The following is a 57671-nucleotide window of genomic DNA, read 5'->3' as shown; positions in this document are numbered from 1 at the left end:
TCTTTAGAACTCATCTTTACTTCAACATCTGGAAAAACACCACGACCTTCTAAAACTCTTTGTTTCACAATAGGAATAACTTTAAGTGGTAAGCGTAATCTTAAATGGCTTTCTGGTAAAATAATATATGGAATATTACCCGCGGTGCATTTATTATAACCGCCACCAGTCTCTTCACCAATAAAAGTGCCTCTATTAACAGATTGTAAATTGGCCGAAAGTAGGGAAGTGGCCGAAAAAGAATGCCCGTTAATGATTGCAATCAAATTCCCGTTAAAAACATATTTCTTAGGTTTTAGCAATCTGTCTGTAGGTAATTTACTGTAATAACCAGCACTATCTTTTCTGATGATGATATGATTACCTAACCAAATTGTTGGGTAAAAAATAATATTAGATATCTTACTTACTTTACTTTGTTCTTTATATTTTAAGGCTTTAAATGTTCTTGCATTCATATCAGATCTTCCAGTAAACCTATGTTTTTCACTATACAAATACCTAAACAAAAGATTGCAAGCCATTAATTTACCACCGCCGTTATCTCTCAAATCTAATATTACGTTTTCTATATTTTTTTGTTCAATCTCTCTAAAACTCTCTTTAAAAAACTTATTGAAATTGCTTTTCTCAAAAGAAAAATCTTTCACTTTTACTATCGCTGTACTTTTTAAAGTGCTATCTATTTTAAAATCTAACAAAGGTTTTTTATCAGCATCAAAACCTTTGTACGCATTTTTTCTTTCAAATTGCTTTTTGGTTTTAGCTAATTTCTTTTGCTCAATAAGCTCTTCTTTGTTTGGTTTTTCGCCTTTTTTAGAAACTGGTTTTACTGTTTTTAAAGTGTAGTTAAATATTGTGGAATCTCTTTTGATATTTAATAATAAGCTATCTTTTTTACCGTAAGCTAAATAGTAATAATTAGCAAAAGAACCATTTAAAATCTCTTTCTGAAAAGTTTGATTTTCACCATCAGATGCAAACAATGATTTTTGCTTTGCTAATATTTCATGAATTGCCAAACCGTTAATGCTTAGTATTTCGTCACCAATTTTTAAGCTATCTAAACCTTTAACTTTTTTAGACCTTATGTAAACTTGGTTACTGCTTATAAAATAATTTAATTGCGTTAAAGCAGGCTGACCGGCCTTTTTTATGCTGTCTTTTTGTATTTTATTTAGTGTAATTCCAGGATAAACCAATCTTGTATGTCCGCATTTTACAGCTGTAACCAATGGGGCTAACATGCGGTAAAATTGAATGGAATTTAAAGAATCTGTTATGGCATTTTTTAAACTATCAAACTTAAAATCTAACGTTGGTTTAGTAACATACCAATATAAACCCGGGTGAGTTTCTTCTAAAGACTGTTTTACTAAAGCAATATCCTTTTTTAAAGCAGCTGCACTATGTTTTTTTTGTATGATTTGATTTTGCTTTTTAGTACTGTTACAAGATATAAATGTTAATGCTATTAAAATATAAAGGACAATAAATTTCATAATACGTTATAAACTAAGTATTTTACTTTTGTTTCAAAGGTTAACAAATCTAAAAAATTACAGCTAATATTTATTGATAAATGCTGTTTTCTAAAGCCAATTCCTAAAAAATTGCTATTGAAAACAATAATTGAAACTATTTAATTTGAAATTTAAGCATTTGTTGTGCATTAGTTATTCTATTTTTGGGGCATGAATATTTTAATACTTGGTTCTGGCGGAAGAGAAAGTGCTTTTGCTTGGAAAATAGCACAAAGCAGTTTATGCGAAAACTTATTTATTGCTCCGGGAAATGCCGGAACAGGTGCTTATGGTAAAAATGTAGCGCTAAAAGCAACAGATTTTGAAGGTATAAAAGTTTTTGTTTTAGCCAATAAAATTGATTTGGTATTGGTTGGCCCAGAAGAACCTTTGGTTAAAGGTATTCATGATTTCTTTTTAGCTGATGATGAGCTTAAAAATATTCCTGTAATTGGGCCAAAAAAGGATGGCGCACAACTAGAAGGCAGTAAAGACTTTTCTAAAGTTTTTATGGAGAAATACAATATCCCAACAGCAGCATCGCACACATTTACTATTGATACTTTAAAAGAAGGCTTAACTTATTTAAAGCATCACCCTATGCCAGTAGTACTAAAAGCCGATGGTTTGGCTGCCGGAAAAGGAGTTTTAATTTGTACCACTTTGGCAGAAGCGCAAGAAGAATTACGCTTAATGCTTGCCGAAGCAAAGTTTGGAGATGCAAGTTCGAAAGTGGTAATTGAAGAGTTTTTAACCGGTATTGAGCTTTCTGTTTTTGTAGTAAGTGATGGTAAAGACTATGTAATTTTGCCTTCTGCAAAAGATTATAAACGCATTGGCGAAGGTGATACAGGTTTAAACACTGGCGGTATGGGTTCTGTTTCTCCGGTTCCGTTTGCCGATAAAGCCTTTTTAGATAAAGTAGAAGAATTGGTTGTTATCCCAACTATTAAAGGTTTACAAGCAGAAAATATACATTATAAAGGTTTTATATTTATTGGATTAATGAACACCAACGGGCAGCCAAATGTAATTGAATACAATTGCCGCATGGGCGACCCAGAAACAGAAAGTGTTTTACCAAGAATTGAAAGTGATTTTTTAGAATTGTTAAAAGCTGTTGCCGATGAAAAAGTTGGTGATTATGAACTAAAAATTTCTGATAAAACAGCCGCTACCGTAATGTTAGTTGCTGCAGGTTACCCTGGTGAATACATTAACGGAAAAGCAATTACAGGTTTGGAAAACATTAAAGAAAGTATTGTTTTTCATGCCGGTACTGATATGGATAACGGCATTGTTAAAACTAATGGCGGTAGAGTTTTGGCCGTAACCACATTACAAGATAATCTGTTTGAGGCGCTACAACAAGCCACAGCAGATGCTGGACGTATTTATTATGATGGGGCAACATTTAGAAAAGACATAGGATTTGACTTATTGTAGATTTTTGGGTAATATTATTCCGTAATTACGTTTTATATTTAGGATAATATTACCTACTATTAATTTATAATTATTAGAAAACAGTCTGAAAGCTTATTAACCATTGTTTTGTTTTTATGGCACAATGTTCTCTTTAGTATTTCCAACGCATGAAAATTAGAATAGGAAAATACCATTTTGGTTTGTTGGCTTTGTTGTTGTTTTCAGCTTGTGCCAAAAAAGGTCATTTTGAATGGGTTAAAGTTAACCCCGATAAAATTCAACTGGCCAAAGAGAGACAACCTCAAACAGATTTTGTACGCCAAGTAAATTTAGTTTTAGAATTAAAAGAGAAAGAAAAAACAACCTATTATACAGAGTCAAGTGGCTTTTTTGCAGCCCAATCAGAAAATTTAAATCCGGAAAATTACAAATCTTCGCTTCAAAAAAACATAGCCAAAAGCAATACAAAACATAAAAAAGTAATTAAAGTTGACAAAGCACATATTTCATCAAATCCATTAGAAAACAATAAGGTTACTACAATTAAAAGTCATTCGTCATTAGCACTGTCATCGGCCGATAAGTTAAATAATGCGCTTAAAATCCCTTTAAATTCTAAAGCTTTAAAAAGTAAAAAAAACGCAGCTTCTTTCGGTCAAACCTCTTCAGAAATAAGAGAGATGGCTTTTAAAGATATTAAAAAGAAAAATCCAGAAATAGAAAAACAAGCTGAAGCCAAAGAGAAGAGAGGTAAAAATTTAATGTGGGCAGGTTTAGTTTTAATAGTATTGGGTGGTATTATGGGATTTGTATTTGGCCGTTCGGCTTTTTTAATTGCATTAGCAGGAGTTGTATTTGCAGGAATTGGTTATTTTTTTAAAATTTGATGAAAATGTTTTTCCCGCAGATTTCGCTGATCTACGCAGATTAAGCATAAAGTAATAAAAACCTAACAACTCAACCTATAATTATTCCGCAATTTTACCTATCGTAAATTTTCATCTAAGAACTTGCAATTCGATAACTTTAAAGTTAACTTTGATTTGTGAATTCTCAAAGACAAATCATTTTTCACGAACATTACTTCACTGATTTCTATTTGGAGCAGACTGAAAAGGTACAAGAGAAAATCGAATATGTTTTTAAAATTTTGAAAACTGTTTAAAATGTTCCAAAAAAATTTCTTGACCACTTAACAGGAACGGATGGACTTTATGAAATTAGAATTGAATTTGAAAGTAATATTTACAGAATATTTTGTTGTTTCGATAAAGGAAATCTAGTCGTTTTATTTAACGGTTTTCAAAAGAAATCTCAAAAAACACCAAAAAAAGAAATTGCATTAGCTTTAAAGCTAAAAACAGAATATTTCAACTCAAAAAATAAACAATAATGAATAAAGATAATATTAAAAATGCTAAAAACTTTGACGAGTTATTAGATATTAAATACGGAAAAATTGGAGCTGAAAAAGGTGATGAATTTGAAGAAAAAGCTCAATATTTTGTAATTAGCGAAATGTTAAAACAAGCTAGAAAAGAAGCGAATATGACTCAAGAGCAATTGGCTAACAAAGTTGGAACGAAAAAAAGTTATATTTCACGACTTGAAAACGGGAAATGTGACATTCAACTTTCCACCCTTTATAGAATTTTTGAATTTGGACTTGGAAAACGGATAAATTTAATGTTTGGATAAAATACCTAAGCTTAAGAAGAATTACATGTTGTTTTTGCAGGAATTGGTTATTTCTTTAAAATTTGATGAAAGGGTTTTAAACCATACTTCGCTGATTAAAGCAGATCATGCATAAATCAACGAAAGTTTAAAGCCTTACTTCAAAACCTCTTTCAATTTATCTAATAAATCTCCTCCTCTTAAATTTTTAGCTATAATTTTTCCATTTGGGTCCAATAAAAAATTTCTTGGGATAGAAGTTATATCGTATTCTCTTGCAATATTCTGACTACGGTCTAAAAGCTGTGTCCAAACTAAACCATCTTGTTTTACTGCACTTACCCATTTATCTTTACTGGTATCAATAGAAACGCCTAAAACAGTAAAGTTTTTGTTTTTATAAGTTTCATAGGCCCTAACCACGGTTGGGTTTTCTTGTCGGCATGGGCCGCACCACGATGCCCAAAAATCTACCAAAACATATTGCCCTTTAAAGCTTGAAAGTTTAATAGCTATACCTTCTGCGGTTTGTTCTTCAAAATCCATAGCTTGGGCGCCAATACCTGTTTTTCTTTCTAAAACTAATTTTTGCGCTACCGCATTTGCAATTGGAGACTCTTTAAGTTCTGGAGATAAGGCATTATAAGCTTTTTCTACCAGCTCCAAATTCATGTTTTCAGTAGCTAAATCGGCATTTAAGCTATAAAGACTAACATAGCTTTTAGGGTTTGCAACAATAAAATCAGCAATTGCAGTTTTTCTATCATCTAAAAATGCTACGTACCTATCCTGAAAGCCTTTTACCAAACCCTCTTTTGATTTTTCTTTATCGCTTAAGTTCGCAAACTCTTTGCTTAAGTTCATCAATCCTGCATCTATTTTTTTTGTACTTTCTGTAAGTGCTGCATAGTCATCGGCAATAGCCAGACCACTTATTTTTGCCTTAGCAACAGAATCTTTGGCTGTTAAAGTTGCCACTCCGGGCTCAATAAAAAAGCGGTAAATATCTTTTGCACTACCTTTGGTGTTTAAATCATTTCCGCTATGATCTAGCAATAAAATAGCTACAGATGGAGCTTTTAAGTCAATATTAAATTCAAATTTACCATTCACCGTTTTGGTAGAATCTAATTTCTCAGCATTACCTTCAATATGAATAAGGTATATGTTTTTATCACCATTTAATGCCTCAATATTACCTTTAAGGTTAAGTTTATCTTGTGCGTTGCTTAAAAAAGGGAAAAGCAAAAAGGCTAATGATAATTTCTTCATCGTTTTAATTCAATTTTTGAAAGGTGCGCCACCATAAATCGGGCATTTCGCCAGATACTGCTAATTGGTAATCTCCGTAAAGGCAAGGCACTAAATGATAACGCTCATTTTTAGATCCCATTGTTGGGTATGGTACTTGCATCCACCATCTATCTGTTTTTTTACTTTTTATAAATATTAATTCATGAGCATCCTCTTTTAAACTGGTTTTGTAAATCACATAATCTGATTTTGGTTGTAAAGGGATGTCTTTTTTACGGTTATAAAAACCATCTAAAACGCACCATATCATTTGCGCAATTAACATTGCTGTTTGCCCATTTTGATCATAAGCTGGGTTAAACTCATAAAAACCAATGGAGCTCAATTTATCGCTATAACCGGCATACCGGCATAGCTGACAAGCTTCTTCGCCATAAAAACCGTTTGGCCCTGCATTAGCATTTGCTTTGGCATCTGATGATCTGATGCTCGAAATATCAAAGCTAATCATGTCAGCATTTCTAATTACAGGCTCTGCAATGTGTACTGCTCCGCTAATTTCACCTAAACGCTGTGCATCAAAAAACAGCTTATCCATTACCCTTAAACTATCTTGGTTTACATAATAGGTTTGGTAACCTAAATTGCTAAAATTGAAAAGGTAATTGGGTTGATGTAAAAATATTTTATTAAGATATGATATAGAATTGGTTACAATAGTGTCTTCAGCCGATTCGTCTAAATCAAAATGAGAATCTATAACTACCAAATCTACCTTTTGCTCAAGCTGTTCGTAAGCCATATACTGGGCATAGGTTAAATCTTGCCCACCTCCTAAAATTACAGGGAAAATGCCTTTCTTAATCAGCTCGGCAACTGCCATTTTAAGTGCTATATAGCTGTCAGATGGTTTTTCGCCAGGTTTGATATTGCCTAAATCAACTATTTTAGATTTAAAACTTCCTTCATGTAGTTTATAAAGTTGCTCCCTCACATAATCTGGTGCCAATGCGCAACCTTGGTTATTTACAGCTCCCCTATCTTCTAATACGCCTATTAGAGCAACATCATAAGCGCCTTCCTCCAAATCGGGAAAGTTTTCTTCATAATGTGCTATTTTTAAACCCAACTGACTGGTATAGTACCCATCTTTTGGAGCAAACTTTGAAATATCCACAGGGGAAAAGAAATCAGCTAATGACATAATTTAATTCTATGACACCAAATATCTATTTTTTTAAATGAATTGGGGTAATTTAAAATGTAAAAATTAAGATTTATTAACCATGCGGAATGGTAGATATTTTCGCAAAGTTAAAAGGAATTTGAATTTTATTATGGTTTAGATTGTAGATTATATAAACCAAGACTTACGATTTTTTTAATTCGATGAGTGAATAAAATCGTAAGTCTAGATGTCCATTATGAAAAAAATCGTTTTTACAATTGATGTTTTGGGTTTCATCTCCCGCAGATTTTGCTGCTTTTCGCAGCTTATATTTTGTTAATTATACCTATTGTAAAAAGTGGTAATTCGTTGTCTTAATTGATCATAAATAGGACCTGTAAAACCTATAAATAAATCTTGCGGAGCGGGCATTCTGCTTTCTCTTCTTGCTAAAAGTGTTTTATCCTCATTGGTTAAAGCACTTTCATCACCACGGTAAGCGCCCCAGTAATCTGTCCAAATGTAAGTGCCGGGCATTTTTTCTTGGTTAATTACTTTGTTAGTTGCTAAATCAACAATCCTAAAATCTAATAACCCTGTAGAAGTTATAGTTTTATCAAAAGTGGTTAGTTTACCTGTTACAGTACCATAAACAGGTCTTTTAACCGAATCTCTGGTCTCTCCAATTTTAACATTTTCTTTTTTAATGTCTTCAATCCGTTCTTTAATATAAGTTTGTCCAACTATAAAATCATCAAAGTTAAGTTGCAACACTTGGTCAAATTTTACTCGCACCATCATTGCTTCTTCTGGCGTATAAAATCTCACAAAGCTCTTTCTTTCGTAATTTTTCAAAAACTCATTTATTTTATTCTGAAAATACTCGTTACTTAATTTATAAATTCTTGAGTTTACCTCCACAGTTTCAACCCTAACTCTAATAACAGCTGCCCAATAAGCACTATCCATCATGCTTTGTGCGTCTTTGTAATCGGGATATAGTTGTTCTGCTTTTTCAAAATTATAATAAGCTTCTTTGGCCGAATTTCTATTTTTAGTAGCTAAAAATTTAACGCCTTTATTGTACCTCACCTCTGCGGCAAAATACTTAGCATCGCTCATTTCGGCAACATATTTTGGGGCATCCGGTATTATTTCTAAACAAGCTGGGCAACTAGCAATCGCATTAGCTAAAGAATTAATACTGGCATATTCATTAATTATTTTCTCCCATTTAAAAGCATCATCAGTTAATTTAATATCGCTAATTCTATCCAAATGTCTATCTAAAGCATAATCATAGCCCTTTTTTAAAGTTTCTAAAGCTTTCCCTTTAGATGGATTACTTTTTAAACGATTAATTGCAGCATAAACAGCCTTGTCATAATCTCCGCTTTGAAGAGATTTTCTACCACTGCTACAAGCACCTAAAACAAAAACGGTTAATCCGATTAAGAACGTTCTAAATAATTTGCTATTCATGATATTAAGGTTTAAATATTGTTGATGATTATTATGAAGACGAAGTTTATAATTATTCGGTTGCATTAATTATAAAACAATTGTTCTAAAGGTAAGATTTACCCTAGGCAAGCTTATTTTTTTTGTTGGTGGTAAGCGGTGAAGCCAATTTGTTTGGGTAGCGCCATGCATTAATAATAAACTTCCGTTTTGTAAAAATAGCTCTACTTTTTCTTGTGTTTTTTTATGTTTAAAAGCAAATTTACGCTCGGCACCAAAACTTAATGATGCAATTGCGGTGTCTTTTCCTAAGCTTTTTTCATCGTCGCTATGCCAAGCCATTCCTTCTTCGCCTGTCTGGTAAAGGTTTAGTAAGCAAGAATTAAAAGTTTTTTGTGTAATTTCCTCTGTCAGTTTTTTTAATGTTAACAATTCGGCTGTCCATGGTAAAGCTTCTCTGGTAATCTTGGAGTAAGTATAAGCAAAATTTGAATCGGCGTACCAAGCTACTTTTCTTTTAGTGATGATGTGTTTACCGTAAATAATGGCTTCATCGTTTTTCCAAGCAATGTTATTTAATAGCTGTATGGTATATTCTTGAGCTGCTTTAACTGACATTATTTGCCCATAGTAATTTACAATACCGTCTTGTGGGAGTATGTTTGGGGCAAAAGTTGAGTTAAATAAATCCATTAGCGTTAAACAAAGGTAAGTTTTTTTGGTTTGTTTTTTGAAAAACAGCAGTTGGTTTTCCAAGGTAAACGCATTAAAAATTAAGGTGTCTGGTTAATTATTTCATCTCCCTGCCTGCGATGTTCCTTTTGCTTCTGATACTGATATTTTTAGTTTTCTCGCTTTTCAGAATGTTTATTGCCAGTTAATTAGTCATGGAGAAGTTCTGAGCAGCATTTTTTTGGTAAAAGGCAGCACTTTCTAGTTTACTTGCATTAATTAGTAGAGACGCTTCGCTTAATTCTACAAACAGATAGAGCGGAGTCGAAGGAGTGTGCTGGGCGGATACTTTGCTTAATGGTAATGCTTCGACTCCGCTCAGCAGGACAAAACGGGTCTATTCAATAAGAAAAACTTCTTTTAAGAGGAAATAGTCTTAATCTCATAGGATTTAAATTCCTACCTATTTCCTTTTGCCCTATTGTGAGTTTTACATAACATTTGACAGTTTTTAGAGTTAGTTGTGCCGCCTTTGCTCCAAGCTGTAACATGGTCGGCATCCATCTCTGCTAGTTTCCAAACCTTAGTTTTACTTGAATCGTGACCTAGCGCACATAAGGGGCAATTTGAAACTCCTTCCTTTTCTGATTGCGCTGTTTGAGTTGCATATATAGATTTTTTTGTTGCTTCGTCAAATACTCTGACTTCAAGTAGCTTTGTGTCTGATAAACTTCCAAGTATGTATTCAAATATTCCTTTTCGGTTTTTAATGTATGGGTCTGAATAGAGTTTTTTTATCTCATCTGATACCGCTTTTGAATTGTAAGGTTGCTTACGATAGGTTTCATATAAACGCCCCCATTCAAGACCTTTCATCTCACTTTCAACGTCAACAAAGACTGTAGAAACCCAGTCAATTACGCTTGTGAAATAGTTTTTTAATTCAGTGATGTTCGTATCGAACCGATGACGACTCATGTAGTCATCAATGTTTGTTTTACTTACCCAGTCCAATGCTCGTTCCAAAAAATCTTGACGGTTAGCACTTCCAGATATGTAGGCGCTCCATTTTTGGATGTTTGAGTTTTGACTATTGCTAAATTCCTCTTTACCAAGTGTTACATACGGACCAGAATATATTGCATTATTTATTTCCTGTTGATTGAGCGGAACACCAGCAATGTTAATCGTCTTAAACCATTGTTTTATTTCAGGTTCTGTTCCTTCACACTCATAGATTAGGAGTTTGGTTTCTAATATTTTATTTTTGAGTTCGGTTGCGAAACTACTGAAATATTGTTGCATTCCATTTTCATCTTTGATTGCAAATTTGTTAGTAACAAATCTCCCAAAACTTGTTATACGCTGTTGACCATCTAAAACCTCCAAATTATCATCACTTACCTTATTGAAGTAAATTAAGCCCAATGGATAATCCTTAAGGATAGATTCTATAACGGCGACATCTCTTTTACCGTCTGCATAAATGTAATTACGCTGATATTCTGGCTGAATAGTTAGTTTGCCTGATAAACCAAATAAACCCTTTCCTTCAAGCTCATTATATATAAATCCCTCACAAATTTCTTTAACAGTGAGGTCTATTCTTAGTGTTGTTTTCATTTGTTTGACCCTTTGTGTTTAATAAGTACTCTTTGATAGACTTTTTCCAATAATCCATCTCTTATAATTACGCCACTTGCATTCAAATCATAAGTTCCCTTTTTACCAAATTTATCGAGATAAGCTTGTTTACATTCTGCAGTAGTGTAAACTTTTACTTTTAAGTTATACAGGTCTTCATTTTCACACATTCCGACAATTTCAAATTGTTCAGGAGAATATTTATCTAAGAAAGTAATCGGCACACCCATCACACCTACGTAGTCGCTTGGGATGGAGTCTGTAAAAGATACATCAATGGCTGCGTAGTTTTCATACTGGTCATAAGAATCTTTACCCTTTATTTCTTTGTGTTTACTAAATCTTAAATTATCTTTCATTGACATCAATGGCATTGGTTGATGGCGTCTTCCATGGTCAATGTTTGTAAACCAACATACTCCAGGAACACGATTAACTTTTTCCCCATTTTGCTCTTTTTCAAATTTATAGGTTTCGGAATAAACGAAGTCAGACGGTACTTTAAAATACATCCCCTTATTGAAATTGGTTGCACCTAGCCACACATTATTTTCTTTTATATGAGGGAAAAATTCCTTATAAGTGATAGCATTCATATTGCCGATTAACAAAAACAGTTTCTTTGCATCTAAGACCCAAGCTAAAAAATCACGAAACAATGAAAATGGAGGATTTGTGATAATTATATCAGAGTCATCTCTCAGCTTTTTTATCTCAATACTATTAAAGTCACCATCACCTTCCAAATACTCCCATTCCAAATCATTAACGTCAACTTTACCATCTCCTGATTTATCTCTAGTTAACGTAAATATTTTACCGTTTTTTACGGTTTTATTTTCATCGAATTGTGGATCATTAACTTCAAAAAGAGTAGGTTGATAATCGCTTTTATAGTTTTTGCTTTCAGGTGCATAGCTTGTGCTAACCAATTTTTTAAGCCCAAGTCGTTCAAAATTTTGTGCAAAAAACTTAGTGAAGTTGCTCCACTCAGGGTCATCACAAGGCATAAGAACTGTCTTTCCAAAAAAAACTTTAGGATTAAATTCTAAATATGCTCCAATTTCCTTTTCTATATCGTGATATTGGGTATAAAATTCATCATTCTTTGCATTTCTTGCATTTGTAAGGTTGCTGTTCGCCATGGTATATTCCGGTATCTTTTCGTTTAAAAGTTCGTTTTGATGATGAGTGAATTATAAATTTGCTTTCAACCCTCCATCATTTCTATTTTGTAGGTTAATCGCCCGAATTATGCATCCTCAACGCCATTTCATACTCTTGCTCATAAGGTAATTGAAGTTGCGCAAGCATTTCGGGAATGGCTATGGCCCAGCTTACATAGTAGTAGGCCAGAATGTGATAACCCGAGAATGTTTTATTGGCTATGGCACTTATTTTATAATTGGTTTTTTGGGTATCGTAACCTTGTGTGCCTTGCATGGCTATTTCTAGCGCAATTTTTTTAGTTTCTGTTTGTGCTTTGTTTTTAAAAAACTGTAAGGCATCCACCATAAACATCACTATAGCCATGTTTAAGCCGTTTTGTTCTTGTGTTTTTAGAAATTTATCCGTTTCCTTTTCGTATAAAGGATTGGGTGCTTCTAAATCAAAAGGATCGTTTTCTATAGCCGTTAGCAGGTTTTCTATATTGGTTCTTTTGTTGCGGTATTCGTATTCGTTTACCAGCTCAAAATTTTGGTTTAGCTTTAAATCTTGTGCCCAATGCAAAATCATTTCATACTCTTCTGCCGGTTTTTTATCTTCTTTATAATCTAGGTATTCGGTATAAAAATCGTTTGCTTGCTTAAGCTCGGCAGGGCTTGCGTTATAGTCTCTAATAAAATCTAAACCAAATAAGTCTTTAAATTGGAGTGCGCCAGTAAGGTTATATACCTTGCTTTTAGAAACAATATCTTTTGGCGAAAGCTCAACTATTTTTGGGTCGGTAACGGCTTTAATACCTTCTTGTAATAGGTGATGTAACGATATAAACTGATAGGGGCGTAGCTCGGCATATTCGTAATACAAAAAGTTTTCTATCAGCAAATCTATCGGGGCATTAAATATTTGGCTGTTTAAACCTGTAAAAAGTCCTTCGCTAAATTGGTCTATGGTGGCGCTTGGTAAGCCTAAACTTTTTAATTTTTGAAGGGTAGGGACAATTGTTTTTACAAATTGGTTTTTATGCTGCTGCGTGGAGGTAAATAACTGATTAAGATTTGCTTTTTGGGCGTCAATAACAAAATCCAAATGAGTCATTTCATGCATCACCAGATGTTCTACCGCAGGGTAATTTGCTTTAAACTTTACCAAGTGTTTATCTCGGTCGTAATTTTCGGCAAATTCAATTTTTGCAGCGGTGGGGATGCTATCGTCTTGTATAATGTCAATTTTAACTTCGCCCTTAGTTTCTAACAGATGGCGGTAGGCTCTAAAAATCTTTTTGCCAGCATCTGTAGCTATAATTTTTTGGGCAATTTCAAAAGCTCGCCTACAAGCGTTTTGGTAAAGAATATCTTTATTTTTACTGGTTTTGATGGCTTGTATGGTGCTGTGAAAAGCAGAAGGTAAGTCGGCTTCCATTTCGGCAATCATGCCAAGTTCAAAATGGGTGTTTGGATATTTATCGTTTATTTTAATGGCTTGCCACAGGTAATTTTTGGCTTCTTCTAATTTGCCTTGCTGCATTAATATTGCGCCAATGTTGCTGATGGTGATGTAATCTTTAGGATTTGCAACAAGGGCTTGGTCGTAATATTTAATGGCTGTTGGAACATCATTTTTGAATTTTGCAAAAATGTTACCCATCATTAATAAAGCGTAACCGTTTTTTGAATCCCAGCGAAGCGCGTCTATTAAACAATTGATGGCTTCTTCTTGCTCGCCTTCGTCAGAAAGTATTTGTCCCAAAATGCGGTGATATTCCGAAACCGTGGGATTTTTTTCGATAAGATTTTTTAGGATGGGTTTTGCCTCTTGGTAATTTCCTTTTTCGCAAAGGGCAACGGTTTTGCGGTAATCTGAGTTTTGAGAAACAATAGTTGGGGTATCAATTTCTATTATAACCCAATCTTTTTCTATGCTTACTTTTGGCTTAAAAGGGCCATAAGTGTAGTAGGATTGTAACCTACTGGTTATTAGGTTATTACCCCCCCCCCATTAATTCTGGGAAGATGGTATATAAGAATTGATTTATCTGATGTTTAATTTGCATTTAAAGTATTTGTTGCTTTTATAAAGACTCTTTTATTTATTTCGTTTAAAATTAATCTTTATTTTAAGTTTAAAATTAGCACTTGTAATTTTACAACCTTGATGATTAAGCTTTTAAAAATTTTGTTTGGTTTAAGATCAATTGCTCAAACTATTTTATTGCGCACTTAATTTTTAATTCGTCGATTTTTTAAAGCTTTTTTTGATTATTGTTTTTTCATAATTGACTAAAGTAATTAATATTTTTTAACCTGTATTTATGTAGCATGCATAATTTTAAGGTTTCGGCTTTTTTTGGCTTATAATTTTAGAAATAACTGGCTCAGCAAGCATTTCTTTTTGATGTTTTTTGGTTAACCATTAATTGCTTCTATTTATGTATAGCCTATAAACGTGAGTTCGATAATTTTTGCTAGTTTCTAATGTCCCAAACCAAGTTTTTTAATTTATACGAGAGCGTTCACGATAGAAGCGGCATCCTTTTTTTGTAATCCTGAGCGGAGTCAAAGGATAAGACAAAAAAGATACAGCGAAAAGCGAGTTAAAACGCCCAGAAGCACTGTATTTGAAGCGCATAACATTTACCATGATCACATCATAAACAAATCAAATAAAAAAATGCCTCTTCAGAAATTAATCTAAAGAGGCATTTTATGAAAAACAAATCTAAATATTACGATTTTATAAACTCGGCAACAAAGAAATCTCTGTTCATGCGGGCAATGTTGGTTACCTTAATTTCTTTAGGGCATTGTGCTTCGCAAGCGTAAGTATTGGTACAACCACCAAAACCTTCTTCGTCCATTTGTAATACCATAGCTTCTGCTCTTGAATAACGTTCTGGCTGGCCTTGTGGCAATAAAGCGTATTGCGATACTTTTGCAGATACAAATAACATGGCCGAAGCATTTTTACATGCTGCAACACAAGCGCCACAACCAATACACTCTGCCGAGTTAAAAGCCTCATCAGCAATTACCTTTGGGATAGCTATTTCGTTAGCATCTGGCACACCACCAGTACCTACAGAAACGTAACCGCCGGCTTGTTGTATTCTATCAAATGCAGAACGATTTACGCTTAAATCTTTTACTACCGGAAAAGCAGCTGCTCTCCAAGGTTCAATTACAATAGTATCGTTATCATTAAAACTACGCATGTGTAATTGGCAAGTTGTAGTTGCTCTTTTTGGTCCATGTGGCTCTCCGTTAATTACTAAAGAACACATTCCGCAAATTCCCTCTCTACAATCGTGGTCAAACTGAATTGGATCTTCAGATTTCTTAACCATATCCTCGTTAACTACGTCTAACATTTCAAGGAAAGACATATCTGGTGAAATTTCTGAAGCTTTATAAGTCACAAATTTACCTGGTGTATTGCTATTTTTTTGACGCCATACTTTTAACGTCAAGTTCATATTTCCACTCATATTTTTAGTATTGAGTATTAGTAGTGAGTAGTGAGTAGTGAGTAGTGAGTATCAAGAATTTGTAAGGTCTTGATACTTGATACTTTTTACTTGGTACTATCTACTTGATACTTATTTATAACTTCTTTGTGTTAATTTAACGTTTTCAAAAACTAATTCTTCTTTGTGAAGGGTCTCTGGCATATTATCGCCTTTGTATTCCCAAGCGGCAACATAAGCGTATTCTTCATCGTTTCTTAAAGCTTCGCCTTCTGGTGTTTGATGCTCTACCCTAAAGTGGCCACCGCAAGATTCTTCTCTATTAAAAGCATCATCAATCATCAATTCTCCAAGTTCTATAAAATCGGCTACTCTGCCTGCTTTTTCTAAAGATTGATTTACTTCTTCATTATCACCTAAAACAATTGCATTTTTCCAGAAATCTACTTTCAATTCGGCAATCATCGCTTTGGCTTTTTTCAAACCTTCAGTACTTCTTGCCATACCGCAATATTCCCACATAATTTTACCTAAATCTCTGTGGTACTCATCAACAGTTTTGTTTCCTTTTAAAGAAAGTAATTTTTTTATTTGAGCTTCCACCTCAGCTTTGGTTTTCGCAAACTCTGGTCGGTTTGTGTCAATTGGTGCTGGACCAATGTTTGCTAAATAATCTCCAACAGTGTAAGGAACAACAAAGTAGCCATCTGCTAAACCTTGCATTAATGCAGAAGCACCTAATCTGTTTGCGCCGTGGTCAGAAAAATTTGCTTCTCCTAAACAATACAAACCTGGTAAGCTGGTCATCAAATTATAATCAACCCATAAACCACCCATTGTATAATGTACGGCTGGGTAAATACGCATTGCTTGCTCATAAGGGTTTTCATCAGTAATTTGCTTGTACATATCAAACAAGTTGCCATACCTTGCTGCAACAGCTGGTTGCCCTAATCTTTTGATAGAATCTGCAAAATCAAGATAAACGGCTAAACCTGTTTTACCTACACCTCTACCTTCGTCACAAACTTCTTTTGCATTTCTTGATGCCACATCACGCGGAACCAAATTACCAAAAGAAGGATATTTACGCTCTAAGAAATAATCCCTATCGTCTTCTTTAATATCGCTCGCTTTTAACTCTCCTTTTCTAACACGTTCTGCAATTTCTACAGTTTTTGGTGCCCAAACCCTACCATCGTTACGTAAAGACTCAGACATTAAAGTTAATTTAGACTGATGATCTCCAGTTACTGGGATACAAGTTGGATGTATTTGGGTATAGCATGGGTTAGCCATATAAGCGCCACGTTTATGCGCTCTCCAAGCTGCTGTTACGTTAGAACCCATTGCGTTGGTAGAAAGGTAAAAAACATTACCGTAACCACCAGTACATAATAAAACTGCGTGTCCGCTATGTGTTTCTATTGTTCCATCAACCAAGTTTCTGGTAACAATACCTTGTGCTTTACCATCAACAGTAACTACATCTAACATTTCAGATCGGGTGTACATTTTAACAGTACCCAAATTAATTTGACGGTTTAAAGCAGAATATGCACCTAATAATAATTGTTGACCGGTTTGACCACGAGCATAAAAAGTTCTGGATACTTGTGCACCACCAAAAGAACGGTTATCTAATAAACCGCCGTACTCGCGAGCAAAAGGAACACCTTGAGCCACACATTGGTCTATAATGTTTACAGAAACTTCTGCTAAACGATGAACGTTTGCTTCTCTTGCTCTGTAATCGCCACCTTTAATGGTATCGTAAAATAAACGGTAAACAGAGTCACCGTCATTTCTGTAATTTTTTGCAGCGTTAATACCACCTTGTGCAGCAATAGAGTGTGCTCTTCTTGGACTATCCTGAAAACAAAATGCTTTTACGTTGTAACCAAGTTCTGCTAAGGAGGCAGCTGCAGATGCGCCCGCTAAACCAGTACCAACTACAATAACATCGTACTTACGTTTGTTGGCTGGGTTTACTAATTTTAGATTGAATTTGTGTTTGTTCCATTTTTCGGCTAATGGGCCGGCCGGAATTTTTGCATCTAACTTCATCTGAATCTTATTTTTTATATCTAAACCTAATTTTAAAACTTAGGCTGATTTATGGTCTATTTAAAAAGAAAATATAATGGCATTGAGGCAAAACCTAAAGGTATAAGTACACCAAATACCCACACACCTAAAAAGTTGATCAAATTTTTGTACTTACTGTGGTCCCAACCTAATGTTTGGAAAGCACTTTGAAAACCATGTATTAAGTGGAAAGCTAATGCTACCATTGCAATTATATAAAATGCAACTAACCACCATTGTTTAAATGCCGTAGAAACTTCTAGATACAAATCCTCTGATTTTGTAATTTCTACACCATTATCAACATAGCTTACATATTTTGTAAACTCAGATGCTGAAAGCTCTCTACTAGTGGTTGCTCCGGTAGTCAAATCTGTACTATACTCTATAAACGGAGTATAACCTTGGTGGTATTTAAACCAAAAGTTAGACATGTGTACAACTATAAAAACAAAAATAATTGTACCTAAAATACCCATATTACGTGAAGACCAAATGCTACCGTCTTTTGGTTTTATTGCGTAACCTTGAGGACGAGCAGCATTGTTTTTTCTTGTTAGAATAATTGCCCAAACAGTATGAACTATTATGGAGGTGTACAACAAGTAAGACACTACTTTAATTGGGGTAAAGTTTGTCATAAAATGGGCGTATTGGTTAAATGCCAAACCTGCATCATCTTTAAATAACTGGAAATTTCCAATTAAATGTATGATTAAGAAAGAACATAAAAACAAACCCGTTAAAGACATAATCAGTTTTCTTCCTAATGTTGAAGAAAATGCTTTTGAAAAATTACTCATTAATGCTTAAATTTTAAATAAATGGTTTTTTTACTGGTTACAAAAGTATCTATTAAATGACAATTTAATTGCAATTAGCAAATTAAACATGGTTTTTATGGTTATTTAGAAACATTTTAAATAATTGCATTTTACACTAAGGGTATATTTTGAAATATTAAAAATGTATTTCTTTTAAAAAACCAAAATATTCAAATAAAAGCCACCGCTTAATCTACACACCTATAAATAATAACTTTTTGGCTCATTTTGTTTTGTAACAGTTTAATTTTTCTCAAAAAAATTTATTAATGTAAAAAGCCAGATATCCTTAAATATCTGGCTTTACATTTTAAAACTTATTTAAACCTATTTTACCGGAAAGGTAACTCTAAACCTACTACCATCTGGCACAAAACCTTGTAGGGTTATCATTTTACTATCTTCCTTAAGTGCTGCAACAACTTGGTCGTTATTGTTTACGCCTTTACCATTTACGCTAGTAATTACTGTTCCTTTAGGCATATCATACATATCAAATACTTTTCCGGCAGCAACGCTAGTTACCACTACACCCGAGGTGATGCCGTATTTTTTCTTTGCTGCATCTGTTAAAGGAGAAAATGTTGCCCCTAAATTATTCATCACCTCGCTAACTTCTTTGTTGCTGGTTGCTAATTTTGTTGCCTCGTTTCCTTTAAGTATAACGTTGAAATTTTTTATTTGTCCATCTCTCAATACACCTAAAGTAATTTTATCACCCGGACGCATGGTTCCAACTCTTTCTTGCAAACGAGCAGATGAACTAATTTCCTGTCCGTCTAATTGCTTAATAATATCACCTTTTTTGATGCCTGCTTTTTCGGCAGCACCACCCTCTAAAGTAGAATTTACATACAAACCATCTATTTCAGTAAGTTTTAACTCTTTGGCTATATCTGCATTTAATTCTTGAAAAGTAACGCCTATAAATCCTCGTTTAACCTCTCCAAACTTTAAGAAATCATCCATCACTTTTTTAGCCAAATTAACTGGTATTGCAAAACCATAACCTTCATAAGTACCAGATTGTGAAGCAATTGCCGAGTTAATACCAATTAGCTCGCCACGGGTATTAACCAAAGCACCACCGCTGTTACCTCTGTTAATTACCGCATCTGTTTGAATAAAAGATTCAATAGACGAATTTGTAGGCGGGTTGTTAGGATCGTAATTTCTGCGGTCAACTTCTGGTGCCAAAATACCAATTTGGCGAGATTTAGCACTTACAATACCTGCTGTTACGGTTGACTCTAAAGTAAGCGGAAAACCCACTGCTAAAACCCATTCTCCTACTTTTACGTCGTCTGAGTTTCCAAGTTTAACAATCGGTAAATTGGAGGTATTAATTTTTATCAAGGCTAGATCTGTGTTCTTATCTCTACCAATAACTTTAGCCTCTAAAATTCTTTTATCAGATAAAATAACTTCAATTTTTTCTGCATCTTCAACAACATGATTGTTGGTCATAATATAACCATCACCAGTTACAATAACTCCGCTTCCTTTGCCCATAGGTGCTGGTGCATTAGGGTTAGGTGTAGAACGTTGTCTTCTGCCAAAGAAATCTTCGAACATATCTCCAAATGGATCATTTGCTGCTTGAGATCTTGAACGGTTGTAGGTAGTTCTAACATGCACTACACCTGGAGATACCACTGCAGCAGCTTGAACAAAATCGGGTGCTCCTGTTGATGATGAAATATCAGATGGGTTATTTGTAAAATATACCTTCTGTCTTTCATCAAGGCTTAAGCCCGATAAGCTTGTAGGTTCTAATAATTTATAGGCACCAATGGCAACTGCACCTCCTACAAATGCGGTTAATAATGTAATTCCTATTTTTCTCATATTACCTTCCATATTTTTTTATTTGATTATGTAAATATTAGCTTTCAAAAATAATACCATTAAGACGTTTTAAGCAAGTACTTGTTATTTTGTTTTTTGTTAAAAGTTGTTAAATTTTTAATCTTTAAGCTATTTTCTGTCTGTAAAGAAAAGCCAATTATTGTTAAACTTAATCGCTGTTAATTGCTTTATCGCTCTAAATTATTCATTTTTGTAATATGTTAAAACAACAATTATCATTTTATAAATACCAAGGTGCGGGCAATGATTTTATTATGGTTGATAACCGTGATATGGCTTTTAATCATCATTTTCCTGATAAAATAGCTAAACTTTGCGATAGACGTTTTGGTGTAGGTGGTGATGGTATTATGTTTTTAGAACTTACCGAAGGTTTTGATTTTAAAATGGTTTATTATAATGCTGACGGTAACCCAAGTAGCATGTGTGGTAACGGCGGACGTTGTATTGTTGCGTTTGCAAAATTTTTAGGGATAATAGATTACGAAACTAATTTTTTGGCAGTTGACGGCCCACATTATGCCAAAATTGCTGACAGTGGGGATTGGGTAAGTTTACAGATGATTGATGTTGAACAAATTAAAAAAGATGGGGACGATTTTGTTTTAAATACCGGATCGCCTCATTATGTAAAATTTGCTGATGATGTTGCTAATAAAAATGTATTTACAGAAGGCAGAGCAATTAGATACAATAATACTTATAGCAAAGAAGGCATTAATATAAATTTTGTAGAAGATAAAAATGATTATTTATTGGTGCGTACTTATGAACGTGGGGTAGAGGATGAAACTTACGCTTGTGGTACTGGCGTTACGGCCGTTGCATTGGCAAACGCTTATGCAAATAATACTATTGGCTATAGTGAAACTGCCATTAAAGTTTTAGGTGGCGATTTGAATATTAGATTTAATTACGACGGAAAAAAGTTTGATCATATATTTTTGGAAGGCCCAGCGAAACAGGTTTTTAAAGGTGAAATAGCGTTTTAGTAATTAAGGATTCTCTAAAGTTTCGTTTAGGTCTCCTTTAAAGTTGAAAATGCCAGCTCCTTGTTTAATTTCGTAGTAAGAAAAATCCTCATTAGACCAAAAGCCAGGGCCTGTAATTAAATTACCATCAGTGTTTATGGTCACCAATTTATTGGAGTAAAATCTTTTCAAATTTTCGTCCCAAATTAACTCGTCAGATTTAAAAGTTTTTCCTTCGGCATTGGTAGCCACTACGTTTTTCTTAAGCTCAACTATTTTTAAACTTTCTTTTCTGATGGCGTAATCTGAAACAACTTTACTGGTTTGTTTCAAATCTTTATCATAAAAGGTAATTTCAATGCCCTTAGGCATTTCCATGTAGGGAGTAGCAGTTTTATAATTATAAAGAATAGGGGTTTTTAAAGTGGCCTTTACATAAGCAGAATCGCTGTAAATTATTTCGGCTCCTTTTGTAATTTCAACATTTTCTTTTTGCTTTTGTTCAATTTCTTTCACTTTACTTAAATCGTTTTCACAAGCTGTAAAAACCATTGCGCAAAAAATTAGCAGATATAGAATTGAACGTTGCATATATTAAAATACTAATCGTATTTATATTTCTGAAACCATCTATCGTTTATCAAGAAACCTAAGTGAATATTAAAGAAATTCTCTTTAACTAAATTATTATCTAATGTTCCTCTAACACCAAGTTCTGTAGCCAAGTTAATTTTATAAAAAGCAGATCGGGAAGAAACTAATGGGAAACCTAAACCAAAATTAACGCTTTTTACATCAATATCTCTGTTGTTGATAGCCACGTAACTTTTATTGTAATTAAATCCCATACGGTAATCCATCAATTTTAAATAGTTGGTTACAGCATTTGAGTTTGGAGTAATTTGCCCACCAACAGAAAAACCCCAAGTATTATTTAAAACATCTGTAGAGCCAGATTTTTTAAATTCGGACCAGTTAGCTAATCTTAAATCGGCACCTACTAACCATTTATTTACTCTTTCTATACTAAAGCCAAAATTATGGTTGGTAGGTATGATTAAATTTCCTTCTACTTCGTTTATAAAACTTGTAGAATCTGAAGTCAAGTCAGCACCATTAATGGTTTGGTATCTGGTAGATAATTGAGAAAATTTAGTGTTAAGCTGCGTTTTAGCTCCGCCAGTATAACCTATAGTTAGCTTAGTTTTATCATTTAAAGCTGTTATATACATTAAACCTAAATCAAAATTTAAGCCCCCTATAGCATTATTGTTTACCGTTCTAGAATTTAAAAAGCCTACATAATTTGTAAACTCAGTAGCTTTACTTTCTCTTAGGTTCCCAAAAAGATAGCTCATATTAATACCTACACTAAAATGTTTTCCAAGTCCTAAACCATAACCTAAATAAGCTTTGGTTAATCCGCCTTCGCCAGCATAAATTTGATCAACAGAAAAAGTATCAACTTTTTGACTAGAATTTTTAAACTCATATCCAAAATTACTGTAAGGCAATAAGCCAAAGCTTATAGCAGATTTTTTTGTTACAGGCACACCTATTGCAATATGACTTAATGTTGCATTAAAACTTTGTTCTTTTAAATCCCCTTTAGATAAAGTTTGTAAAGCTGTAGAAGCGCCAATATCAAAAACAGTTAATCTTAAAAAAGAGTAAGATGCTGGATTAGAAATATTAATATTTTGATAACCACCAACGGTACCAATTCCATACGCTAAGTTCCCCATTCCTTTGTTTTGAGGTAAATAGCTTCCTTTTATATTACCAACGCCAAATTTAGAGTAAGGAGAGTTGATGGTAGATTGTGCCATTGCATTGCAAACTATTGCACATAAGAATGTAAGTGCAAGGATAAATTTTCTATTTAAGATCATGCTGATAATTAACAACCGTATTTAAACCAATTAAAACTAAATTGGGTTCATGTAAAATTAAGTGGGCAAAGATGCTGTTTTTAAACTTCGAATCAAAAAACGCAGAATCTCCTCCACAAAGTATAATTTTAGCATCTGGTTTAGCAATTAAATATTGCTTTATAAAACCTTCTGCTTCATAAAATGTTCCGTTAATTACACCAGAACTCATTGCATCTTCTGTATTACCTCCAAAACTTTTTTTAAAACTACCTTCAAAATTTACCAAAGGGAGTTTTGAAGTAAAATGGTGCATGGCATTAAAACGCATATTTAAACCTGGCGATATGCTACCACCAAAGTATTCTGCGTTGTTATTTAAAGTGTCATAAGTAATGCAAGTACCCGCATCAATCACCAAAATATTTTGGTTAGGATATAAAAAATTAGCACCAATAACGCCTGCTAATCTATCCAAACCTAAGCTTTTTGGTGTTTCATATTTGTTTTTAATGGGAATTAAAGTTTCCCCGTTAAAAAGAATATAATTAACCTTCTTTTTTATTTCATCTTCATTAAAACCTAGTTCTTTCTTTACCGAAGAAACAATTAAGTTTTTTGTTTGATGCTTCTCAATGAGTTTAATAATAAATTCTGTTGTTAATTCATTTGTTTTTTGATTGTAAACTAATTTGTTAGCTTCAAAAACAGAAATTTTAACAAAAGTATTGCCGATATCAATTACCAAATTAGGCATTTACCCGTATTTATAAATTAGATTCAAATTTGACCAAAGCACCTTGTTTAACAAAAATACCATCCATAAATTTTGCTGGGTATAGCATTTTACCCAAAACTCTTACGTTAATGGTACAATAACCAGTAATATTTATTTTAAACATATTTTGATTGCTAACCGCACTAATGTATCTAACTTTCATTTTACACCTAAATCTAAAATAAGATTATGCTAAACACAGCTTGGCTACAAAACTATCAAAATTTAATAGTTTAAGCACTTGTTATCTGTTAAAAAAAGTTAAACAAATGAGTTTAAACAAATTGGAAATAAATGATGAAACTTATGATAAATAAAAACATAGACTCATAAATCCATTTATTTTTAGCATTTACAAAATAGTAAGATATTGTTAACGCTACGGGTAGCGCACAAAGTAAAAAGTGATTTATTCTAAAATCTGTTTTTAAATAAAAAGAAACTATAGCCAAAAGAAATATAAACAAGCACAACTGGAATGATTTACGCACCAAGACAAAGCTTTTGAAAAAATTTTGACGCAAATGAAGCATCCCTAAAAGCACACAAATAATAATAGGAAAAAGTACTATATAATCTAAAACCTGTATGTTAATATATATAGGCAATTTTGCAGAAAGTGGTGCCCAAATCTCATAAAAATCCAACAATTTATTGTTCCAATAATAATACACCCCTAACAAAAAAACAAGGGTAATAAAGCCAGCCAAAGCACTTGCCCACTCTCGCCAATAAAAGGGTTTAAATACAAATAATGCTACCCATAATAAAACTAAAAATATAACAAATGGGAAGTAAAAAAGAGTACCAAAAGCAACTACCAAACCTAAATCAAACATGGCAGCAATAGAGTTATTGCTTTTATATTCTATTATAATTTTATTAAATATAAAAAGCAGAAAAAAGTTGCACAGCAGTGGTGGTGTAAAGGTTAAAAATGGTGTAAATATACTACAAGCTAAAATATAACATGCTGCCGGTAAAAAAGTAGATTTGTTTAATACACCATGCTTATTAACCATTTGGTTAAATAAAAGGGCTTGCAAAACAACTAATAATGCGGCTATAAGTATGTTTGCAATTGGATTTAAAAAACTATCTAAGTTAAAATTAATTAGCAATCTGTTAAAAAACTCTATAAAACCAGAGTTTACTGCCTCTGGTAAATTAACAAAAACGCCAATTCTTAACACTAATGTTAGTGCTATTAAAAAAAAAACATTAACGAAATTTAAATTTCTGAATTGAGTAATCATGCTTAATTATTGCAGACAGGCAATAATAAGCAATATCTATTAAATATAGTGTATTTAGCTTTTTTTGAAGGCATAGTTTTGCACCAATTGCTCAATAATTTTTGCAGTTTGGTCAGGAAAATCTACTACTATGTTTTGATCTTCTTTTATCCACTGGTTCAAAGAATTCACAAAGTTTTTGTCAATTCTTTTAATCACAGGCACTCCTAACTGTCTGGCGGCTTCTGCATTACACTCTTGCTCAAATTGATTTCTCATGGGTATAAGCAGCAGTTTTTTTCCTAAAAACAAAGCTTCTGCTGGGCCTTCAAAACCTCCACCAGTTAGCAAACCTTCACAGTTTTCTAAACTTCTGTTAAATGTTAAATTATCTATCGGCTTTACCAATACATTTGCATATTGATAGGGCGTTTTTTGATGTTTGCTAAAAACCTGCCATTTTACATCTGGTATGGCTTGTAAATATTTGAGTAAAATTTTATCATCAATGGCAGGTAGGTAAACCGTATAATAACCATGATTTTTTGGATCTAAGTTTCTAATTTCTTCCCTAATAACTGGCGTATGTATAAAACCATCATAAGCTTTAAAGTGAAAACCTATATGGTTTGATGTTGGTGCGTAATACTTTAAAATAGCCTCTGCGTATTTCTCGCTTTTTTTTGGTCTTGGCGTATTTGGCGACAGGAATGAAGCTTGGTGGCTTAATGAAACGCTTTTTACTTTTTTGAGTTTACAAGCCCAAGCAGTAATTGGTTCAAAATCGTTAATAATTAAATCGTAGTTTTCTAAAGGGATACTTTTTAAATCTTTCCAAAACTGTATTAAATTCATGGCTTTGAAAGTCTTCCAAAAATCTATCCCGCCTTTTTTTCCAAAAATATAGCTAAAACCATGAAACTTGTACTTTAAAGGTTGCGCTAAAGAAACATCAGCTTGTGTGCCGCTAACCAATAAATCTAAATCGCCATATTGTTGTAAAAGAGGTACAATTTCTCTTGCCCGGCTAATATGGCCATTTCCTGTTCCTTGTATGGCGTACAATATTTTCATTGCTATAAAACTAAGATACTTCTTGTTTAAATTTTTCAAAAAGTCCTTTTACATCTAACATGTTTTTTAAATTTTCAGTATCTAAAACATCATCTTCGTCTTTAAAACATAAAGACGCATCATATTTATAGATAGACCATTTATTTTCATTATACTCTAAAGCGGTTAGGCTTTCTACCCAATCTCCAGAATTTAGATAAGTCACTTTTCCTTTATTGTTAACAATCTCTCTTATTTCTGGGTGGTGTATATGGCCGCAAATTACAAAAGAATAACCTTTTTCAATAGCTAATTCGGCAGCTGTTTGCTCAAATTGATTGATAAATTTTACAGCTTCCTTTACACTGGCTTTAATTTTTTGAGAAAAAGAGTATTTCTTTTTACCCATTTTTAAAAGTGCCCAGTTGGTAATACTATTTATCATTATCAAGGTATCGTAACCAATAGCACCTAATTTTGCCAACCATTTTGAATGTTGCATGGTAACGTCAAACACATCGCCATGAAAAACCCAAGCTTTTTTACCATCTAAATTAAATATTAATTTATTTAATAACTTTAGGCCACCCATGTTAAAATCGGCAAACTTTCTTAGCATTTCATCATGGTTACCTGTTAAATAATATACAGGTACGCCATCACTAACAAATTTTAAAATACGCCTAATCACTTTTAGATGATCTTCGGGGAAATATGATTTACTAAACTGCCAAATATCAATAATATCGCCGTTAAGGATAAGCATTTTGGGTTTAATGCTTTTTAGATACATTAATAATTCTTTTGCGTGGCAACCATAAGTGCCTAAATGCACATCAGAAATTATTACAATATCTACTTCTCTTTTAGACATGTTTAATATTTTATCAAATGAAAAATTAATTTAAAGTCTCAATCTTCATCCTCCTCAATTTTCAAATCAAACGGACTAAGATAAAATGCAATAATTGATATCACACTGACGGATAGAAAAATACAGTTCAAAAATTCCATGATTAAAGTTTCTACAAAAATCAACTATTAGAATTACCTCATTATTAGTTTAATATTAAATAATCAATCAATAGTCTCCATTTATTTAACATTTACTTTACATAGCTTGGCTTTTTGCAAAGAGAGTCTTAGGTAAATTGTTTAATTTAATACCTTGCATAAAATTCCAACGCATGAAAAAACTGATTTTTATTTTACTAGCTTTTTTAAGCTTAAATACTTTTGCAAAAGAACCGCAAGAAACTTATGTTAAAATAACTACAAATTATGGTATAGTTTACTTAAAACTGTATAATGAAACCCCAAAGCACCGTGATAATTTTATAAAATTGATAAAAGAAAGAACATTGGATAGCACCTTGTTTCACAGGGTAATACAAGAGTTTATGATACAAGGAGGAGACCCTACTTCAAAAAAAGCCAATGCAACAGAACAGCTTGGAGGTGGAGATTTAGGTTATACCATACCCGCAGAATTTGTGCCTTCACTTTTCCATAAAAGAGGTGTTTTGGCTGCTGCCCGAGATAATAACCCCGAAAAAGCATCTTCAGGTTCACAATTTTATATTGTACAAGGCAAAATTTATACAGATGATGAATTAAATAGCGTTGAGCAAAATAGATTAAAAGGAGAAAAAATACCTGCAGCGCATAGAGAAGTTTATAAAACTATAGGCGGAGCGCCTTTTTTAGACCAAAGCTATACCGTTTTTGGGGAAGTTGTTAAAGGAATGCAAATGGTTGACAATATTGGCACTGTTAAAGTAGGTAGAAATGACAGGCCTTTAACAGATATTAAAATGATGGTAAGTTTGCTAGAGAAAAAAGAACTTAAACAACTTACAAAGGAGCTTAAAAAAGCTAAAGGATAACCCGATAGCTATTATTGAGAATCTTAAAAAAGAATTAAAAATAATGAAAATTATATCTTACAACGTTAACGGCATAAGAGCCGCAATTAATAAGGAATGGTTTGCATGGCTACAAGCTACTGATGCAGATATAGTTTGTTTACAGGAAATTAAAGCCACACCAGAGCAAATATTAGATATTGCAATTTTAGAACAGCTGGGCTACAAACACTATTGGTTTCCGGCACAAAAAAAAGGCTATAGCGGTACAGCAATAATTGCTAAAATTGAACCCGAACATGTTGAATATGGTTGTGGAATAGAAGAATATGACAGGGAGGGAAGAGTAATAAGAGCTGATTTTAAAGATTTTTCTGTAATAAGCGCATATTTTCCATCGGGTAGTAGTGGTGACGAAAGGCAAGCTTTTAAGTATAAATTTTTAGAAGACTTTGCAGATTACATTGCAAAACTTAAAGTGGATTACCCTAAATTGGTCATATCTGGTGATTATAATATTTGCCATAAAGCAATTGATATCCACAACCCAAAATCAAACGCAAATTCATCGGGTTTTTTACCCGAAGAAAGAGCTTGGATGGACAGTTTTATACATTTAGGTTTTGTAGATACTTTCAGACATTTTAACCCAGATCCGCACCATTATACTTGGTGGAGTTATAGAGCAGGCGCAAGAGGTAAGAATTTGGGTTGGCGTATAGATTATCACATGACTACTATTGAACTTTCTGAAAATTTAAAAAGGGCAGCAATTTTGCCAGAAGCCAAACACTCTGACCATTGTCCGATTTTATTAGAACTACAGTTTTAAACTATTAAATGAATTTATACGAAAACAAACGTAGGTGGAAATATTTATTGCTAATTGGCGCAATGGTAATTGCAGCAACATCTTTATGGTACACTAACTTTTTGGTTCAAGGTATTTCAAAATCTGAACGTACCCGAGCTGAGGTTTGGAGCCAAAGTTTCAAAAAAATGTTTGAAACAGATAACCAAGAAATGATGGATTATTTGTTTACCGTAAAAGACAGTTTAGTAGTACCTGCAATTGTAACAAATGAGCAAGATTCTATCCTTGTTTATACCGCTTTAGATAGCACTAAAACTTATTATAAATTAGATACAGATAAAAAATACGACCCAAGGTATTTTTTAAGGGAGTTAGCAAGCATGAAAGCTCAACACGAGCCTATTCCTTTAGAAATGAATGGTACAATTAACTATGTTTATTATAAGGATAGTTTTTTGTTAACCCAATTAAGGGTGTTTCCTTACATTCAACTCACTATCATTTCACTTTTTTTAATGATTGCCTACCTCATATTTAGCTCATCTAGGCGAAGGGAGCAAAACCAAGTTTGGGTAGGTTTGGCAAAAGAAACAGCACATCAATTGGGTACTCCAATATCTGCCTTAATGGCTTGGATAGAGTTGCTGAAAGACAAGTTTGATGCAGAAACTGATCCCCTAATTTTGCAAATGGAAAATGATGTAAAAAGGTTAGAAATTGTTGCAGATAGATTTTCTAAAATAGGATCGTTACCAATTTTAACCAGTCATTCTGTTTATGACACCATAAATGATTTTGTAGATTATTTTAGTGTACGTGTAAGCGACAAAATAACTTTTGAGGTTACTGGTGATCAAAACCAAGAAGCCTTACTTAATATCCCTCTTTTTGACTGGGTTATAGAAAATATATTAAAAAATGCAGTTAACGCAATTGAAGGGCCGGGAAAAATATCTGTAAATATTGTTGAAAATATAGTGAAAGAACAGATATTTGTAGATATTACAGATACAGGCAAAGGAATACCTCGGTCTAAATTCGTTACCATTTTTCAACCAGGGTTTACCACCAGAAAAAGAGGATGGGGATTAGGATTATCCCTTACCAAAAGAATAATAGAAAATTACCATAACGGACAAATATTCGTAAAAGAGTCTGAAATTGGAAAAGGAACAACATTTAGAATAATAATTAAAAGCAGTTTAAACTATGTACCAACCACTAGCTAACGAGTATGCACCGTTTTATGAAAACTATATCAAATTAGCTTCTGCGGGCAACCAGCCTATTTTAAGAAGATTAAAAAGTCAGTTAAATAATATTGATGATTTTTTGGCAGACATACCAGAAAAAAAATATGATTATGCTTATGCAGAAGGAAAATGGACAGTTAAAGAAGTGATTTCTCATTTAATTGATACCGAAAGAGTAATGACATATAGAGCTATGCGTATAGCCCGTAACGATCAAACTGATTTACCAGGTTATGACCAAGATGCAATTGTAGCCAATACCAACATTGATAAATATACTTACAGTGATTTGGTGGATGAATTGGTGATGCTGCGCCAAGCAAATTTATTTTTCTTTAAGTCTTTAACTGATGATGATATGAAGAAAAAAGGTAACGCAAACGGACAAACAGTTTCTGCTGGTGCTTTGCTTTTTATCATATATGGCCATATAGAGCATCATTTTAATATTTTAAAAGAACTTTATCTTAAGAAATAATGATTTGGTTTAAAGAGCCAAGTGTGGAAGAGCTAAATAGTCGCCACCCAAACCATATTGGTACTGTTTTAGGAATTGAATTTACAGAAATAGGGTCTGATTTTATTAAAGCAACTATGCCAGTTGATAAAAGAACGCACCAACCGTATGGTATTTTACATGGCGGTGCAAATGTAGTACTGGCAGAAACTTTAGGAAGCGTAGCGTCTAACTTAGTACTAAACCCCGAAAAAAACATGGGTGTAGGTCTAGAAATTAACGCTAATCATTTACGACCGGTTAAAGCAGGCTTTGTGACAGGGATTTGTACACCACTACATATTGGCGGTAAAACCCACATTTGGGATATTAAAATTTATAATGAAAAAGGAAAACTAAGTTGCATAAGTAGGTTAACGGTAGCAGTAGTACCAGCGGTTTTTTAAATTTTGGCTAATAATTTATTTGTGTTGCTTTTTGGCTGCATGGTGTTAAATTTTTTCAGATAGCTCACAGTTATCTACCAGATTTTCTATTTTTCGATTATAAATAATCAATAATATTTTCTCAATACAAACTGAACCACGCTCCTAATAATTTACATTAATTTTAAATCTAAATTTATAAATCAGCTATTGTATAAATGCAAAAAATAAAATATTTATATTTGCGTTGTTTCTAATACAAAATATTATCATTCTAATGGGTAATTTATTATTTCTAAACTTAGGTACGCAAGAAGTTGTTTTAATTATGTTTGCTGTGCTGTTGCTTTTTGGAGGAGAAAAACTTCCGGAATTGGCAAGAGGCTTGGGTAAAGGAATTAGAGAATTTAAAGATGCTTCTGATGGTGTAAAAAGAGAAATACACAGAAATATAAATGAGCTTACTGCAAACGAGGAATTGAAAAGAGAAGAAGAGATAGAGCGTTCTAAAAAAACAGAAGTAGTTGTTGAGGAAACAGCAAAAGAAAGAAAAGATTTTTAACAATTTAAAGTAAATAAAAAATGGGTTTAGGTGCTCCAGAAATTATCTTAATTGTATTGGCTTTACTACTTTTATTTGGCGGTAAAAAAATTCCGGAATTAATGAGAGGTATGGGTAAAGGTGTAAAAGAGTTTAAAGATGCCCAAAGTGGTGTTGATAAAACTGAAAAAACAGAAGAAAAGCAATAGAATATTAAAATTTCCTGAATTTTTTTGGGAATCTACTAACCTTGAACGTTCGAAATACTTAATTTCGGGAATTCAAGGTTTTGTTTTATAACATGGTTACAGAAAAAATTAAATCCTATTCCAATTTTACACCTCTTCAGGCAGATTTAAAGGCTGGAATTATTACTGTAAAAGACTTAGTTTCATACTATACAGCAAGAATTGTCAATCACACCCATCTTAATGCTTTTTTAGAAACTTTTGAAGCCGAGGCATTAGCTAGAGCAGAGGAGGTGCAAGAAAAAATTAATAATGGTACAGCTGGTAAATTAGCCGGGATGATTATTGGTTTAAAAGATAATATTTCTTTTAAAGGGCATAAAATGTCTGCTTCTTCTAAAATTTTAGAAGGTTATGAGGCTGTATATTCTGCAACAGTTGTAAATAGAATTTTAGCAGAAGATGCTATTATTATTGGACGCTTAAATTGCGATGAATTTGCAATGGGCGCTTCTAATGAAACCAGTTACTTTGGTCCGGTAAAAAATTTCGCGGATGAAACTAAGGTCTCCGGAGGTTCTTCTGGTGGTTCTGCGGTTGCTGTACAGGCCGATTTATGTTTTGCTTCCTTAGCTTCTGATACTGGTGGCTCTATAAGACAACCGGCTGCTTTTTGTGGAGTTGTGGGTTTAAAACCAACTTATTCCAGAGTTTCTAGGTATGGTGTTGTTGCTTACGCATCGTCTTTTGACCAAGTTGGGCCAATTACAAAATCTGTTGAAGATGCTGCTTTAATTTTAGAAGTAATTGCCGGTAATGATTGTCATGATGCTACTTCTTCTAATGTTGATGTACCAGCTTACTCTCAATTTATTGGTAAAGATGTATCAAAAAAGAAAATTGCATTTATAGAAGAAACTTTACATTCTGACGGGTTAGACCCAGAAATTAAGCAGAATGTAATGCAACAAATTGAAAAACTGAAAGCTGAAGGCCATACTGTTGAACCTGTTTCTTTTGAGTTTTTAGATTACGTTGTTGCCACCTATTATATTTTAACAACTGCAGAAGCTTCTTCAAACCTTGCCCGTTATGATGGCGTACATTATGGTTACAGAAGTCCGGCTTCTACAGATTTAATGAGTACTTACAAAAAATCAAGATCTGAAGGTTTTGGAGACGAGGTTAAACGTAGAATAATGCTGGGAACTTTTGTGTTAAGTGCCGGTTATTACGATGCTTACTACTCGAAAGCACAAAAAGCAAGGCGTTTAATTAAAGATAAAATGGATTCCATTTTAGAAGATTACGATTTTATTATTACTCCTACCACGCCAACTCCTGCTTTTAATATTGGCGAAGAAATTACAGACCCTATCGTAATGTATTTAGCAGATATTTTTACTGTTGGTGCATCTTTAGCCGGTTTACCCGCTATTTCTATACCATCTGGAAATAATAAGGCCGGTTTACCGTTGGGGATTCAGATAATTGGTCAAAGATTTAAAGAAGGAAATTTACTGGCTTTTTCAAAATGTATTGAAAAAATATAGTCGCTAATAAAAATTTAAAGAATGAGGATATTTGGATTAGGATTAAGTTTTTTATTATTTATTTGTGGATTAAGTAGCCAAGCTGCAAGTTTCATAAATGTTGATACTTTAACTTATACCTCTCTAAGTTTAAAAGAAGCAAGGGCAATTAAAAAATTGATAAGTACAGATACAACTTTTGTACCTGCCGAAATGAATTTGCAGTTAGAGATTTTTAAATACAACCCCAACCTTATTTACAAATACCGACTAGATTCTATTAAAACTGCCATAAATTTAGATTACAACCCTTACGTACAAACTTATATCGATGTTTTTTTAACCAAGCGTAAAGCCGAAATGGGGCGTATGGTTGACTTAGGGAAATATTATTTCCCGGTTTTTGAAAAAGCCTTAAATACTTACAATATTCCGCTAGAATTTAAGTATTTACCTATTATAGAATCCTCTATGGATCCAATGGCGGTTTCAAGGGTTGGCGCAACTGGTATGTGGCAGTTTATGTACACTACTGGTAAAGTTTACGGTTTAACTATTGATAATTATGTTGATGAACGCCGGGATCCAACAGAAGCTAGTTATGCTGCTGCAAGATATTTAAGAGACGCTTATGATGAATTAGGCGATTGGCTTTTGGCCCTTGCTTCATACAATTGTGGCAAAGGAAATGTTACAAGAGCCATCGCAAAAGCAAATGGTTCTAGAAATTTTTGGGATATATATGGTTATTTACCATCAGAAACAAGAAATTATGTGCCAGCTTTTATTGCAGCTGTCTACATGATGAATTATTACCCAAGATACCCAGAAATTAAAGTTAGTGATGAAGAAGCTATAAAAACAGACTCCGTATATATTAACAAGTTTATTGCCTTTAATAAAATAGCTGAAGTTTTAAACCTTAACGAAACTGACATTACCAGTTTAAACCCTGTTTACAAGAAAAATTTAGTTAACGGAACTTTAGAAAATCCTAAGAGATTAATAATTCCCAAATTGAGCTATAAAGATTATGCAAAGTTTTTTGAAGCATTAAATGCTGATGAAGACGTATTGTTAAAAGTTTTGCCAGCCAGTGCACCTGTAAACCCTAATCTTAAAATAAGTAACACACATACTGTTGCTAAAGGAGAAACTTTAAATGCAATTGCCAACAAATACAAAGTTGAGGTGCAGGATATTAAAGTTTGGAATAACTTAGATTCATACTCCATTGCAATTGGGCAAAAATTGGTGATTAAAAAAGAGTTTGTTCAAAAAACAGAACAAAAAAAACCAGCTTACCTTACGTATAAAGTAAAAGCTGGTGATACACTTTCTGATATTGCAGAACGTTTTGAAAACGTAACTATCAATAATATTAAAGCCCTAAATAATTTAAAGTCAAGCATTTTAACAATAGGGATGATTTTAAAAATTACTGCTCCTTAGCAACTGGATTAGCTATTTTTTCGCTAACTACTTGTCGTTTTTCGCCTAAATCAATTTTCATTTCTGATAATTTTTCGCCGCCTTTAATGCCAAAATCTAAAGTTCTTATTGGGAATGGGATCATAATATCAGATTTATCAAAAGCGGTTTTGATAGCCATAACAGCATTACTTCTTGCAGCCAAGTAAACCTTCTGCTCTGGGCTGTTTAGCCAAATCCTCAAAGCAAAATTAATGGAACTATCACCAAATTCTTCGTAAAAAAATTCAACTTCTTTATGGGTATCTCTTTCAGGTATAGTTTTAACAGATTCAAGAGTAATTTGCTTTACTCGCTCTAAATCATCCCCGTAAGAAACACCAACTTTTAAATCCATACGCCTAATTCCGCTTGATGTAAAGTTTTCAATTGCATTTTGAAAAACGGTTTTGTTTGGGATAAGTAACCTTTGTCCTTCCAGAGTAATGAGGGTGGTGTCTCTTAAATTTACAGATTCAATTCTTCCTCTATACTCTCCAAGTTTCACCAAATCGCCAACGTTAAAAGGGCGCCTAAAAGACATAAAAATTCCCGACATAAAGTTTGCAGCAATATCTTGAAAAGCAAATGCTAAGGCCAAACCCAAAATACCAGCACCAGCCAAAGCTGTTGTTACCGCTTTATCTAAATTTAAGATATCTAAAGCTGTAAATAACGCTACTCCTAAAGTAAGTATATATACAAATGAAGCAAAAAGACTATTAATAGTTTCTAAATGCGAAACCTTTCTAATCATTTTTAAAGAAAAAGACTTCACTACTTTTGCAAGAAAAAAACCCAGAACCACAACAATTGTTGCAATTACCAAGTTTGGCAATAATTTTATAAATTCTTCAAACCATTTGGTTAGCTTTCCAACCAATAAATCGTACGCTTTTCCTACATCCATTTTTAAATACACATCATTTATTTCTTACAAATCAATAATGTTGCCAATAAACCCGGATTAAGCAATAGAAATTTGCTACAACAAAATTCTAATCAAATCTATTTCTATACTCGTTTTTCTAACATTACAATAGAATAGCTATTCTTTCAATTAGAAAAACTCCGTGTCTCATAGCTTTTTTGTATAATATTATTTCGCTTTAATCCCTATTGCGTAATCCGGGTTAAAATAAAATTACACCCACAAAAAAACCCTTCAATATTTTAATAAAGAAGGGTTTGTTAATATTTGATAAATTTTAAAACTTCACATTTACTGAAAACAAGAAATTAGTTTCTGCCTGTGGGTAGTAAAAATTTTCTGTTGTTAATGCACCATCATATACATAACTAAAAGTATAACCATTACTTTCGTATAATTCGTTGAAAATGTTGTTAGCCAACAATCCAATCCCTAAAGATTTAACTCCCTTTAATTTTACATCGTAATTTAACCTTAAGTTATTTACAAAAAAGGCATCTAACTTGCGGTTGTTGTTTGATGTATTGTCTAAAAACTGCTTACTTACATATTTAGAAATTAATGCAATTTCAAATTGTTTAGCAGGTTTGTAAGCTATTGTGCTAGAACCTACATAATTTGGAGAAAATGCAATATCTGTTTTAGTATAAGTATTACTCGACTGGCCAATTGGATCAAAATTTACATCATACTCATCTAAAAACTCAACAAAGTTTTTTACCTTATTTTGGCTAAATGCACTTGTTACCGCCAATGTTAATTTAGGGGTAACTACAAATGATGCATCAACCTCGATACCGTTTCTAAAACTATCCTCAACATTTGATCTTACATAAGCGCCAACGTCATTTATCTGTCCTGTTAAAACCAATTGGTCTTTATAGTTCATTAAATAAATATTTGCACCAGCATTAACCCATTGGTTTCTTATTCTATAACCAGCTTCCACATTCTTTAAACGTTCTGATTTTGGTCTGCTGTCAGGCGAAGATTCTGTAAAATCGTTTCTATTAGGTTCTTTGTTAGCAACAGAGTACGAAGCATAAAAATTACTCTGCTCATTTAAACTATAGGTAAAGCCAATTTTGGGATTAAAAAAGTTTAGGTTGGCTGCTTGTTCTACATTGTTTAAGTTGCGGTCAAATCCTAAAAAAGTATAATTTACATTTCTGTACTGCAAATCTGCAAATAAAGCTAAGTTGTTAAATTGCCTGCTTGCTTTAGCGTAAATATTAAAATCAGTTTTAAAGCCATTATCAAAATAATAACGCTGTCTTATTTTACTTTGCGATGCAAATTGTGCCCAAATAACCTCGCCAAAATGGTCTCCATCATATTCATTATAGGCGCCACCTAATGTAAAATCTGTTTTATTATCAGGCTGAAAGCGTAATGAATAAGTTGCGCCATAAAAATCATTTTTTAACCATCGGCGACGAATTAAATCTGTACTTGCAATTGTATCAGTTCCTATAAATAAGGAATCTAAACCATAACTGGCAAAGTCTTCGCCTTCTTTTAGCTCTTCATAATAACCTTTTCCTCTGGTGTAATGTAAAGCAGCATTAGCAGATAATTTTGGACTAAAACTTTTTGAATACAATAACTGATAATGGTCTTGTTGGTAATTATCTGTTTGGTTATCATAAGTAAAAACGTTAGATCTTCTATTGTTTGCTAAATCAGCTTCCGCAACACCATTCCAAGCTTGGTAAGTTTTCTCTTGTCCAGAAAATACATTTAATCTCAACAAACTTGTTTTACCGTAATAAGCGCCAGACATAAAATAAGATTTTAAATCAGATGATGCGCTGTCTATATAACCATCAGAAACAATTCTTGATAAACGCCCATCAAAACTAAATTTACCATTTAGCAAACCTGTACCTATGTTTAGTGTGTTTTTTAGCGTGTTGTAAGAACCAGCAGTATTGTTTAATTCCAAGTAAGCAGAATCTTTAAGCGTTCCGGTTTGGATGTTTAAACTACCACCAAAAGCACCGGCGCCATTAGTTGATGTGCCAACACCACGTTGTATTTGAATATTATCTACAGACGAAGCAAAATCGGGTAAGTTAACCCAAAATGTTCCTTGGCTTTCGGTATCGTTATAAGGAATGCCGTTAATAGTTACGTTTACTCTTGTTGCATCCGAACCTCTAATTCTTAAACCTGTGTAACCCACACCGGCACCAGCATCAGAAAATGTAACTACTCCGGGAGTTTGATCTAACAAATAAGGTAAATCTTGCCCAAAATTGTTTTTCTCAATGTCTTTTTTAGAGAGGTTTTTAAAAGTAGTTGCAGAGTTTTCTGAAGCCCTTGTTGCATTTACTACCACCTCATTAGCAATAAATGAACTTTTGCTTAGGCTGATGTTTTCTACTTGGTTAGCTATTAGGTTAATTTTAATAGTTTTTGTTTGAAAACCGATGTAGCTTACTGCTAAAACATAATTACCAGCCTTTAAATTTTTGAAACTATAATTACCATTAATAGATGATTGAACGGTATAATTACCAATTAAATTTAATGTTGCGCCAGCAAGCTCTTGTTGGGTTTGTTGGTTGCTTACTTTACCTTGTAAAGTAAATTGTGCAAACAAAATTGAAGGCAAAAGTGCGCCTAAAACAATTGTTAAGAAGATTTTTTTCAATTTTTAAAATTTTTTAAGTTAACGAAACAGCATAGGGGTTACACTGTTTACAAAATAAATTAACTTCTACCTTTTGTCCCTACGTCGGCATTATCCGAATCAGGTGCATGAAAGATTTAAGGTTTGAGATATGAGGTTTAGGGTTTTAAACCTTTCACCTTATGCCATTCACTTTTAACCTTTCAATGGGTATGTTCTCAGCCTGGTTTTGCATTTGTGCAGCTATTTAAAACTGTTTACACAAACAAGGCACCCCTTATTGATGGCGCAAATATAGTTTTTATATTTATTTTAAAAATTAAAAAGAAAAAGTTTGTGTTGGTGTAATGCAGTGAGTTAATTTAACATCATGTGTGTTGGTTTCAATAATGCTTTCTATAGGATCAAATAAAGATACTCCAATTTTTAAAACTGCTGGTTTGCATTGTGCTAAAAAGCGATCATAAAATCCTGCTCCATAACCCACTCTGTGTCCTTCTTTGTCAAAAGCTAATAACGGAACTATCACAGCGTCAATTTCCTGTCCGTTAATTTGCTTGCCGTACAATGGTTCCGGAATTTGATATTTATTTTTAACTAACACTGTATTTTCAGGATCGAAGATAATTGGGATAATTATGTTGTTTTTAAAATCTGTACGAGAGACAACCAACTTTATATTAGAAAATTTGATTTTAAAAAAATTGATAAATTCAAAAGTATCTACCTCTTTACGCTCTGTTATAGGTAAAAATAGATGTACACATTTAATCTCCGACCAATTAAAAGCAGTAAATTGCCGCAATAAATCATCATTAAGTTGCCAAAAATTAGCTCTTGATAATGAATTTCTTTCCGCAATTGCTTTATTTCTGATGCTTAGTTTATCCAAGTTTGATTTGTTTAAAGGCAAATATAAAAAGAAGATGTGGCTAGCTTTGTAAAAAGGCTTAAAAAAACAAACGGTTCCTATCTCTTGCGAAATTGAAACCGTTTTATCAACCTAAACCTAAACTTATATGAAAAAAATCTTAATCTTTTTTAAAAAACAGTGATTAAATTAGCAAATAACCAATATTTATACCCCTGTTTTGGGAGTGCAAAGGTATGAATATTATTGATCTTTGCAAATACTTCTTAAAATAATTATTTACATAAAAATAGGATTATTTTGTTTTGAAAGCTAATAATTATAAAATGTAACGTAAATGTTATGTAAAACACTTTTTACGGTTGTTAAAGCTTTGATAATATGAAAGTTACTTGTGGTTGGTGTTATCACCAACCACTATTCACGATCTTTCATCCTACCAATTAATCCACATTAAATTAGTTTCTTTTCTCTTATATTTGATTCATCTATTCAGGGATGGATTTTTTACAGCTACTTGACTCAATTGGCAACCACTGCTCATTTATCCCAACCATACTCAGATGGTTATGAATAGTTTATTCCTAGTCCTTTGCTTAATCATTATACGGAACATATAGGTGGTGCGGTGATAACACCGACCACAAGTGAAATCCTTTGCTTACTCATTAAATGGAACATGTAGGTGGTCCGGTGACAACACCGACCACAAGTGAAATAATCCAACTAAGGAAAACTTATGTACATTTCCCGAAGAATATCTGTACTCTTCTGCTCAGTATTATTTACTGAATATTTACTTGTGGTTGGTGCTATCACCAACCACTATTTACGATCTTTCATCCTACCAATTAATCCACATTAAATTAGTTTCTTTTCTCTTATATTTGATTCATCTATTCAGGGATAGAATTTTTTACAGCAACTTGACTCAATTGGCAACCACTGCTCATTTATCCCAACCATACGCAGATAGTAATGAATAGTTTATTCCTAATCCTTTGCTTAATCATTATACGGAACATATAGGTGGTGCGGTGATAACACCGACCACAAGTGAAAAAGGGACACCAGTTGGTCATACGTTTTATAAGCCGAACAGTGTTTATCCGCTTTATAGATATCCACACACTTGATGATAAGATGGCGGGGAATTAATTTTATGATTTGACCGAACAATGGACTGTCCGAATTTTTACCCGATTGCTTTATTAATGATTGTATTACTTTCTTTTGTACTTTTGTCATCAGGCCCGTATTTTTTCTTTTTTTTGGTTTCGCAACTCAAAATTAGAATTATACAGGCCTTTTTTGTATATTATTTGTTCGGACAGTTATGATCCAAGGATAGATTTTTTACAGCAACTTGACTCAATTGGCAACCACTGCTCATTTATCCCAACCATACGCAGATAGTAATGAATATAGTTTATTCCTTATCCTTTGCTTACTCATTACATGGAACACCTAGGTGGTGCGTGATAACACCGACCACAAGTGAAAGACCCTAAAATGCAACAATGCTTTCACGTGATGTGTTTGAACAAAAACTCGATTAAATCCATTATAATCCAACTAAGGAAAACTTATGTACATTTCCCGAAGAATATCTGTACTCTTCTGCTCAGCATTATTTACTGAATATTCCTAATCCTTTGCTTACTTATTACATGGAAAATATAGGTGGTGCGCTGATAACACCGCACCTTAAGTAATTGAAGGTAGATTTGATATGCCTATTGAATAATCTAATTTTCTAAAAATTCGCTCACTCGTTTACTTATGGTTAGTGTTAAAGCTATAATAATTTGAGGATTATAATTTAGATTTATTTAAAATCAGAAATACGAATTTGCTCTTGGCAAAAACTATACTCATGAGCTTGGTTAGAGCAAACAATCACCAATCTATTATTTGTGAATTTTGATACTAATGAATGGTACCAAGCAATTCCTTCTTCATCAAGGTTAGAAGTAGGTTCGTCTAACAATAAAATGGGTGTATCAGAGCAAAAGGCTAGTGCTAATTTAACACGCTGCTTCATGCCTGATGAGAAATACTTAATCTGTTTATTTTTACTACTTTCCATGTTAAGCAGTGCAATTAACTCTTGATTGTTAATGCTATTTAAACGCTTTTTAAATTCGAAATGAAAGCTTAATACTTCGGTTAAAGTAAATTCTTCAATTAATTCTAAATAAGGTGCAGATAAGGCTAAATAGTTAAAAACAGCATCTGTCTCTATATTTTTATCATCTAAAATATAATTGATTTCGCCTGTAGATTGACTTAATGAACCAGAAATAACTTGTAGTAAAGTTGATTTACCAGAGCCATTAATACCTAAAATGGCATAAGATTTACCTTTCTCAAATGTATAATCAATGTTTTTGAATATCCATTCTCTGTTAAATCTTCTGCCAATTTTAGCTAAGGTAATTTTCATTCAGGAAATTAAGAATTTCCGAAACTCTTCATTACTCCTCTATTAGAATTTCTAATGAAGTTGATAATTTCGTCTCTTTCTTCTGTAGGTTTAAATTCGGCTTCAATAATATCTAAAGCTTTGGTTACATTGTTATGCTTCACAAATAATACCCTATATATTTCTTGAATTTCATTTATTTTTTCTGGTGAAAACCCCCTTCTGCGTAAACCAACAGAGTTTATACCTGTATAAGAAAGTGGTTCGCGGGCAACTTTTACATAAGGAGGAATGTCTTTACGTACCAATGAACCTCCAGTAACAAAAGCATAAGATCCAACTTTGCAAAATTGGTGGATGGCAACCATACCCGCTAGTACAACATAATCTCCGATGGTAATATGGCCTGCTAAAGTGGTGTTGTTAGAGAAAATACAATTATTTCCTACCTCGCAATCATGTGCTACGTGGCAATAAGCCATTAATAAGCAGTTGCTGCCAATCTTAGTTTCCCACCTATCATTTGTGCCACGGTTTATGGTTACATACTCTCTAATAGTGGTATTGTCACCAATAACAACAGTTGTTTCTTCACCAGCGTATTTTAAATCTTGTGGAATAGCAGAAATTACCGCACCAGGGAAAATTTTACAATTTTTTCCAATTCTGGCACCGTCCATAATGGTTACATTAGAACCTATCCATGTGCCTTCTCCAATTTCAACATCTTTATGTATTACGGCAAAAGGATCTATAACTACACTATTTGCAATTTTTGCCTGCGGGTGTATATAAGCTAAGGGTTGTATCATTATTAGTTTTCGGTTTTTTCGTGTCTTGCTATTTGCGCCATCATTTCTGCTTCCATCACCACTTTATCTCCCACCATTCCAACGCCCTTCATTTGCGCAATTCCTCTTCTAATTGGCTCCATTAAATCGCATCTAAATATAATGGTATCTCCCGGCAAAACTTGTGCTCTAAATCTCACTTTATCAATTTTTAAAAAATAAGTAAGATAATTGCTTGGATCTGGTACAGTACTTAATACCAAAACGCCACCCACTTGTGCCATAGCTTCAATTTGTATAACGCCAGGCATTACAGGTGCACCAGGAAAATGACCCTTAAAATACTCTTCATTCATAGTTACGTTTTTAACGCCTACTACATAGGTTTTGGTTAATTCTAGTATTTTATCGATGAATAAAAAAGGCTGACGATGGGGCAAAATATTCATGATATCAACAATATCATATAAAGGTTTTACCGTTGGGTCGTAAAGGTGTTGTACTTTTTTCTTTCTGTCTTTTTTAATGGCAGCTTTTATCTTTTTCGCAAAAGCAACATTAGCGGCATGTCCTGGTCTTGCGGCCATTACATGACCTTTAAGCGGAACGCCTATCAAAGCCAAATCGCCAATTATATCTAATAATTTATGTCTGGCAGGTTCGTTTTGGTAACGTAATTCTATATTGTTTAAAATACCTTCTCTAGCAACTTTTATATCATCTCTGTTAAACGCTTTTGCAAGCTCTTTCATTTCATCGTCACTAATATCATGGTCAACAATAACAATTGCGTTATTAATATCGCCACCTTTAATTAGGTTATGTTTTAAAAGCATTTCTAGCTCATGTAAAAAAACAAATGTTCTACATGATGCTATTTCATCTTTAAATTCTGCAATGTTAGAAATAGTAGAGTGCTGACTTCCTAAAACAGGAGAATTATAATCTACCATACAAGTTAAACGATATTCGTCTAAAGGCATAATTACCATTTCTACTTTTCTATCGTCTTCAGAATAATGGATGTTGTGCGGAATTTGATAATATTCTCTTTCGGCAGCTTGTTCTTTAAAACCAACCGACTCTAAAGCGTTAACAAACTCTATTGCGCTACCATCCAAAATAGGCACTTCAATGCCGTCAAGCTCAATCATCACGTTATCAACTTCGCAACCTACTAAAGCTGCTAAAACATGTTCTGTAGTGCTCACGCTTGCGCCATTTGCAGTTAAAGTTGTACTTCTTGATGTGTCAGAAACATTGTCAACATCGGCATCAATAACAGGTTCTCCTGGTAAATCAATCCTTTTAAACTTATACCCGTGGTTTTCTGGTGCTGGTTTAAAAGTTAAGGTTACTTTTGCGCCAGTATGTAAACCAACTCCATTTACACTAATTTCTGATTTAATTGTTCTTTGCCTAAGATTCATTTTCTAAAATAAATTTAAGAAGATTTAGATTGTAGCTTCTCCAATGCTTTTTGTAATTCCTCTATTTTTTTCTCCATATCGGGCAGTCTTTGAATAACCACCTGAGACCGCATATAGTTGTTAAAAGTTGTTGCTGGTGCACCACCCCATTTTTTTCCTTCTTGCTCAATAGATTTATTGATGCCTGATTTAGCTTGTATTTGTGTGCCTTTTGCTAATGTAATATGCCCTACAATACCAACTTGCCCGCCAACAATACAGCTTTCGCCTATTTTTGCACTACCAGATATCCCAGTTTGAGATGCTATTACCGTATTTTCTCCAATTTCTGCATTGTGTGCAATTTGAATTAAATTATCAAGCTTAACTCCTTTTTTAATAATTGTAGAACCCATAGTTGCTCTATCAATACAAGTATTAGCCCCTATTTCTACATTATCTTCAACAATTACATTACCTATTTGGCTCACTTTTGAAAAAGAGCCATCTGTCTGTGGCGCAAAACCGAAACCATCGCTGCCAATTACTGTGTTAGCATGTATGTTAACATTGTTTCCAATGATACAATCGTGGTAAATTTTTACACCAGATTGTATGGAAGAGTTGTTTCCAATTTTAACATCATCGCCAATATAACAATGAGGGTATATTTTGGTATTATCACCAACACTTGCACCTACACCTATGTAAGCAAAAGCCCCTATATAAACATCTTTACCAATTTTAGCGGTAGGATCTATAAAACTTGGTTGTTCAATACCACTTTTATATAGTTTAATGCTGTTGTACTTTTCTAACAATACAGAAAAACTACTATAAGCATTTTTAACCCTAATTAAGGTTGCTGTAATTGGTTTATCTAAAACCAAATCTTCATTTACAATTACTACCGAGGCATTAGTTGTATAAATAAAGGGTTCATACTTTGGGTTTGCAAGAAAAGACAGTGCCCCTTCTTGTGCTTCCTCTATTTTTGCTAACTGAAAAACTTTTACTTCTGGGTTGCCTTCTAAGCTACCGTTTAGTAATAAGCTAATCTCTTTTGCCGTAAATTGCATGCTCCAAAATTAACTGATATTATCAAATGAACAAATTGTTATTTTAATAACAACTTATTATACAAATTTAGTGTAACACAAAATACTTTTGGTTACTGTTTTTGATAAAGCCTCTAAGTTAGAATTATCAGATGCAGTTGCAATGTCTTGCAAGCTTCCATCCTTCATCAATACGTTAATACTGCTGTTTCCCGTTCTATAGGCCATATTATTTATGCTGCTTTTAAATACAAAATAGTGAATATCTTTATTGCTAATATTCAAGTTTTGCAGCGCTTTTTCCTTTAATTGGTCAAATTTTATTTTATCCGTTTTAGCAATTGTTATTTCTACTTTATATAAATTTCTGTTAATTAAATTGCTACAAAGTGTTTTCAAAATAAAATCTTGATGCTTTTGCCAAACTTTTACTGATGCCATTACATCATGATCGTCTAATAAAGAAAAATTATAAAGGTTTTCTCTGTTGGTTAAAAAAGTATCTTCGGTTATATTATTATAAAGAAAATGTTTTAAAGCCGGAGTTGCAAATAGTTCTTCTCCCTTTAGTGCTAATTCTCTTGCTCGTTCTAAAATTTTAACCAATAATTGTTCAGCAGCAATAACGGTTTTATGTAGATAAACCTGCCAGTACATTAACCTACGAGCTATTAAAAATTTTTCTACGGAGTATATTCCCTTTTCTTCAACTACTAAATTACCATTTTTAATATTTAGTAATTTTATAATTCTATCAGAGCTTACCATGCCTTCGGTTACTCCGCTAAAAAAACTATCTCTGTTTAAATAATCTAAACGGTCTAAATCTAACTGTCCGGATATTAACTGGTACAAAAAAGGCTTGTTGTACTGATTGTTAAAAATTGTTAAAGCCGAATCTAGCTTACCTCCAAATTCTACATTTAAATTAGCCATTAATAAGCGGCTAATTGTTTCATGTGAAACGCCATTTACTAAAGTGTGTTCTAGTGCATGAGAGAAAGGCCCATGCCCAATATCATGTAGTAAAATCGCTATACAAGCGGCTTCGGTTTCCTCTTCTGTAACTTCATGTCCTTTACTAATTAAGTGTTCTATAGCTAGTTGCATTAAATGCATAGCACCTAAAGCATGATGAAAACGGGTATGTAAAGCGCCAGGGTAAACAAGGTGTGTCATCCCTAACTGCTTAATATATCTTAATCGCTGAAAGTAAGGGTGTTCTATTAAATCAAAAATTAAGGGGCTCTTAATACTGATAAAACCATAAACCGGATCGTTGATTATTTTGTTCTTATTCAAATGAAAACTATTATAAGGCACAAAAATTGTTAATTTTATGAGCCGAGTAAAATCTCTGCAAATATTGAGATTTTCTCAAGATAATCATTTATATAAATAGAAAATATATGCAATTAGCAAATATACTTTGGGCCGATGATGAAATTGACCTTTTAAAACCTCATATTCTTTTCTTAACTGAAAAAGGATATCAAATTGACACTGCAACAAATGGTCGTGATGCACTCGATATTTTTAAAACCAAAGATTTTGATATTGTTTTTTTAGATGAAAATATGCCCGGTTTAACCGGATTAGAAACTTTAACTCAGATTAAAACCATTAACCCAGAAGTGCCGGTGGTAATGATAACCAAAAGTGAGGAGGAGTATTTAATGGAAGACGCTATTGGTTTTAAAATTGACGATTACCTAATTAAACCTGTAAACCCAAAACAAATTTTGTTAACTATAAAAAAGTTAATAGATAATAAACGTTTAGTTAGCGAAAAAACTTCTATGGCTTACCAACAAGATTTTAGAAATCTTGGGATGATTTTGAATGATAATTTAGATTACAAAGAGTGGGTTGATGTTTATAAAAAATTGATTTTTTGGGAACTTGAACTTGAAAAATTAGATGACGCTGGAATGCATGAAATATTAACTATGCAAAAAGCAGAGGCAAACGCCCAGTTTTCTAAATTTATTGAGAGAAATTATTTGGATTGGATAAAAAACCAAGACAAAGCGCCAATGCTTTCTCACCAACTTTTTAAAAAGAAAATATTTCCAAATTTAAGTGAGCAAATTCCTACTTTCTTTATTTTAATTGATAATTTAAGGTATGACCAGTGGAAAATTATTAACCCTATAATTGGTGAATATTTTAGGCTAGACGAAGAAGAAACTTATTACAGTATTTTGCCTACTGCAACTCAATATGCAAGAAACGCTATTTTTGCTGGCTTAATGCCCTCAGATATGGAAAAACGTTTCCCAGAAATGTGGCAAAATGATGAGGACGAGGGTGGTAAAAACTTATTTGAAGAAAAATTTTTAGAAGATAATATTAAAAGATCTATTAAAAAGGATGCTAAATTCTCCTATCATAAAATTCTAAATCAAGACCAGGGAAAAGATTTGAATGAGACTTTGCACAGTTTAATGGGAAACGATTTGAATGCGATAGTTTACAATTTTGTAGATATGCTTTCACACGCCCGTACTGATATGCAAATGATTAAAGAATTAGCAAATGACGATGCTGCTTACCGTTCTATTACTTTATCTTGGTTTGAGCACTCGCCTTTATTGGATTTAATAAAAAGACTTTCTCAGAAAAAAGTACGCTTGGTAATTACTACCGACCATGGTACAATTAGAGTTAAAAAGGCAAGTAAAGTTATTGGTGATAGAAATACAAATTCTAACCTAAGGTACAAGCAAGGTAAAAACCTAAATTACAATAGTAAAGAGGTGTTTTTAGTAAAAAATCCAGCGGATGCCATGCTGCCTAAATTACATGTAAGCTCTAGTTATATTTTTGCTAAAGAGGACAGCTATTTTGTTTACCAAAATAATTATAACCAGTTTGTGAATTATTTTAATGAAACTTTTCAGCATGGGGGCATTTCTATGGAAGAAATTATAATTCCGTTTGTTACCTATAAAAACAAATAGCTAGCTTTATTAAATGAAATTAGAGGTTAACGGTATTGAAGAATTAGAATTTTTAGCAAAGAAAATTTTAGAATATGCCAAACAAGAGAAGATATTTATGTTTTACGGCGAAATGGGAGCCGGTAAAACAACTTTAATAAATAGTATATGTACAGCTTTAGGCACTAAAGATCATACATCAAGTCCTACATTTTCTATTGTAAATGAGTATGAATTAAATGATGGTTCCATATATCATTTTGATTTTTACAGGTTAAAAAACCAGAGTGAAGCATTTGATTTAGGTTACGAAGATTATTTTTATTCGGGTAATTACTGTTTTATTGAATGGCCCGAGAAAATAGCAGATTTATGGCCAGAAAGCTTTGTTGAAGTGCGGTTAATGGTTTTGGATAAGAATAGAAGGATGGTTGAGTTAACCAAGGTTGGATAGAGTGGCTTATTTAACAATGAATAATTTTGATTAACACGAAATGAAGCATTGTTTTTTCATGATATTATTTAAGGGAAGGTTAAATTTATAATGTAAAATGGACGTAAAAATAACGTCCATTTTATTAAGAATATAAAATATATTACCCGCCAATAACAGCACCATCTGGTATAACAGCATTTTTCTTAACCACTATAATACCTTCTTTTATGGTGTGTGTAGCGCAATCCGAATCTGGTAAGTGCGAGCCACCTTTGATAATTACGTTATTTCCAATAAAACAATTTTTATCTAAAATTGCAGTATCTATCACACAATTATCTCCAATACCAGTAATTGGTCTATCACTTTTTGATATACCAGATATCTCATCTATTGTTTGATAAAAATCGCAACCCATTACATAACAGTTACTAATTTTTGTGCCTCTTCCAATTCTGCTTCTAATTCCAATAACAGAACGTGTTATTTCATCGGCATTAATAATACAGCCATCTGCAATAATTACACTGTCTAATTTTGTACCTTTAAACTTACTTGGAGGTAACATTCTAGCCCTAGAATATATGGGGTGTTTAGAAAATAAATTAAATTGTGGTACATCATCCGTTAAACCCAAATTGGCTTCAAAAAAAGAATCTATATTTCCAATATCTGTCCAGTAACCTTCGTATTGGTAACTAATAATTTTATTAACGCCAACAGCGTCTGGTATTATTTGTTTACCAAAATCGTGGCGTTCATTACCTTCTAGCATGTTAATTAACACATCTTTATTAAAAAGGTAAATACCCATTGAGGCTAAGTAAACTCTGCCTTGTGCTTCCATTTCTGGGCCAACTTCAGATTCCCATCCAATAATTTTCTCTGAATTTGGCTTCTCAATAAATGAAGTGATGGATAAGTCTGCATCGGCTTTTAAGATCCCAAAACTCGTCCCGTCTTTTGCGTTACAAGGGATTGTGGCTATCGTAATTTCAGCTCCTTTATCTATATGGTTTTTAATCATCTCGCTAAAATCCATCTGATATAGCTGATCACCTGAAAGTATTAAAATATATTCGCACTCATGCTGTTTTAAATGGTGTAAACTTTGACGTACAGCGTCTGCAGTTCCTTGGTACCAACCTTCGTTGCCTGGTGTTTGTTCTGCAGCTAAAATATCAACAAATGCATTTGTGAAAAAGCTAAAATTATAGGTGTTCTTTATGTGTTTGTTTAAAGACGCTGAATTAAATTGTGTTAATACAAACATTCGTCTTAAACCCGAATTTAAACAATTTGAAATTGGAATATCTACTAAACGGTACTTGCCAGCAATTGGAACTGCTGGTTTAGAACGGGTAGCCGTTAGTGGTGAAAGCCTAGAGCCTTGACCGCCGCCAAGAATAATGGAGATAACTTTATTTTCTAACATATAATTTAAATTAAGCTTTTATATAGTGTATAATATTCTTCGGCAGATTTGGTCCAAGAAAAATCTAAACTCATCATGTTTTTGCGAACCTGGTTTAATTTTTTAACGTCTTGATACAAATTTAAGCCTCTTTCTACAGCATGTATCATTTCATATATATCTAAGTTATCAAATCTGATACCATAACCTTCTCTTTCGATAATATCTATAACAGAATCTTTTAAACCTCCAGTTGATCTTACAATTGGGACAGTACCGTAACGTAAGGCATATAATTGGTTTAAACCACACGGTTCAACCCTTGATGGCATGAAAATAAAATCTGCACTAGCGTATATTTTATGCGACAAAGTCTCGTCATACCCAATATAACAATTATAATTAGTAAGGTATGACTGTATTTCTTTCAAATCGTTTTCAATTTGCTTATCACCAGATCCTAGCAGCATAAAACATACTTGTCCTTGGTTCCGTAGAAAAATTTCCTTAATTAGTTCGGCCAACATTTCGGCTCCTTTTTCTACTACTAACCTTCCAATAAAAGTAAACAAAGGCAAATTAGGGTCTAATCCAAACTCGGTACAAAGGTCTTTTTTGTTTTTTTCTTTCCCGCTTTTAACAGTGCTTAGCTGATAATTATGGTTAAGCATTGGGTCGGTTTTAGGGTTCCAAACCTCAACATCAATACCGTTTAAAATACCAACACCTTTTTGCCCTTCTAATTCAAATAAAAACTCTAAACCGTTTGAGTTATAGTTAAGCTCTAATAAATAACTTGGAGATACGGTGGTATATTTCCAACAGCATTTAATAGCCGCTGCTAAAGGATTTATGCAATCTTTCCATTCTAATAAACCACCAGTAGAAGCCTCAACCTCAGGTAAGTAATAAAACTTCTCCCAACTCATCCATCCTTGGTATTGCCCATTATGTATGGTAAAAACAGATGGCGTTTTTGCTAAACTATTAAATTTGCCAGAATGTTGTATTAAATAAGGAACTAAGCCAGTATGATGATCATGACAGTGAAAAACATCAATTTGTTTATTTGAAGCAACAATCCATTCTAAAACAGCAATTTGAAAAGCAACAAATTGTTCGGTTTCATCTGGGTAAGAGTAAATTTCTGGTCTATCTAATAATTCGGGTATTTTAACCAAATACAATTCAAAACCCAAAATATTATTAGTTTCTTTTAAGATTTGAAAATCGAAACTTCTAAAACCTAACTTTGAAGAACTTTCAAAAACGGTTTCAAAGCTATGTGTGGTTACAAATTTTCGCTCATAATAAGGCATTACAACCATTGCATTTAAACCTAAACCAACCTGATATTTTGGAAGTGCACCAACAACATCTCCTAAACCACCTGCTTTAGCAACCGGATAGCATTCTGCACTTAAATGTAAAACGTTCATCATTATTTTGTGTGCTTTAAATTAGTATTATCTTTTGCAAATTTCAAGGCTCGCAAAAAATAAAGTTGATTTAATGCGAAAATTATAAACTTTGCAAATAATGAGTATATTTTGTGAAATTATTTAATAAAAATAAGCGAAACTGTTTTATGTTTTAATCTTCTTTGTTTCTTATGATGATTGGATAAGCAAATGTTTTTCTTTGATTATCTATTTCTACAGGAGAAATTGTGATTAAAACAGTGTCTTTAATCGTTTTCCCTCTTATAAAAGATGGAATCCAATAATTTACATCTTGCAAAGCTTGCTTTATTAATTGGCTTTGAATTGGTGCAATACTATCTATTAAGCTTACTTCTAAAGATTTTCCGGTGCTATCTATTACCACAGCTACCTTAAATGAAGCTTTCGGCGAATTTGCTTGTTCCCAAAATAAAGGCAAGTTATTATTTAAGTACTCCTGTAAATAAAAGTTATATCCTTGATTATCGTCTATTGTACAATTTTTGTAGGTTAATTTTTTTGTATTGTAGAAATTAAAGCTAGGATAAAGCTGCAAAAGCGATTCTTTTTTAGAAACACCCGCAGGATATATATAGTTAGAGCTTATAAATACACCCTTTTTATAATACTCATTGCCTATAAAATCTATAGATTTATTTGGAAACACAATGTTAGTTAACCAATTACCAACTGGCACACCATTATTAATGCGTCCATTAAAATTTATTCCATTGTAACCAAACTCGTTAAAATTTAATACTTCTTGGGTAAAACCATATTTGCCTTTTCCGTTAACAACCTTTTGCACTCCATACACATTCCAAAAATCTTTAATTTGAGCAATGTTATTTACAAATTGAATTTTTAACCAAATTTCCCCACTAGGATAATAAAAAGACCATGTACCAAAAGGTTGGTCATCATCAAAAAAAGCGTCAAATTTTGGAATTCCGGCTGGATAAAAACCTTTAAAATTTCCATCCATTTTGCCTTCTTTGTAATTACCAGTTAGCGCAATGGTATTGTTGTTATAGTAATCTGTAAAAAAACCATCAAATCCATTTGTACTTGGACTGTATTTGCATACTCGGGTATAATATTTGAATTCGCAGTTTTGGTCTGCTAAATAATATTGCTCATCAAAGTACAAATGAACATAACCATCAACAGATTTTTTTAGATAGTTTTCTGCTGCTAGTTGCGAAAAAGAAGTTTTAACTATAATGAGTAAAACAATAATAATTGCAAATTTTTTCATTTTAATGTGCTTCTAACCAATTCATTCCCTCTCCAACTTCTACCAACAAAGGCACTTTGGTTTTTATGGCATTTTGCATTCGGTTTTTAATAATTTCTTTCATTTGCTCTTTTTCAGATATTAAAACATCAAACACCAACTCATCGTGTACTTGCATGGTCATTTTAGATTGTAGCTTTTGGTCTTTTATGTCCTGATGGATTTTCAGCATCGCAATTTTAATCATATCAGCTGCAGAACCTTGTATGGGTGCGTTTATAGCGTTTCGTTCTGCAAAACCACGTACCATTTGGTTTGCCGAGTTGATGTCTCTTAAATACCTTCTACGTCCCATAATGGTTTCTACATATCCATTTTCACGGGCAAAATTCATGGTATCAGCCATGTACTTTTTAATGCCAGCATATTGCTCAAAATAGTTTTCTATAATTTCTGCGGCTTCCTTTCGGGGGATGCCTAATGTTTGTGATAATCCAAAAGCAGATTGACCATAAATGATACCAAAGTTTACTGCCTTTGCATTTCTTCTTTGGTCAGATGTTACTTCTTCTAATGCGATACCGTAAACTTTTGCTGCTGTTGCGGTGTGAATATCTAAGCCCTTTACAAAAGCGTCCATCATATTTGGGTCTTCGCTTATTTCTGCAATAATGCGCAATTCTATCTGCGAGTAATCTGCAGAAAGTAAAATATGGTTTTCGTCTCTTGGAATAAACGCTTTCCTTACTTCTCTTCCTCTAGCTGTTCTAATAGGTATATTTTGAAGGTTTGGATTGTTAGAACTTAACCTACCTGTTGCAGCAACGGCTTGGTTGTAAGAAGTATGAACTCTTCCCGTTTTTGGGTTAACCAACTGAGGCAAAGCATCTACATAAGTAGATTTTAATTTTTGCAATTGCCTAAAGTCTAAAATATCTTGTACAATGTCTGATTTTGGAGCTAATGCCAAAAGCACATCTTCACCTGTTTGGTACTGCCCAGTTTTAGTTTTTTTAGCTTTTTCGTCAAGCTTTAATTTATCAAATAAAACTTCACCCAATTGCTTTGGCGATGCTAAATTGAATTTTATACCGGCTTTTTCATAAACAGCTTTTTCTAACCTAATTACCTCAATTTCTAACTCTTTAGAATAGTTTTGCAATTGCTCCATATCAATTCTAACGCCTTCAATCTCCATATCTGCTAATACATAAACTAGCGGATTTTCAATTTCTTCGATAAGCTTACTTGCATTTACCTCTTTAAGCATTGGCTCAAAAACATCATGCAGTTGTAGGGTTATATCCGCATCTTCACCAGCATATTCTTTAACCGTTTCCATATCAACATCTCGCATGGTGCCTTGATTTTTGCCCTTTTTGCCAATTAATTCTGTAATTGAAACAGGCGTATAACCCAAGTAATTTTCTGCCAATACATCCATATTATGCCTAGTGTCTGGGTCAATTAAATAATGAGCCAGCATGGTATCAAACAGATCGCCAGCTACTTCAATGCCGTACCATTTCAGTATTAAAATATCGTATTTAATGTTTTGCCCAATTTTTTTGATGGCTGGGTTTTGTAAAATATTAGCAAACTCATGTACCACGGTTTTGGCTTCCGCCTGATTTTCTGGAACTGGAACGTAATAAGCTTCACCTACATTAAAGCTAAAGGATAAACCTACCAACTCTGCATTATTGGCATCAATTCCAGTAGTTTCAGTATCAAAACAAATTGCTTTTTGTTGAGCTAAGGTTTTTACTAATTCTACTCGTTTTTCAGCATCATCAATTAAATGGTAAGTATGTGTGGTGTTCTCAATGTTTTTACCACCTTCAACAAATGTTGCTGCTTGCGCCGGTGTAATGCTAATGTTGGTTATTCCTTGTGGTGCTGTTGGGCTACCAAATAAATCCATTTGGCCATTATTATTTCCTTTAGTTTCCGAAACGCTAAAATCTTCGCCAAATACTCTTTTACCTAAAGTTCTAAACTCTAACTCGGCAAAAAGAGGTTCTAATTTCTCTTTATCCGGCGGCCCAATTCTAAAACTTTCTTCATGAAACTGAATGGGTGCATTTAGTAATATAGTAGCCAGTTTTTTCGAGAGTAAACCTTGTTCTGCATAGGCTTCTACATTTTCTCGCTGTTTACCTTTTAATTCATGACTGTTAGCAATAATGTTTTCCATAGAACCATAAGTTTTTATTAAACTCTTGGCAGTTTTTTCGCCAATTCCAGGTATTCCAGGGATGTTATCCACAGCATCGCCCCAAAGGCCCAAAATATCTATTACTTGGTGTACATGCTCAATTTCCCATTTAGCTAAAACTTCTTTCACACCCATTATTTCCATGTCGTTACCCATACGAGATGGCTTATAAACATAAATATTTTCTGAAACGAGCTGGGCAAAATCCTTGTCAGGCGTCATACAATAAACAGTATAGCCCTCTTTTTCTGCCTGTTTAGCTAAAGTTCCAATAATATCATCAGCCTCAAACCCATCTGATGTTAAAACAGGAATATTAAACCCTTCTATCAATTTAAAAACGTAAGGTAACGCTGCAGATAAATCTTCGGGCATGGCTTGTCTTTGTGCTTTATACGCTTCAAACTCTATATGTCTTTCCGTTGGCGCGTTGGTATCAAATACAACAGCAATATGCGAAGGATTCTCTTTTTTTAAAACCTCTAAAAGCGTGTTGGTAAAACCCATTACAGCTGATGTATTTATACCTGTTGACGTAAATCTCGGGTTTTTACTTAATGCAAAATGTGCTCGGTAAACTAGCGCCATACCGTCTAACAGAAAAAGTTTTTTTGACATGATTATATTTTTGGATTGCCTAAAATAGGCATTTCTTCAAATTTAATATTTTGTATGGTTGATTTAGATTTTATAATTGGGTATTTTTGATTGGGTTGTTTTTTAGTGCAAAGGGTAAAAAGTTTTGCACAGCGGAAAAAGAGATTTTTTAACCGCAGAGTTGAATAAATAAAAATCTGTGGTAATTTGCGAAATCTGCGGGAGAATTTAACCCTTCTTTACCACAAATGGCGCTAAGATTTTCACAGAGTCAACAAAGGTTTTTTTAACGCTGAAAACTCAGCGGTCACAAAGTTGAGTTGTTAAATTCAAGCTTAAGAAATTTTATAAAATAATTTTTGAAAATTATATAAACTATGGAACAACACGGAATTATATTATTTGACGGGGTTTGCAATTTATGCGATGGCTTTGTGCAACGTATTATTGCTGCTGATACTAAAGATTATTTCCGTTTTGCGTCTTTACAATCTGATGTGGCTAAAGATTTATTAAAAAACCATCCCAATTTACAAGATTTCAAAAGTATAGTTTATATAGAGAATGAGAAGGTTTATACCAAATCTAGCGCAGCCATAAAAATTAGTAGCCATTTAGGTTTCACGTGGAAAATTCTACAAATGGGTTATATTTTACCTGCTTTTTTAAGAGATGGCATTTATAATATCATAGCTAAAAACAGGTATAAATGGTTTGGTAAAAAAGACCAATGTATGGTGCCAACGCCAGAGTTAAGGGCAAAGTTTTTATAGAATAAAGGGATAATTTACAAAAAAATCATCCCTTTTTTATTTATTCTGTATCTAACGGTTTCTCCCTCTTAGAGCCATCATACAACTCATACGCTAACAAACGGCAATCTAACTTCCCATTATAAAACTCCATTCTTTTAGATGCTTTTAAGCCAATTTTCTTTGCTAAATCTGGGTTTCCTGTAAAAATATAACCTTTATAACCTTTACAGCTTTGTTTCATAAAATCGCCCATGCGTTTATAGGTAGCAACAAGGTCTGAGTGTTGACCTAAACGCTCTCCATATTCTGGGTTAAACATAACTACACCACTTCCCTCCGGTATCTCAGTATCTGCAAAATCGCAAGTTTGGAAATCAATAATTTGATCTACACCTGCAGTCATCGCATTTTTAATAGAAATATCAACAGCATCATCGGAAATATCTGTAGCAATAATTTTAAAATCTATGTTTTTAACAATCTGATCTTTTAAAATCTTGCGTTCAGCAAAAAACACCTCTTCATCGTAGCCTAAAATATGCATAAAACCATAATTCATACGCAATAAACCTGGTGTACGTTTGGTTGCAATTAAAGCAGCCTCAATAGCTAAGGTGCCAGAGCCACACATAGGGTTTACAAAGTTAGATTGTTGATCCCAGCCTGTTGCAAAAATAGTCCCAGCAGCTAATGCTTCTAACATTGGTGCTTTACCTGGTATTTTACGGTAGCTATGTTTTGCTAACGTTTCGCCAGAGCTATCGATATAAATTTCAGCCTTCTCATTTTTCCAGTATAAATGGATTACCACTTTTGAATAATCAGAGCCAGAATCGGGTCTTATTTTGTGTTTTTCTTTAATTCTATCAACAATTGCATCCTTAACTCTAAGATTTGCAAACAGCGGAGTGGTGATTGTTGGGTTATCCACATTTGACGTAACAGAAAAATATCCACTAAAATCTATTAATTTTTCCCACTCTAATTTCACCAATTTTTGGTGCAATTCATCATGGTCTTCTGCAGTAAATTCATGCAATCTGTACAAAACCTGACTGGCACATCGAAGGTTGAGATTCAGCTTTATACAGTCGTTTAAGCTCACATTTAGCTCAACACCGGTTGGGAAAACTCGGGTTGGTTTAAAGCCTAATTCTAGCACCTCTTTTTCAAGGTAAGTTGCTAACCATTTATTGCAGGTGATGATCACCTTTGAGGGAGTGTTGAAAACTTGATTCATATAGGAGCGCAATTTACTGAAATAAATTTTAGAGATTTGGAACAGATTCAAACGATTTTAATTATGGATATCAAAGGAAAAGTTCACTTCGTGTCTGATGTTATAAATGTAACAGACAGCTTCAGAAAAAGAGAGTTAGTAATAGAGTTTGCAGAAAACCCTCAATACCCAGAATTTGTAAAGTTTGAAGCAATACAAGACAGAGTTTCTTTAATGGATAACGTTAAAGTTGGTGAGGATGTAGAGGTTTTCTTCAATTTAAAAGGAAGAGAATGGACTAACAAACAAGGTGAAAAACAATATTTTAACACCTTACAATTATGGAAAGTTAATGCCTTAGGTGCTGCAGAAGCAGGCCAAGCAACTCCGGCTTACGCTCCGCCTGTTGATATTTCAGCATCGGCAGATGAGGGAGACGACCTTCCATTCTAAAAACAGCCTATTTTCTAATTACAATGCGATAAAAAGCGGCTTCAACATCCCACGTTGACCGCTTTTTTTGGTTTTAGGATTTATCCCAAATTACGCAATAGAAAGTTGAAAGGGATAATCAAAGTTGGTAGTTTGCCCCCAAATACCCAT

Annotated in this window: 50 protein-coding genes and 1 pseudogene (1 of these 51 running past the window's edge); 18 read left to right on the top strand and 33 right to left on the bottom strand. The window is 33.2% G+C overall.

What is annotated here, in order from left to right; genetic code table 11:
• On the bottom strand, positions 1–1502 hold the 5' portion of the coding sequence (locus ACFSSE_RS06810; RefSeq protein ID WP_379042900.1) for a S41 family peptidase. The gene continues 58 nt to the left of window position 1, outside the view; the window shows 1502 of its 1560 coding nt (coding positions 1–1502); it begins with the start codon at positions 1500–1502; its stop codon lies beyond the left edge, outside the window.
• 192 nt (positions 1503–1694) lie between these two features.
• Here ACFSSE_RS06810 and purD point away from each other — a divergent pair, with 192 nt between their 5' ends.
• The 4 genes and pseudogenes from purD to ACFSSE_RS06790 all read left to right on the top strand — a co-directional run bounded on the left by purD (position 1695) and on the right by ACFSSE_RS06790 (position 4649).
• Positions 1695–2969: a phosphoribosylamine--glycine ligase gene (gene purD / locus ACFSSE_RS06805; RefSeq protein WP_379042897.1), complete on the top strand. Its 1275-nt coding sequence runs from the start codon at positions 1695–1697 to the stop codon at positions 2967–2969.
• Between the two features lie 149 nt (positions 2970–3118).
• The gene (locus ACFSSE_RS06800; RefSeq protein WP_379042894.1) at positions 3119–3838 is read left to right on the top strand and encodes a hypothetical protein; all 720 of its coding nucleotides are present in this window, start codon (positions 3119–3121) and stop codon (positions 3836–3838) included.
• Positions 3839–4134: 296 nt separating this feature from the next.
• Positions 4135–4344, top strand: a pseudogene (locus ACFSSE_RS06795) (type II toxin-antitoxin system RelE/ParE family toxin); the annotation flags it as partial.
• Positions 4344–4649 (top strand): helix-turn-helix domain-containing protein, encoded by a 306-nt coding sequence (locus ACFSSE_RS06790; RefSeq protein WP_379042891.1) that lies wholly within the window; start codon positions 4344–4346, stop codon positions 4647–4649. The pseudogene ACFSSE_RS06795 and the gene ACFSSE_RS06790, both read left to right, overlap by 1 nt.
• A gap of 135 nt (positions 4650–4784) precedes the next feature.
• Here ACFSSE_RS06790 and ACFSSE_RS06785 read toward each other — a convergent pair whose 3' ends face one another.
• From ACFSSE_RS06785 to ACFSSE_RS06735, 11 genes are all read right to left on the bottom strand, one after another.
• Positions 4785–5900 carry a redoxin domain-containing protein gene (locus tag ACFSSE_RS06785; protein WP_379042888.1) on the bottom strand — a complete coding sequence of 372 codons (1116 nt, stop codon included), beginning with the start codon at positions 5898–5900 and terminating at the stop codon, positions 4785–4787.
• Between the two features lie 4 nt (positions 5901–5904).
• Positions 5905–7086: a formimidoylglutamase gene (locus tag ACFSSE_RS06780; protein ID WP_379042885.1), complete on the bottom strand. Its 1182-nt coding sequence runs from the start codon at positions 7084–7086 to the stop codon at positions 5905–5907.
• Between the two features lie 300 nt (positions 7087–7386).
• Positions 7387–8532 carry a hypothetical protein gene (locus ACFSSE_RS06775; protein ID WP_379042882.1) on the bottom strand — a complete coding sequence of 382 codons (1146 nt, stop codon included), beginning with the start codon at positions 8530–8532 and terminating at the stop codon, positions 7387–7389.
• 69 nt (positions 8533–8601) lie between these two features.
• Positions 8602–9204 carry an alpha-ketoglutarate-dependent dioxygenase AlkB family protein gene (locus ACFSSE_RS06770; protein ID WP_379042880.1) on the bottom strand — a complete coding sequence of 201 codons (603 nt, stop codon included), beginning with the start codon at positions 9202–9204 and terminating at the stop codon, positions 8602–8604.
• A gap of 438 nt (positions 9205–9642) precedes the next feature.
• Complete coding sequence (locus tag ACFSSE_RS06765; protein ID WP_379042878.1) at positions 9643–10806, bottom strand: HNH endonuclease family protein; 1164 nt, start codon at positions 10804–10806, stop codon at positions 9643–9645.
• The gene (locus tag ACFSSE_RS06760) at positions 10803–11972 is read right to left on the bottom strand and encodes an adenine-specific methyltransferase EcoRI family protein (protein ID WP_379042875.1); all 1170 of its coding nucleotides are present in this window, start codon (positions 11970–11972) and stop codon (positions 10803–10805) included. The genes ACFSSE_RS06765 and ACFSSE_RS06760 overlap by 4 nt, the downstream gene beginning before the upstream one ends.
• A 94-nt stretch (positions 11973–12066) precedes the next feature.
• The gene (locus tag ACFSSE_RS06755) at positions 12067–13869 is read right to left on the bottom strand and encodes a tetratricopeptide repeat protein (protein ID WP_379043083.1); all 1803 of its coding nucleotides are present in this window, start codon (positions 13867–13869) and stop codon (positions 12067–12069) included.
• Between the two features lie 847 nt (positions 13870–14716).
• The gene (locus tag ACFSSE_RS06750; RefSeq protein WP_379042872.1) at positions 14717–15475 is read right to left on the bottom strand and encodes a succinate dehydrogenase/fumarate reductase iron-sulfur subunit; all 759 of its coding nucleotides are present in this window, start codon (positions 15473–15475) and stop codon (positions 14717–14719) included.
• Between the two features lie 111 nt (positions 15476–15586).
• Positions 15587–17521 carry a fumarate reductase/succinate dehydrogenase flavoprotein subunit gene (locus tag ACFSSE_RS06745; RefSeq protein ID WP_379042869.1) on the bottom strand — a complete coding sequence of 645 codons (1935 nt, stop codon included), beginning with the start codon at positions 17519–17521 and terminating at the stop codon, positions 15587–15589.
• 56 nt (positions 17522–17577) lie between these two features.
• A complete protein-coding gene (locus ACFSSE_RS06740; protein ID WP_379042866.1) occupies positions 17578–18345 on the bottom strand; it encodes a succinate dehydrogenase cytochrome b subunit in 768 nt (255 codons plus the stop codon).
• A 348-nt stretch (positions 18346–18693) separates the two neighbouring features.
• On the bottom strand, positions 18694–20226 hold the full coding sequence (locus ACFSSE_RS06735) for a Do family serine endopeptidase (protein ID WP_379042863.1): 1533 nt from the start codon (positions 20224–20226) through the stop codon (positions 18694–18696).
• A gap of 206 nt (positions 20227–20432) precedes the next feature.
• Between ACFSSE_RS06735 and dapF the strand changes: the two genes are divergently transcribed.
• A complete protein-coding gene (gene dapF, locus ACFSSE_RS06730; RefSeq protein ID WP_379042860.1) occupies positions 20433–21227 on the top strand; it encodes a diaminopimelate epimerase in 795 nt (264 codons plus the stop codon).
• Positions 21228–21230: 3 nt separating this feature from the next.
• On the opposite strand, the gene lptC is transcribed toward dapF, so the two are convergent.
• The 7 genes from lptC to ACFSSE_RS06695 form a co-directional block, all read right to left on the bottom strand.
• On the bottom strand, positions 21231–21797 hold the full coding sequence (gene lptC / locus ACFSSE_RS06725; RefSeq protein ID WP_379042857.1) for an LPS export ABC transporter periplasmic protein LptC: 567 nt from the start codon (positions 21795–21797) through the stop codon (positions 21231–21233).
• A gap of 11 nt (positions 21798–21808) precedes the next feature.
• Complete coding sequence (locus tag ACFSSE_RS06720; RefSeq protein WP_379042854.1) at positions 21809–23098, bottom strand: hypothetical protein; 1290 nt, start codon at positions 23096–23098, stop codon at positions 21809–21811.
• Positions 23085–23834 (bottom strand): type III pantothenate kinase, encoded by a 750-nt coding sequence (locus ACFSSE_RS06715; RefSeq protein ID WP_379042851.1) that lies wholly within the window; start codon positions 23832–23834, stop codon positions 23085–23087. Before ACFSSE_RS06715 ends, ACFSSE_RS06720 begins: the two co-directional genes overlap by 14 nt.
• A gap of 10 nt (positions 23835–23844) precedes the next feature.
• A complete protein-coding gene (locus ACFSSE_RS06710; RefSeq protein ID WP_379042848.1) occupies positions 23845–24018 on the bottom strand; it encodes a hypothetical protein in 174 nt (57 codons plus the stop codon).
• Positions 24019–24130: 112 nt separating this feature from the next.
• A complete protein-coding gene (locus tag ACFSSE_RS06705; protein ID WP_379042845.1) occupies positions 24131–25111 on the bottom strand; it encodes a DUF6427 family protein in 981 nt (326 codons plus the stop codon).
• Positions 25112–25165: 54 nt separating this feature from the next.
• Positions 25166–26164 carry a glycosyltransferase family protein gene (locus ACFSSE_RS06700; protein ID WP_379042842.1) on the bottom strand — a complete coding sequence of 333 codons (999 nt, stop codon included), beginning with the start codon at positions 26162–26164 and terminating at the stop codon, positions 25166–25168.
• Between the two features lie 10 nt (positions 26165–26174).
• A complete protein-coding gene (locus ACFSSE_RS06695) occupies positions 26175–27017 on the bottom strand; it encodes a UDP-2,3-diacylglucosamine diphosphatase (protein WP_379042839.1) in 843 nt (280 codons plus the stop codon).
• Positions 27018–27330: 313 nt separating this feature from the next.
• On the opposite strand from ACFSSE_RS06695, the gene ACFSSE_RS06690 reads away from it, so the two are divergent.
• The 9 genes from ACFSSE_RS06690 (at position 27331) to ACFSSE_RS06650 (ending at position 34670) form a co-directional block, all read left to right on the top strand.
• Positions 27331–28029, top strand: a complete 699-nt coding sequence (locus ACFSSE_RS06690) for a peptidylprolyl isomerase (RefSeq protein WP_379042836.1) — start codon at positions 27331–27333, stop codon at positions 28027–28029.
• A 43-nt stretch (positions 28030–28072) separates the two neighbouring features.
• Positions 28073–28840, top strand: coding sequence for an exodeoxyribonuclease III (locus ACFSSE_RS06685; RefSeq protein WP_379042833.1), 768 nt, complete (start codon positions 28073–28075; stop codon positions 28838–28840).
• 8 nt (positions 28841–28848) lie between these two features.
• Positions 28849–30051: a sensor histidine kinase gene (locus ACFSSE_RS06680; protein ID WP_379042830.1), complete on the top strand. Its 1203-nt coding sequence runs from the start codon at positions 28849–28851 to the stop codon at positions 30049–30051.
• Positions 30032–30553, top strand: coding sequence for a DinB family protein (locus ACFSSE_RS06675; protein WP_379042827.1), 522 nt, complete (start codon positions 30032–30034; stop codon positions 30551–30553). The genes ACFSSE_RS06680 and ACFSSE_RS06675 overlap by 20 nt, the downstream gene beginning before the upstream one ends.
• Positions 30553–30978: a hotdog fold thioesterase gene (locus ACFSSE_RS06670; RefSeq protein ID WP_379042824.1), complete on the top strand. Its 426-nt coding sequence runs from the start codon at positions 30553–30555 to the stop codon at positions 30976–30978. The genes ACFSSE_RS06675 and ACFSSE_RS06670 overlap by 1 nt, the downstream gene beginning before the upstream one ends.
• 256 nt (positions 30979–31234) lie before the next feature.
• Positions 31235–31519, top strand: a complete 285-nt coding sequence (locus tag ACFSSE_RS06665) for a Sec-independent protein translocase subunit TatA/TatB (RefSeq protein WP_379042821.1) — start codon at positions 31235–31237, stop codon at positions 31517–31519.
• A 20-nt stretch (positions 31520–31539) separates the two neighbouring features.
• Complete coding sequence (locus tag ACFSSE_RS06660; protein ID WP_379042818.1) at positions 31540–31707, top strand: Sec-independent protein translocase subunit TatA/TatB; 168 nt, start codon at positions 31540–31542, stop codon at positions 31705–31707.
• Between the two features lie 92 nt (positions 31708–31799).
• Positions 31800–33239 (top strand): Asp-tRNA(Asn)/Glu-tRNA(Gln) amidotransferase subunit GatA, encoded by a 1440-nt coding sequence (gene gatA / locus ACFSSE_RS06655; protein ID WP_379042815.1) that lies wholly within the window; start codon positions 31800–31802, stop codon positions 33237–33239.
• Between the two features lie 21 nt (positions 33240–33260).
• Positions 33261–34670, top strand: coding sequence for a lytic transglycosylase domain-containing protein (locus ACFSSE_RS06650; RefSeq protein ID WP_379042812.1), 1410 nt, complete (start codon positions 33261–33263; stop codon positions 34668–34670).
• On the opposite strand, the gene ACFSSE_RS06645 is transcribed toward ACFSSE_RS06650, so the two are convergent.
• From ACFSSE_RS06645 to ACFSSE_RS06605, 9 genes are all read right to left on the bottom strand, one after another.
• Entirely contained in the window at positions 34657–35598 is a 942-nt protein-coding gene (locus ACFSSE_RS06645; RefSeq protein WP_379042809.1) for a mechanosensitive ion channel family protein, read from the bottom strand. The genes ACFSSE_RS06650 and ACFSSE_RS06645 overlap by 14 nt on opposite strands.
• A 298-nt stretch (positions 35599–35896) precedes the next feature.
• Positions 35897–38275, bottom strand: coding sequence for a TonB-dependent receptor (locus tag ACFSSE_RS06640; RefSeq protein ID WP_379042806.1), 2379 nt, complete (start codon positions 38273–38275; stop codon positions 35897–35899).
• 298 nt (positions 38276–38573) lie between these two features.
• Positions 38574–39146 carry a 5-formyltetrahydrofolate cyclo-ligase gene (locus ACFSSE_RS06635; RefSeq protein WP_379042803.1) on the bottom strand — a complete coding sequence of 191 codons (573 nt, stop codon included), beginning with the start codon at positions 39144–39146 and terminating at the stop codon, positions 38574–38576.
• 984 nt (positions 39147–40130) lie between these two features.
• Positions 40131–40373, bottom strand: a complete 243-nt coding sequence (locus tag ACFSSE_RS06630; protein WP_379100825.1) for a DUF4372 domain-containing protein — start codon at positions 40371–40373, stop codon at positions 40131–40133.
• Between the two features lie 580 nt (positions 40374–40953).
• Positions 40954–41571, bottom strand: coding sequence for an ABC transporter ATP-binding protein (locus tag ACFSSE_RS06625; protein ID WP_379042800.1), 618 nt, complete (start codon positions 41569–41571; stop codon positions 40954–40956).
• Between the two features lie 8 nt (positions 41572–41579).
• Positions 41580–42362, bottom strand: a complete 783-nt coding sequence (gene lpxA / locus ACFSSE_RS06620) for an acyl-ACP--UDP-N-acetylglucosamine O-acyltransferase (protein ID WP_379042797.1) — start codon at positions 42360–42362, stop codon at positions 41580–41582.
• A gap of 2 nt (positions 42363–42364) precedes the next feature.
• On the bottom strand, positions 42365–43771 hold the full coding sequence (locus ACFSSE_RS06615) for a bifunctional UDP-3-O-[3-hydroxymyristoyl] N-acetylglucosamine deacetylase/3-hydroxyacyl-ACP dehydratase (protein ID WP_379042794.1): 1407 nt from the start codon (positions 43769–43771) through the stop codon (positions 42365–42367).
• A gap of 14 nt (positions 43772–43785) precedes the next feature.
• A complete protein-coding gene (lpxD, locus tag ACFSSE_RS06610; protein WP_379042792.1) occupies positions 43786–44829 on the bottom strand; it encodes a UDP-3-O-(3-hydroxymyristoyl)glucosamine N-acyltransferase in 1044 nt (347 codons plus the stop codon).
• Between the two features lie 57 nt (positions 44830–44886).
• Positions 44887–46110, bottom strand: coding sequence for an HD domain-containing protein (locus ACFSSE_RS06605; RefSeq protein WP_379042789.1), 1224 nt, complete (start codon positions 46108–46110; stop codon positions 44887–44889).
• A gap of 107 nt (positions 46111–46217) precedes the next feature.
• Between ACFSSE_RS06605 and porX the strand changes: the two genes are divergently transcribed.
• Both porX and tsaE read left to right on the top strand, forming a co-directional pair.
• Positions 46218–47771 carry a T9SS response regulator signal transducer PorX gene (porX, locus tag ACFSSE_RS06600; protein ID WP_379042786.1) on the top strand — a complete coding sequence of 518 codons (1554 nt, stop codon included), beginning with the start codon at positions 46218–46220 and terminating at the stop codon, positions 47769–47771.
• 13 nt (positions 47772–47784) lie between these two features.
• Positions 47785–48204 (top strand): tRNA (adenosine(37)-N6)-threonylcarbamoyltransferase complex ATPase subunit type 1 TsaE, encoded by a 420-nt coding sequence (gene tsaE, locus ACFSSE_RS06595; RefSeq protein WP_379042783.1) that lies wholly within the window; start codon positions 47785–47787, stop codon positions 48202–48204.
• 142 nt (positions 48205–48346) lie between these two features.
• Here the strand turns inward: tsaE and ACFSSE_RS06590 are convergent, their stop codons facing one another.
• The 4 genes from ACFSSE_RS06590 to polA all read right to left on the bottom strand — a co-directional run bounded on the left by ACFSSE_RS06590 (position 48347) and on the right by polA (position 55115).
• Complete coding sequence (locus ACFSSE_RS06590; protein WP_379042781.1) at positions 48347–49621, bottom strand: glucose-1-phosphate adenylyltransferase; 1275 nt, start codon at positions 49619–49621, stop codon at positions 48347–48349.
• 5 nt (positions 49622–49626) lie between these two features.
• Positions 49627–51042 carry a glycogen synthase gene (locus ACFSSE_RS06585; RefSeq protein ID WP_379042778.1) on the bottom strand — a complete coding sequence of 472 codons (1416 nt, stop codon included), beginning with the start codon at positions 51040–51042 and terminating at the stop codon, positions 49627–49629.
• A gap of 151 nt (positions 51043–51193) precedes the next feature.
• Positions 51194–52300, bottom strand: a complete 1107-nt coding sequence (locus ACFSSE_RS06580) for a toxin-antitoxin system YwqK family antitoxin (RefSeq protein WP_379042775.1) — start codon at positions 52298–52300, stop codon at positions 51194–51196.
• 1 nt (position 52301) lies between these two features.
• Positions 52302–55115 carry a DNA polymerase I gene (gene polA, locus ACFSSE_RS06575; RefSeq protein WP_379042772.1) on the bottom strand — a complete coding sequence of 938 codons (2814 nt, stop codon included), beginning with the start codon at positions 55113–55115 and terminating at the stop codon, positions 52302–52304.
• Positions 55116–55471: 356 nt separating this feature from the next.
• Between polA and ACFSSE_RS06570 the strand changes: the two genes are divergently transcribed.
• Positions 55472–55867, top strand: a complete 396-nt coding sequence (locus ACFSSE_RS06570) for a thiol-disulfide oxidoreductase DCC family protein (protein WP_379042770.1) — start codon at positions 55472–55474, stop codon at positions 55865–55867.
• A 40-nt stretch (positions 55868–55907) separates the two neighbouring features.
• Here the strand turns inward: ACFSSE_RS06570 and ACFSSE_RS06565 are convergent, their stop codons facing one another.
• A complete protein-coding gene (locus ACFSSE_RS06565) occupies positions 55908–57089 on the bottom strand; it encodes a THUMP domain-containing class I SAM-dependent RNA methyltransferase (protein WP_379042767.1) in 1182 nt (393 codons plus the stop codon).
• Between the two features lie 63 nt (positions 57090–57152).
• Here ACFSSE_RS06565 and ACFSSE_RS06560 point away from each other — a divergent pair, with 63 nt between their 5' ends.
• Positions 57153–57521: a DUF3127 domain-containing protein gene (locus ACFSSE_RS06560; RefSeq protein WP_379042764.1), complete on the top strand. Its 369-nt coding sequence runs from the start codon at positions 57153–57155 to the stop codon at positions 57519–57521.
• Positions 57522–57671: the final 150 nt, after the last annotated feature.

The organism is Pedobacter alpinus (assembly GCF_042684645.1).
GTDB lineage: Bacteria > Bacteroidota > Bacteroidia > Sphingobacteriales > Sphingobacteriaceae > Pseudopedobacter > Pseudopedobacter alpinus.
The sequence above is the reverse complement of the archived record's forward strand: the minus strand, read 5'-3'. Positions and strand labels throughout refer to the sequence as shown.

Coding starts and splice junctions, on each gene's coding strand:
- purD (WP_379042897.1), top strand. CDS start 1,695: ATGAATATTTTAATACTTGGTTCTGGCGGAAGAGAAAGTGCTTTTGCT.
- ACFSSE_RS06800 (WP_379042894.1), top strand. CDS start 3,119: ATGAAAATTAGAATAGGAAAATACCATTTTGGTTTGTTGGCTTTGTTG.
- ACFSSE_RS06790 (WP_379042891.1), top strand. CDS start 4,344: ATGAATAAAGATAATATTAAAAATGCTAAAAACTTTGACGAGTTATTA.
- ACFSSE_RS06785 (WP_379042888.1), bottom strand. CDS start 5,900: ATGAAGAAATTATCATTAGCCTTTTTGCTTTTCCCTTTTTTAAGCAAC.
- ACFSSE_RS06780 (WP_379042885.1), bottom strand. CDS start 7,086: ATGTCATTAGCTGATTTCTTTTCCCCTGTGGATATTTCAAAGTTTGCT.
- ACFSSE_RS06775 (WP_379042882.1), bottom strand. CDS start 8,532: ATGAATAGCAAATTATTTAGAACGTTCTTAATCGGATTAACCGTTTTT.
- ACFSSE_RS06770 (WP_379042880.1), bottom strand. CDS start 9,204: ATGGATTTATTTAACTCAACTTTTGCCCCAAACATACTCCCACAAGAC.
- ACFSSE_RS06765 (WP_379042878.1), bottom strand. CDS start 10,806: ATGAAAACAACACTAAGAATAGACCTCACTGTTAAAGAAATTTGTGAG.
- ACFSSE_RS06760 (WP_379042875.1), bottom strand. CDS start 11,972: ATGGCGAACAGCAACCTTACAAATGCAAGAAATGCAAAGAATGATGAA.
- ACFSSE_RS06750 (WP_379042872.1), bottom strand. CDS start 15,475: ATGAGTGGAAATATGAACTTGACGTTAAAAGTATGGCGTCAAAAAAAT.
- ACFSSE_RS06745 (WP_379042869.1), bottom strand. CDS start 17,521: ATGAAGTTAGATGCAAAAATTCCGGCCGGCCCATTAGCCGAAAAATGG.
- ACFSSE_RS06740 (WP_379042866.1), bottom strand. CDS start 18,345: ATGAGTAATTTTTCAAAAGCATTTTCTTCAACATTAGGAAGAAAACTG.
- ACFSSE_RS06735 (WP_379042863.1), bottom strand. CDS start 20,226: ATGGAAGGTAATATGAGAAAAATAGGAATTACATTATTAACCGCATTT.
- dapF (WP_379042860.1), top strand. CDS start 20,433: ATGTTAAAACAACAATTATCATTTTATAAATACCAAGGTGCGGGCAAT.
- lptC (WP_379042857.1), bottom strand. CDS start 21,797: ATGCAACGTTCAATTCTATATCTGCTAATTTTTTGCGCAATGGTTTTT.
- ACFSSE_RS06720 (WP_379042854.1), bottom strand. CDS start 23,098: ATGATCTTAAATAGAAAATTTATCCTTGCACTTACATTCTTATGTGCA.
- ACFSSE_RS06715 (WP_379042851.1), bottom strand. CDS start 23,834: ATGCCTAATTTGGTAATTGATATCGGCAATACTTTTGTTAAAATTTCT.
- ACFSSE_RS06710 (WP_379042848.1), bottom strand. CDS start 24,018: ATGAAAGTTAGATACATTAGTGCGGTTAGCAATCAAAATATGTTTAAA.
- ACFSSE_RS06705 (WP_379042845.1), bottom strand. CDS start 25,111: ATGATTACTCAATTCAGAAATTTAAATTTCGTTAATGTTTTTTTTTTA.
- ACFSSE_RS06700 (WP_379042842.1), bottom strand. CDS start 26,164: ATGAAAATATTGTACGCCATACAAGGAACAGGAAATGGCCATATTAGC.
- ACFSSE_RS06695 (WP_379042839.1), bottom strand. CDS start 27,017: ATGTCTAAAAGAGAAGTAGATATTGTAATAATTTCTGATGTGCATTTA.
- ACFSSE_RS06690 (WP_379042836.1), top strand. CDS start 27,331: ATGAAAAAACTGATTTTTATTTTACTAGCTTTTTTAAGCTTAAATACT.
- ACFSSE_RS06685 (WP_379042833.1), top strand. CDS start 28,073: ATGAAAATTATATCTTACAACGTTAACGGCATAAGAGCCGCAATTAAT.
- ACFSSE_RS06680 (WP_379042830.1), top strand. CDS start 28,849: ATGAATTTATACGAAAACAAACGTAGGTGGAAATATTTATTGCTAATT.
- ACFSSE_RS06675 (WP_379042827.1), top strand. CDS start 30,032: ATGTACCAACCACTAGCTAACGAGTATGCACCGTTTTATGAAAACTAT.
- ACFSSE_RS06670 (WP_379042824.1), top strand. CDS start 30,553: ATGATTTGGTTTAAAGAGCCAAGTGTGGAAGAGCTAAATAGTCGCCAC.
- ACFSSE_RS06665 (WP_379042821.1), top strand. CDS start 31,235: ATGGGTAATTTATTATTTCTAAACTTAGGTACGCAAGAAGTTGTTTTA.
- ACFSSE_RS06660 (WP_379042818.1), top strand. CDS start 31,540: ATGGGTTTAGGTGCTCCAGAAATTATCTTAATTGTATTGGCTTTACTA.
- gatA (WP_379042815.1), top strand. CDS start 31,800: ATGGTTACAGAAAAAATTAAATCCTATTCCAATTTTACACCTCTTCAG.
- ACFSSE_RS06650 (WP_379042812.1), top strand. CDS start 33,261: ATGAGGATATTTGGATTAGGATTAAGTTTTTTATTATTTATTTGTGGA.
- ACFSSE_RS06645 (WP_379042809.1), bottom strand. CDS start 35,598: ATGGATGTAGGAAAAGCGTACGATTTATTGGTTGGAAAGCTAACCAAA.
- ACFSSE_RS06630 (WP_379100825.1), bottom strand. CDS start 40,373: ATGACAAAAGTACAAAAGAAAGTAATACAATCATTAATAAAGCAATCG.
- ACFSSE_RS06625 (WP_379042800.1), bottom strand. CDS start 41,571: ATGAAAATTACCTTAGCTAAAATTGGCAGAAGATTTAACAGAGAATGG.
- lpxA (WP_379042797.1), bottom strand. CDS start 42,362: ATGATACAACCCTTAGCTTATATACACCCGCAGGCAAAAATTGCAAAT.
- ACFSSE_RS06615 (WP_379042794.1), bottom strand. CDS start 43,771: ATGAATCTTAGGCAAAGAACAATTAAATCAGAAATTAGTGTAAATGGA.
- lpxD (WP_379042792.1), bottom strand. CDS start 44,829: ATGCAATTTACGGCAAAAGAGATTAGCTTATTACTAAACGGTAGCTTA.
- porX (WP_379042786.1), top strand. CDS start 46,218: ATGCAATTAGCAAATATACTTTGGGCCGATGATGAAATTGACCTTTTA.
- tsaE (WP_379042783.1), top strand. CDS start 47,785: ATGAAATTAGAGGTTAACGGTATTGAAGAATTAGAATTTTTAGCAAAG.
- ACFSSE_RS06590 (WP_379042781.1), bottom strand. CDS start 49,621: ATGTTAGAAAATAAAGTTATCTCCATTATTCTTGGCGGCGGTCAAGGC.
- ACFSSE_RS06585 (WP_379042778.1), bottom strand. CDS start 51,042: ATGATGAACGTTTTACATTTAAGTGCAGAATGCTATCCGGTTGCTAAA.
- ACFSSE_RS06580 (WP_379042775.1), bottom strand. CDS start 52,300: ATGAAAAAATTTGCAATTATTATTGTTTTACTCATTATAGTTAAAACT.
- polA (WP_379042772.1), bottom strand. CDS start 55,115: ATGTCAAAAAAACTTTTTCTGTTAGACGGTATGGCGCTAGTTTACCGA.
- ACFSSE_RS06570 (WP_379042770.1), top strand. CDS start 55,472: ATGGAACAACACGGAATTATATTATTTGACGGGGTTTGCAATTTATGC.
- ACFSSE_RS06565 (WP_379042767.1), bottom strand. CDS start 57,089: ATGAATCAAGTTTTCAACACTCCCTCAAAGGTGATCATCACCTGCAAT.
- ACFSSE_RS06560 (WP_379042764.1), top strand. CDS start 57,153: ATGGATATCAAAGGAAAAGTTCACTTCGTGTCTGATGTTATAAATGTA.